This is a genomic window from Bradyrhizobium oligotrophicum S58 (genome assembly GCF_000344805.1).
GTDB classification, from domain to species: Bacteria; Pseudomonadota; Alphaproteobacteria; order Rhizobiales; family Xanthobacteraceae; genus Bradyrhizobium; species Bradyrhizobium oligotrophicum.
Map to the genome: position 1 here is coordinate 6,297,719 of NC_020453.1, position 56,912 is coordinate 6,354,630.

52 protein-coding genes and 1 pseudogene (1 of these 53 cut by a window edge) are annotated in these 56,912 nt (G+C 65.8%); 30 read left to right on the top strand and 23 right to left on the bottom strand.

The genetic code is table 11. The annotated features are described in order from the left end of the window. Positions 1-315: 315 nt before the first annotated feature. Both S58_RS27150 and S58_RS27155 read right to left on the bottom strand, forming a co-directional pair. Positions 316-1,128, bottom strand: a complete 813-nt coding sequence (locus tag S58_RS27150; protein WP_052351224.1) for an SDR family NAD(P)-dependent oxidoreductase — start codon at positions 1,126-1,128, stop codon at positions 316-318. Positions 1,129-1,314: 186 nt separating this feature from the next. Beyond that, complete coding sequence (locus S58_RS27155; RefSeq protein ID WP_015668610.1) at positions 1,315-1,752, bottom strand: HIT family protein; 438 nt, start codon at positions 1,750-1,752, stop codon at positions 1,315-1,317. Between the two features lie 709 nt (positions 1,753-2,461). On the opposite strand from S58_RS27155, the gene S58_RS27160 reads away from it, so the two are divergent. Next, positions 2,462-3,205 (top strand): AraC family transcriptional regulator, encoded by a 744-nt coding sequence (locus S58_RS27160; protein WP_042340247.1) that lies wholly within the window; start codon positions 2,462-2,464, stop codon positions 3,203-3,205. Positions 3,206-3,379: 174 nt separating this feature from the next. On the opposite strand, the pseudogene S58_RS37835 reads toward S58_RS27160, so the two are convergent. Continuing rightward, positions 3,380-3,520: pseudogene (locus tag S58_RS37835) on the bottom strand (A/G-specific adenine glycosylase); the annotation flags it as partial. Positions 3,521-3,586: 66 nt separating this feature from the next. Beyond that, positions 3,587-4,594, bottom strand: coding sequence for an NAD(P)H-dependent flavin oxidoreductase (locus S58_RS27165; protein WP_015668613.1), 1,008 nt, complete (start codon positions 4,592-4,594; stop codon positions 3,587-3,589). A 259-nt stretch (positions 4,595-4,853) separates the two neighbouring features. Between S58_RS27165 and S58_RS27170 the strand changes: the two genes are divergently transcribed. Beyond that, positions 4,854-6,803 carry a winged helix-turn-helix domain-containing protein gene (locus S58_RS27170; RefSeq protein WP_015668614.1) on the top strand — a complete coding sequence of 650 codons (1,950 nt, stop codon included), beginning with the start codon at positions 4,854-4,856 and terminating at the stop codon, positions 6,801-6,803. A gap of 197 nt (positions 6,804-7,000) precedes the next feature. On the opposite strand, the gene mutY is transcribed toward S58_RS27170, so the two are convergent. After that, positions 7,001-8,104, bottom strand: a complete 1,104-nt coding sequence (gene mutY / locus S58_RS27175; protein WP_015668615.1) for an A/G-specific adenine glycosylase — start codon at positions 8,102-8,104, stop codon at positions 7,001-7,003. 119 nt (positions 8,105-8,223) lie between these two features. Here mutY and S58_RS27180 point away from each other — a divergent pair, with 119 nt between their 5' ends. The 9 genes from S58_RS27180 to S58_RS27220 all read left to right on the top strand — a co-directional run bounded on the left by S58_RS27180 (position 8,224) and on the right by S58_RS27220 (position 18,558). After that, positions 8,224-8,703, top strand: a complete 480-nt coding sequence (locus tag S58_RS27180; RefSeq protein WP_015668616.1) for a DUF721 domain-containing protein — start codon at positions 8,224-8,226, stop codon at positions 8,701-8,703. Between the two features lie 118 nt (positions 8,704-8,821). Next, positions 8,822-9,478, top strand: coding sequence for a DsbA family protein (locus S58_RS27185; RefSeq protein ID WP_015668617.1), 657 nt, complete (start codon positions 8,822-8,824; stop codon positions 9,476-9,478). Between the two features lie 244 nt (positions 9,479-9,722). Further along, positions 9,723-13,187: a chromosome segregation protein SMC gene (gene smc / locus S58_RS27190; RefSeq protein WP_042340248.1), complete on the top strand. Its 3,465-nt coding sequence runs from the start codon at positions 9,723-9,725 to the stop codon at positions 13,185-13,187. Positions 13,188-13,248: 61 nt separating this feature from the next. Continuing rightward, the gene (locus S58_RS27195) at positions 13,249-14,238 is read left to right on the top strand and encodes a small ribosomal subunit Rsm22 family protein (RefSeq protein ID WP_015668619.1); all 990 of its coding nucleotides are present in this window, start codon (positions 13,249-13,251) and stop codon (positions 14,236-14,238) included. A gap of 144 nt (positions 14,239-14,382) precedes the next feature. Continuing rightward, positions 14,383-14,814, top strand: a complete 432-nt coding sequence (locus S58_RS27200) for a COG4315 family predicted lipoprotein (RefSeq protein WP_042340249.1) — start codon at positions 14,383-14,385, stop codon at positions 14,812-14,814. 181 nt (positions 14,815-14,995) lie between these two features. Beyond that, entirely contained in the window at positions 14,996-15,553 is a 558-nt protein-coding gene (locus S58_RS27205; protein WP_015668621.1) for a LemA family protein, read from the top strand. A gap of 33 nt (positions 15,554-15,586) precedes the next feature. Then, entirely contained in the window at positions 15,587-16,807 is a 1,221-nt protein-coding gene (locus S58_RS27210) for a M48 family metallopeptidase (RefSeq protein WP_015668622.1), read from the top strand. 264 nt (positions 16,808-17,071) lie between these two features. Continuing rightward, on the top strand, positions 17,072-17,833 hold the full coding sequence (locus S58_RS27215) for a P-loop NTPase family protein (RefSeq protein ID WP_015668623.1): 762 nt from the start codon (positions 17,072-17,074) through the stop codon (positions 17,831-17,833). Between the two features lie 56 nt (positions 17,834-17,889). Beyond that, positions 17,890-18,558, top strand: a complete 669-nt coding sequence (locus S58_RS27220; RefSeq protein ID WP_015668624.1) for a hypothetical protein — start codon at positions 17,890-17,892, stop codon at positions 18,556-18,558. Between the two features lie 17 nt (positions 18,559-18,575). On the opposite strand, the gene S58_RS27225 is transcribed toward S58_RS27220, so the two are convergent. The 3 genes from S58_RS27225 to S58_RS27235 form a co-directional block, all read right to left on the bottom strand. Next, positions 18,576-19,115 (bottom strand): adenine phosphoribosyltransferase, encoded by a 540-nt coding sequence (locus S58_RS27225; RefSeq protein WP_015668625.1) that lies wholly within the window; start codon positions 19,113-19,115, stop codon positions 18,576-18,578. A 135-nt stretch (positions 19,116-19,250) separates the two neighbouring features. Beyond that, positions 19,251-21,413: an anthranilate synthase component I gene (locus S58_RS27230; RefSeq protein ID WP_015668626.1), complete on the bottom strand. Its 2,163-nt coding sequence runs from the start codon at positions 21,411-21,413 to the stop codon at positions 19,251-19,253. A gap of 799 nt (positions 21,414-22,212) precedes the next feature. Then, positions 22,213-22,785: a TetR/AcrR family transcriptional regulator gene (locus S58_RS27235; RefSeq protein ID WP_015668627.1), complete on the bottom strand. Its 573-nt coding sequence runs from the start codon at positions 22,783-22,785 to the stop codon at positions 22,213-22,215. Positions 22,786-22,918: 133 nt separating this feature from the next. Between S58_RS27235 and S58_RS27240 the strand changes: the two genes are divergently transcribed. Beyond that, entirely contained in the window at positions 22,919-23,335 is a 417-nt protein-coding gene (locus S58_RS27240; RefSeq protein WP_015668628.1) for a hypothetical protein, read from the top strand. Positions 23,336-23,683: 348 nt separating this feature from the next. On the opposite strand, the gene S58_RS27250 is transcribed toward S58_RS27240, so the two are convergent. Next, positions 23,684-25,369, bottom strand: coding sequence for a methyl-accepting chemotaxis protein (locus S58_RS27250; RefSeq protein WP_015668629.1), 1,686 nt, complete (start codon positions 25,367-25,369; stop codon positions 23,684-23,686). Positions 25,370-25,821: 452 nt separating this feature from the next. Here S58_RS27250 and S58_RS27255 point away from each other — a divergent pair, with 452 nt between their 5' ends. Then, a complete protein-coding gene (locus S58_RS27255; protein WP_244440648.1) occupies positions 25,822-26,874 on the top strand; it encodes a helix-turn-helix transcriptional regulator in 1,053 nt (350 codons plus the stop codon). Positions 26,875-26,908: 34 nt separating this feature from the next. Here the strand turns inward: S58_RS27255 and S58_RS27260 are convergent, their stop codons facing one another. Beyond that, complete coding sequence (locus S58_RS27260) at positions 26,909-27,964, bottom strand: hypothetical protein (protein WP_015668631.1); 1,056 nt, start codon at positions 27,962-27,964, stop codon at positions 26,909-26,911. 372 nt (positions 27,965-28,336) lie between these two features. Between S58_RS27260 and S58_RS27265 the strand changes: the two genes are divergently transcribed. Next, entirely contained in the window at positions 28,337-28,555 is a 219-nt protein-coding gene (locus tag S58_RS27265; RefSeq protein WP_042340252.1) for a hypothetical protein, read from the top strand. A gap of 46 nt (positions 28,556-28,601) precedes the next feature. Here the strand turns inward: S58_RS27265 and S58_RS27270 are convergent, their stop codons facing one another. From S58_RS27270 to petA, 4 genes are all read right to left on the bottom strand, one after another. After that, complete coding sequence (locus S58_RS27270) at positions 28,602-29,276, bottom strand: dienelactone hydrolase family protein (protein WP_015668633.1); 675 nt, start codon at positions 29,274-29,276, stop codon at positions 28,602-28,604. Between the two features lie 200 nt (positions 29,277-29,476). Continuing rightward, positions 29,477-29,809, bottom strand: a complete 333-nt coding sequence (locus S58_RS27275) for a YnfA family protein (RefSeq protein ID WP_015668634.1) — start codon at positions 29,807-29,809, stop codon at positions 29,477-29,479. Between the two features lie 367 nt (positions 29,810-30,176). Further along, positions 30,177-32,243, bottom strand: coding sequence for a cytochrome c1 (locus tag S58_RS27280; RefSeq protein WP_015668635.1), 2,067 nt, complete (start codon positions 32,241-32,243; stop codon positions 30,177-30,179). Between the two features lie 62 nt (positions 32,244-32,305). Then, positions 32,306-32,836, bottom strand: a complete 531-nt coding sequence (petA, locus tag S58_RS27285) for a ubiquinol-cytochrome c reductase iron-sulfur subunit (protein WP_144058550.1) — start codon at positions 32,834-32,836, stop codon at positions 32,306-32,308. Positions 32,837-33,118: 282 nt separating this feature from the next. Between petA and S58_RS27290 the strand changes: the two genes are divergently transcribed. The 5 genes from S58_RS27290 (at position 33,119) to S58_RS27310 (ending at position 36,487) form a co-directional block, all read left to right on the top strand. Then, positions 33,119-33,604 carry a tRNA (cytidine(34)-2'-O)-methyltransferase gene (locus S58_RS27290; protein ID WP_015668637.1) on the top strand — a complete coding sequence of 162 codons (486 nt, stop codon included), beginning with the start codon at positions 33,119-33,121 and terminating at the stop codon, positions 33,602-33,604. Continuing rightward, positions 33,601-34,233, top strand: a complete 633-nt coding sequence (gene queE / locus S58_RS27295) for a 7-carboxy-7-deazaguanine synthase (protein ID WP_015668638.1) — start codon at positions 33,601-33,603, stop codon at positions 34,231-34,233. The genes S58_RS27290 and queE overlap by 4 nt, the downstream gene beginning before the upstream one ends. 17 nt (positions 34,234-34,250) lie before the next feature. Beyond that, positions 34,251-34,619 (top strand): 6-pyruvoyl trahydropterin synthase family protein, encoded by a 369-nt coding sequence (locus tag S58_RS27300; RefSeq protein WP_015668639.1) that lies wholly within the window; start codon positions 34,251-34,253, stop codon positions 34,617-34,619. 220 nt (positions 34,620-34,839) lie between these two features. Continuing rightward, the gene (gene hemF / locus S58_RS27305; RefSeq protein WP_015668640.1) at positions 34,840-35,727 is read left to right on the top strand and encodes an oxygen-dependent coproporphyrinogen oxidase; all 888 of its coding nucleotides are present in this window, start codon (positions 34,840-34,842) and stop codon (positions 35,725-35,727) included. Positions 35,728-35,758: 31 nt separating this feature from the next. Beyond that, on the top strand, positions 35,759-36,487 hold the full coding sequence (locus tag S58_RS27310) for an HAD family hydrolase (protein ID WP_015668641.1): 729 nt from the start codon (positions 35,759-35,761) through the stop codon (positions 36,485-36,487). Between the two features lie 27 nt (positions 36,488-36,514). Here the strand turns inward: S58_RS27310 and S58_RS27315 are convergent, their stop codons facing one another. Next, positions 36,515-37,261: a GntR family transcriptional regulator gene (locus tag S58_RS27315; protein WP_015668642.1), complete on the bottom strand. Its 747-nt coding sequence runs from the start codon at positions 37,259-37,261 to the stop codon at positions 36,515-36,517. Between the two features lie 174 nt (positions 37,262-37,435). Here S58_RS27315 and S58_RS27320 point away from each other — a divergent pair, with 174 nt between their 5' ends. The 4 genes from S58_RS27320 (at position 37,436) to S58_RS39150 (ending at position 41,727) form a co-directional block, all read left to right on the top strand. Further along, complete coding sequence (locus S58_RS27320) at positions 37,436-38,764, top strand: class-II fumarase/aspartase family protein (protein WP_042340253.1); 1,329 nt, start codon at positions 37,436-37,438, stop codon at positions 38,762-38,764. Positions 38,765-38,838: 74 nt separating this feature from the next. Beyond that, the gene (locus tag S58_RS27325; RefSeq protein WP_015668644.1) at positions 38,839-40,167 is read left to right on the top strand and encodes a cation:dicarboxylate symporter family transporter; all 1,329 of its coding nucleotides are present in this window, start codon (positions 38,839-38,841) and stop codon (positions 40,165-40,167) included. 22 nt (positions 40,168-40,189) lie between these two features. After that, the gene (locus tag S58_RS27330; RefSeq protein ID WP_015668645.1) at positions 40,190-41,596 is read left to right on the top strand and encodes a class II fumarate hydratase; all 1,407 of its coding nucleotides are present in this window, start codon (positions 40,190-40,192) and stop codon (positions 41,594-41,596) included. Positions 41,597-41,604: 8 nt separating this feature from the next. Next, positions 41,605-41,727: a hypothetical protein gene (locus tag S58_RS39150; RefSeq protein ID WP_322788229.1), complete on the top strand. Its 123-nt coding sequence runs from the start codon at positions 41,605-41,607 to the stop codon at positions 41,725-41,727. An 80-nt stretch (positions 41,728-41,807) separates the two neighbouring features. Here the strand turns inward: S58_RS39150 and S58_RS27335 are convergent, their stop codons facing one another. Together S58_RS27335 and mhpA are read right to left on the bottom strand one after the other, a co-directional pair. Beyond that, the gene (locus tag S58_RS27335; RefSeq protein ID WP_015668646.1) at positions 41,808-42,872 is read right to left on the bottom strand and encodes an alpha/beta hydrolase; all 1,065 of its coding nucleotides are present in this window, start codon (positions 42,870-42,872) and stop codon (positions 41,808-41,810) included. Beyond that, positions 42,859-44,469 carry a bifunctional 3-(3-hydroxy-phenyl)propionate/3-hydroxycinnamic acid hydroxylase MhpA gene (mhpA, locus tag S58_RS27340; RefSeq protein WP_015668647.1) on the bottom strand — a complete coding sequence of 537 codons (1,611 nt, stop codon included), beginning with the start codon at positions 44,467-44,469 and terminating at the stop codon, positions 42,859-42,861. Before mhpA ends, S58_RS27335 begins: the two co-directional genes overlap by 14 nt. Before the next feature lie 105 nt (positions 44,470-44,574). Between mhpA and S58_RS27345 the strand changes: the two genes are divergently transcribed. Continuing rightward, positions 44,575-45,498 (top strand): LysR family transcriptional regulator, encoded by a 924-nt coding sequence (locus S58_RS27345; RefSeq protein WP_042340967.1) that lies wholly within the window; start codon positions 44,575-44,577, stop codon positions 45,496-45,498. Between the two features lie 127 nt (positions 45,499-45,625). Here S58_RS27345 and S58_RS27350 read toward each other — a convergent pair whose 3' ends face one another. After that, a complete protein-coding gene (locus S58_RS27350) occupies positions 45,626-46,540 on the bottom strand; it encodes a LysR family transcriptional regulator (protein ID WP_015668649.1) in 915 nt (304 codons plus the stop codon). Between the two features lie 122 nt (positions 46,541-46,662). Between S58_RS27350 and S58_RS27355 the strand changes: the two genes are divergently transcribed. The 3 genes from S58_RS27355 (at position 46,663) to S58_RS27365 (ending at position 50,520) form a co-directional block, all read left to right on the top strand. Then, on the top strand, positions 46,663-47,292 hold the full coding sequence (locus tag S58_RS27355) for a DsbA family protein (protein ID WP_015668650.1): 630 nt from the start codon (positions 46,663-46,665) through the stop codon (positions 47,290-47,292). Positions 47,293-47,398: 106 nt separating this feature from the next. Beyond that, complete coding sequence (locus S58_RS27360) at positions 47,399-48,298, top strand: MBL fold metallo-hydrolase (RefSeq protein WP_015668651.1); 900 nt, start codon at positions 47,399-47,401, stop codon at positions 48,296-48,298. Between the two features lie 281 nt (positions 48,299-48,579). Then, on the top strand, positions 48,580-50,520 hold the full coding sequence (locus tag S58_RS27365; RefSeq protein WP_015668652.1) for a diguanylate cyclase: 1,941 nt from the start codon (positions 48,580-48,582) through the stop codon (positions 50,518-50,520). Between the two features lie 11 nt (positions 50,521-50,531). On the opposite strand, the gene S58_RS27370 is transcribed toward S58_RS27365, so the two are convergent. Genes S58_RS27370 through S58_RS27390 form a run of 5 tightly spaced genes read right to left on the bottom strand, consistent with a single transcriptional unit; the run spans position 50,532 to position 54,085 of the window. Continuing rightward, positions 50,532-51,308: a TSUP family transporter gene (locus S58_RS27370; RefSeq protein ID WP_042340255.1), complete on the bottom strand. Its 777-nt coding sequence runs from the start codon at positions 51,306-51,308 to the stop codon at positions 50,532-50,534. Then, positions 51,305-52,558: a CCA tRNA nucleotidyltransferase gene (locus tag S58_RS27375; RefSeq protein ID WP_042340256.1), complete on the bottom strand. Its 1,254-nt coding sequence runs from the start codon at positions 52,556-52,558 to the stop codon at positions 51,305-51,307. Before S58_RS27375 ends, S58_RS27370 begins: the two co-directional genes overlap by 4 nt. Next, entirely contained in the window at positions 52,555-52,818 is a 264-nt protein-coding gene (locus S58_RS27380; RefSeq protein ID WP_015668655.1) for a DUF6111 family protein, read from the bottom strand. The genes S58_RS27375 and S58_RS27380 overlap by 4 nt, the downstream gene beginning before the upstream one ends. Continuing rightward, entirely contained in the window at positions 52,815-53,474 is a 660-nt protein-coding gene (locus tag S58_RS27385; protein WP_015668656.1) for a CoA pyrophosphatase, read from the bottom strand. Before S58_RS27385 ends, S58_RS27380 begins: the two co-directional genes overlap by 4 nt. Positions 53,475-53,482: 8 nt before the next feature. Further along, entirely contained in the window at positions 53,483-54,085 is a 603-nt protein-coding gene (locus S58_RS27390; protein WP_015668657.1) for a DUF1285 domain-containing protein, read from the bottom strand. Positions 54,086-54,349: 264 nt separating this feature from the next. Here S58_RS27390 and S58_RS27395 point away from each other — a divergent pair, with 264 nt between their 5' ends. The 3 genes in view from S58_RS27395 to S58_RS27405 are tightly spaced (each overlapping or abutting the next) and all read left to right on the top strand, a layout consistent with a single transcriptional unit that may run on beyond the window. Next, the gene (locus tag S58_RS27395; RefSeq protein ID WP_015668658.1) at positions 54,350-55,348 is read left to right on the top strand and encodes an AAA family ATPase; all 999 of its coding nucleotides are present in this window, start codon (positions 54,350-54,352) and stop codon (positions 55,346-55,348) included. Further along, positions 55,348-56,304: a DUF58 domain-containing protein gene (locus S58_RS27400; protein WP_015668659.1), complete on the top strand. Its 957-nt coding sequence runs from the start codon at positions 55,348-55,350 to the stop codon at positions 56,302-56,304. The genes S58_RS27395 and S58_RS27400 overlap by 1 nt, the downstream gene beginning before the upstream one ends. Then, positions 56,301-56,912, top strand: the 5' portion of a protein-coding gene (locus tag S58_RS27405) for a DUF4159 domain-containing protein (RefSeq protein WP_015668660.1). Its footprint extends 2,211 nt past the window's final position; 612 of the gene's 2,823 nt are visible here — the first part of the coding sequence; its start codon is at positions 56,301-56,303; its stop codon lies beyond the right edge, outside the window. The genes S58_RS27400 and S58_RS27405 overlap by 4 nt, the downstream gene beginning before the upstream one ends.

The window sequence follows — 56,912 nt, forward strand, 5'->3', positions numbered from 1 at the left end:
ATCACCACCAGCTTGGCATCAGCGTCGGGATGCCAGGACCACACGATTTCAACGTCCGCGAAAGACCTCGCACCGGCACCACGACGGCAAGCCGCTGCAGCACTGGACGAAGCCGGTCGACGTCGCTCGTCCTAACGACGCCGTCGCAGCCACCGCATCCCGCCCCGCGTGTCGTGACGACGCGTACGCCCCTCCTACTGGGACGGAACGGGGCGGATAAGACACCTGATTTGGGGGTGGAGTCAAGAAATATTCTGAAAAACGGAAGACACGTCGCGGGACGCCATGGAGGGATGGATCGGCATGACGATGAACTCACGCCGGGCGCTTCCACTCGAGTTTCGCGACAATGCGCGCGCCGAGCTGACGTGCAATCGATGGGAAGAGCCGAAGGCCGAGGACGGCCAGCCGGGCGCGCCCACCCGGAACGATGAAATACCGATCGCGCTGGATTCCCCGCAATGTGTCCGCAACAACGATGTCCAAGGGAGTTCTCGGGATGGCAAGCGTATGTCGCCGGTTCTCCGGTGTCCGATAGGAATCGAGCTCCGCCACCATCGGCGTCTCGAACTCCGCCGGACAGACGAGGTGAACCTTGATACCTTGGCGCGGCAGCTCGTAGTGCAGGCATTCGGTAAAGCCGACCAAGGCGTGTTTCGCAGATCCATAGGCGGTGAAACCGAAAATGCCGGCCAAACCAGCGACCGATGCTATATTTATCAACCGCCCGCCCGTGGCGCCCAGATGGGGTAGAGCAGCCCTCGTGACATTGACCGCACCAAAGAAATTGGTTTGCATCACGGCCCGGAAGTCATCGTCGGTGAGAGTCTCGAACCGCCCCTCGCGCATCACACCTGCATTGTTGAACACCATGTCGATCCCTCCACGGCGCCGGGCAACCTCCTCGATAGCCTGGAACGCTGCAATTGGATCGCCAACATCGACGGTCTGAACCTCGATATCGGCGCCGGCGTGTCGCCGACGAAGTTCCTGAACCGCGCGATCCAGATTGTCGGTTTGCCGCGAGAGGAGCGTCAGCCGAGCTCCTTCGGACGTAAGCGCATTCGCTATCGCAAAGCCCAGGCCCGTCGCTCCCCCGGTGATGACAATGCTGAGTGAACGGAACATAGGAGAATCCTTGCTGAGCCTCCCAAGTGCCGTTGCTGAGCAGGACTTCGGACAAGCTCCGTGCGTTTGATACCCCGCAGGGCGACGACGCGTCGCCGCAAGGCATCGCTACATTTATTTGTGCTGCCACATCCGAGCTTTTCCGATCGGTATTTGAGCGACAGCAGACCGCATGCCGGGCTGCGGTCAATCGAGCGCAGCGGCGATGCGGTCGGCGAGGGCGAGCAGGGTTTCTGGTTTACCCATCGGCGCCTCCCCGTGGCCCTTCATCGGAACGTCCGCCCAGCGAGGTATGATATGGAAATGCAGGTGGAAGACGGTCTGACCGCTGGCTGCGCCGTTCAACTGCGCGATCAGGAAACCCTCCGGTGCGAGCGCCTTGACCACGGCCCGGGCGGTGCGTCGGGTGGCTACGGCCATCCGAGCGAGCACGTCCGGCTCCACGTCCAGCAGGGTGCGGGCCGTCGAGGTCTTCGAGATTACCAGGATATGCCCCTCGGCCTGGGGAAAGGCGTCCATGAATGCGAGGACGTGATCGTCCTCCCAGACCTTGGCGGCAGGGACTTCGCCGCGAAGGATTCGGCCAAAGATGTTGTTGGGGTCGTAGGGGACGGTGAGGGTCATCTGGTGCTCCGGAGTATGGGAGAGACTGCGGTGGGGCGGTTTTGTGTGACGGCGCGGTGCTCCATCGGCTGAGGACGTGTGGTCCCCGGCACGGCGGCTCAATCGCCGAAGGGGGTCTCGTGTGCCGGGCGCGGCGCGGGGGACACGGACTGTCGTCTCTTAGTCCGGCTGAGGCCGACCGTGCGCGTGTTGCAAGCGGGCGATACCGCGTGGCGCGCTTAAACTTCTCGTGTGACAGGCGTTCAAATCCGGCTCTTCGGGTGATCGTTGAAAGCTACACGCCGTCGCGAGGAAGGTGATCGCGCGCTGACGGCGATCACGTTGACGCCCCGTGGCCAAGAGCTCGGCCGCGCAAATTCTGCAAGAACCAATCAGACAAATGAACACATTGACGCCGCGATGGCAGAGGTCGGCGCAAACAGGCGTCTTGACTTCGGGCGATGCCATCATGCGGCGGCATTTCCAGATGCCGGCCACGGCAAGAAGCCGCCACAACTCAATAGTCGAAATCAAGAGAGCGCTGGACATTATTTCCCCAAACACATCTTTCCGCTATGGACGCCGCGTACGACAAGAGCTTGCGCGCCTCGGTCGCTGGATTGCGTCGGCGTGATCTTCTCGAAGCATAGACGTGTGGAGGAATGGTCGCTTGCCAGAATCGGCTACCAATTTCGACAAGAGGGCTTTGTTGTGCCTCTGGCCCCAACGAATGATGTTCATCGGGCGTCTGGGCGCGCTGCCGCTGCACCGGCATCCAATATCGGTCTGCCTGGTGGCCCTTCAGGCCCCTCTGCGGATCGGCACCACAATGTCCGAGCAGAGCCTGGCCTGCCTTACGGCGATCATTCCCGCAGGCTTGTCGCATACCCTTGATCTAAGCGGGGCGCCGGTCGCCGTGATATACAATGATCCTGACGATCCTTACTATCGGCGCCTCTCGCCCCATCAGGGATGTGGCCTGAGCTCACTGGACCCTGATGTCGAAAGTTCGCTTATCGCCGCTGTGCGGAATCTCTACGTGTTGCATCAGGCAGGTGACAAGCTTCGCTTCGACGAATTCGATTTCGCTGCTGAACAGGCATTGGGGATCGAACCGCGCCCACCACGAATCGATGCGCGGGTTGAACATATCGTATCGATCATAAGGGCTGACATCGCCCGCAATCACTCGATCCAGGAACTGGCCCGGCGAGTCGACCTTTCCCCCAGTCGCCTGCAGCATCTGTTCGTCCAAGAGATTGGGGTGCCGTTGAGGACGTTCAGGATTTGGATTCGTTTCCGGCACGCTGTGAAGCGTGTGGGAGGCGGCGATTCCATCACGTCGGCGGCCCTCGATGCAGGCTTTGCGAGCTCCAGCCATTTCAGCCACGCCTTCAAGGCAACCTTTGGCGCTACTGCGGCCAGCGTGCTCAAGGACGCTCCGTCCAGGGTCCAGATTCAATTGATCGAGTAACTACGATGGCCGCCACCGGCACGGCGGTCGAGCGTCGAGATCGGCCGAGGTCAGGTAGGGTGGGCACGGCGCGCGAAACAGCGCGCCCGTCGCGAGCTGTGGTGATGCGCGCCTTTGCCTACCCTACGTCAGCTAATTCGGCCGGGCTCTTCAGCCTCCGTCACAGACGCCGCCTCAGTCCCCCAGCCCATGCGCGACGACCTTGCGCATCACGTTGGGCGGCGCCTCGCCGTCAAGCGTGGCGATCGGGACCCAGCGCATGCCGGCCGGCGCGCGCGTGCGGGCCGGCACTTTGGCCGTGTAGACCACGAGCTCGTGCCGGGCCGGAGGCCGACGAGCGCGAACTGGTGGCGGCTCGAGTAGTGAAAGCGCATGCATCACTCAGGCCTCCTCCCTGGCAGCGAGACGGTCGAGCGCCGCCTTCGCCTCACGTGTCATGCGCCGGACGATCTCGCCGGCCGGCAGGATCTCGTCGATGTTGCCGACGCTCTGCCCGGCAGTCAGGCAAGCCTGCTCGATGTCGCCGTCGAAATCGCGGGTCGGCAGGATGGCGCTATAGCGCGGGAGGGGGATCGTCTGCCCATTGAGGATCGTCGAACCGATCACCTGGCCCTCGGCATCCTTTATGGCCTCGGCTTCTCGCCCCAACGCCACGCGCGCACCGTCATTGACGATCGCTCGCATGGCCTGACCAGGCCACTCGGGGCCGTAGATGGAGAGGATCGCCGTATCGCCGACATCGGCAGACACCACGCGATCCTTGTAGCTCGCGTGAGCTTCCGCCTCTGTCGAGGCGAGAAAGCGGCTGCCGCACCAGACCGCATCGGCGCCGAGCACGAGTGCGGCCGCCATGGTCGTACCATCGACGATGCCGCCGGCGGCGAGCAACGGCAGGCGGGGGAAGCGACGCCGAATGCGCGGGAAGAGCGTCATGGTCGACGCCTCGGCTCGATTGTGCCCGCCCGCCTCGGCGCCCTGGATGATGAGTGCATCGGCGCCGAGTGCGGCCGCCTGCTCGGCTTCGGCGACGCGGCCGACCTGCATCCAGACCTTGATCCCGGCCTGCTTCAACCGTTGGACAAGCTCTGGCGTCGGCAACGTCCAGAAGAAGATGGCAAGCGCTACCTGTTCCTCAATGAGGACGGAGATGTGGTCATCGGTGAGGAAGTCGCCGATCAGATCGACGCCGAAAGGCCGTTTCGTCAGTGTCTTCGTCTGTCGGACGAGATCGCGCAGGACGTCGGGCGGATTGATGTCGGAGCCGATCGTACCAAGCCCGCCGGCCTCGCTGACCGCAGCCGCGAGTGCGGGACGCGCGATCATGGCCATGCCTGCATTGACGATCGGGGTCGTGAGCCCGAAGGCCCGGGTAATCGAAGTTGAAAACATCCTGAATATCCTTTGATTGTAATGAGGCGACCGGCGCCCGCGCGCCGGCTGGAAATCGTCAAGACGCGATGTCATTCGCGAGGCCGCGCGAGGCTTCCGTCAGTTCCTTTCCCGACGGGCCGGGGAACGGAGACTGAAACAGGAATGCGTCTTCATGCTCGTGTCCCCTCAGGCTGCAGGAATGTCGCAGCCCGCATATAGACTCACCGCGTGGACGGGATCATGATGGCGCGATGAGTATTCGATGAGAAACTCTCTCATGGATGCGATGACGATTGCCGGCCTGATACGCCAGGGGCATCGCACTGCTCTGGCCGGACGCGACGCTGAACTGCGCCTGCTGCGCCAGGTGACGGCGCCTGGAGGACCTGTTGTCGCCTACGTTCACGGCCCCGCCGGCATCGGCAAGACAACGCTTGTTTCGGCGCTGGATGCCTGCCTCGAGGATCAGGGTGTCCGCCGTCTGCATATTGCGGCGGGCGCCGTGAAGCCCACGCCGACGGCGATCCTGACGGCGCTCGGCAGCGTCGTTAGTCACGACGTCCGAACGGTCGCCGAGCTTGCAGCCGCGCTTGCGGGCGTCGGGGATATCACCGTCGTGATGGTCGACGACGTCGACACCTGGCGCCTGGCGGCGTCGTGGCTTCGCGCTGACCTCATTCCCGCTCTCCCCGCAACTACGCGCTTTGTCCTCGCCGGCTCCGTCCCTCCACCGCCTGCCTGGTCGGTCGAGTACGGGCAGTACTTCCTCGACATCAAGCTCGGTACGCTTCCGAGGGCGGAAAGCGATGCGGCGGTCGCAGCGGCGGGTCTCTCGGCTGATATCGCCGAGCGCATCTGGCTCTTGAGCGGCGGTTATCCTCTTGGCCTGCGAATGGCGATCCACGCGGCACGTACCGGTTCGCTTGGCACCGCGCGCGACGTCGGCGAACTTGCCAATGCGATCCTGCACGCCATCGGCGACAGCGCCTTGCGCCGAGCGGTCGAAGCATGCGCCATCGTTCGGCGAGCCAACCGCGCCCTGCTCTCGACCATCCTGGAAACAGGGGAGCCGATCCCGCTTTCGCTGATCGAGGCGATCGAAACACTGCCATTCGCGAAGCGCGATGCGGAAGGAATCTATATCGCCGAACCAGTGCGGCGAGCGATCGTCGACTGGATGTCTGCCGTTGAACCCGAACGCTACCAGCTCTGGCGCAAAACCGCAGCGGACTGGATCGTCAGCCATCTTCGCGCGGCGGGACGCTCCGGCCGTTGGCGCCTCATGGCCGATCTTCTGCACCTCCTGGAGCAGCCGGCACTTCGCAACGCGTTCTTCCCGCCGGGAGAGGAAGCGCCTCCTGTCGATCCAGCCCGCGCTGACGATTTCGACCAGATCCTCGATATCGCCGAACTCCGTGACGGCGCCGACGAGCGCGCCCGCATCGAGGTCTGGGCCCAGCGGTTGCCGCATCGCTTTTCCGTGGCAAGGGGACCGGAGGGCGAAGTGTTGGCCTTCTATCTGTTCGCACGGCAGGACGATCCGCATTCAGGGCTCGGCGCTGTCGACCCTCTGTTTGCCGCGTGGCAGGCTCATCTGGCCGCCAATCCCGTCGAAGGAGAAATCCTGTTCATCCGCCAGATGGCCGCAAGAGCCAATGGAGCCAATCCGCCTGGCCGCACCGCTTGCATCCTCGACTTGAAGCGCAACTACATTGAGCGCCGGGGGGTGGCGCGAATCTACACCTGCGCAGTTGCAGAGGATCGCGACCTTCTGCACCGGCTCGGATTTCGTCCTCTGGAACAACCGCGAACCGGCACGCCGGACACGATGGTGCTCGATATCCCTGGAGGCGACATGATCGCGTGGTTTGCGGCTCTGATCGATGCCGGTCCGGGTGGAATCGCCCGCCTGGATTTTGCACGCGATCGGCGCGAGGTCATGGTGGAAGGACGCGCAATCGAGCTAACGCCCATGGAAGCGCAGGTTCTTGGCGAACTGATCGATCGTGCGCCGGCAGTGGTGCGCCGGGAAGATCTTATCGAGCGCATCTGGCGACGGGCCCATGTCGGCAGCAACGTCGTCGATACGCTCGTGCGCACGCTGCGCAAGAAGCTGGGTCCCAGACGAGACTGCATTCAGACGGTCCCCAAGGCGGGTTATCGCTACGTCGCATTCGGCACGTCCGCTGAACCAGAACGGGCAAGCCAGCAGGCTCTCAGCCGTTGAAGGTGTTCTGCTTATTTGGGATTAGACGCAGACTTGCGATGACGGTGCCCTTAGTTCACCGAAATGGTGCGCACGGCGCGCGCGAGAGCGCGGCATGAGGCGTGCGCTGTTGGGGGGGGGGCGCGCCTTTGCCCACCCTACATCAGCTACATCAGTCAGTTCGCAAAGCGCCTTCAGCTTCCATCATACGCGCAGCCTCAGTCCCCGAGCCCGTGCGCCACGACCTTGCGCATCACGTTGGGCAGCGCCTCACCGTCGAGCGTCGCGATCGGCACCCAGCGCATGCCGCCCGGCGCGCGCGTTCGCGCCGGCACGTTGGCGGTGTAGACGACGATCTCGAGCGGGAAATGCGTGAAGACGTGGGTGACGACGCCGAGCCTGCGATGCCAGCGTTTCACGCTTGCGAGCTCCGGCGCCTGGGCGAGCGCGTCGGAATCGTCCTGGCCGGCCAGCCACTCCGAGCCGGGGACCTCGGTCATGCCGCCGAGCAGGCCCTTTGCGGGGCGCGAGCGCACCAGCAGTTCGTCGCCACGGGTGACCACGAACGCCGCACCGCGCCGCAGCGCGCCGGTCTTCTTGGCGGCCTTGCGCGGAAAGCTCTCCTGATCGCCGCGCTCACGCGCTGCGCAATCCTCGTTCAGCGGGCACAGCGCGCAGGCCGGCTTCTTCGGTGTGCAGATGGTGGCGCCGAGATCCATCAGCGCCTGCGCGCTGTCGCCCGCGCGCGAGGGTCCGAGCAAGGTCGACGCGAGCGCCTGGATCTGCGGCTTGGCCTGCGGCAGCGCGTCTTCGACGGCGAACAGGCGCGACACGACGCGCTCGATGTTGCCGTCGACCGGCATGGTCAGGCGATCGAACGCGATCGCGGCGATCGCCGCCGCGGTGTACGGACCGATGCCGGGCAGCTTGCGCAGCCCCTCCTCCGTGTCCGGGAACACGCCGCCATGCTCGCGCATCACGGTGACGGCGCAGGCATGCAGGTTGCGCGCCCGCGAATAATAGCCGAGCCCGGCCCACATCCGGAGCACGTCGTCGAGATCCGCGCTGCCGAGCGCCGTGACCTCAGGCCAGCGCGCCAGGAATTTTTCGAAATACGGCCCGACCGCCTTCACCGTGGTCTGCTGCAGCATGATCTCGGACAGCCAGACCCGATACGGATCGGAGCGCTGCCCGGCCGGCGCACGCCATGGCAGCCGCCGGCGATGGCGGTCGTACCAGGCGAGCAGTTGCGCCGGACGCTCGGCGGCCGGATCAATCCGCTGTCGGTTCTTGCGCTTGGAAGGAAGGGCTGATGACACCATTGGCTTAATCTAGTACGTCAGGAGCCGTCGTCGCCCGTTGGACCGCGATCTCGTCGGCGGCATCCACGGCTTTCTTCGAGCCCGGACCGACGATAAGCACCACGAGACCACCGTTCATCATGGCAAAGCCCGGCCGCCTCACCGCAAAGCCTCTCGCACTCATGATGGGCGACGTGCTGACGGCTGCCTACGCCAAGCAGGGGTTTGCCGCGCGTGAACTCGTGACGCGCTGGCCGGAGATCGCCGGCCGCGACATCGCCGAGCATGCCCAGCCGCTGAAGATGCAATGGCCGCGGCCGGTGGAGGGCCAGCCGCAGGAGCCGGCGACCTTGATCCTGCGCGTCGAGGGGCCGATGGCGCTGGAGATCCAGCATTCCTCGGACGTGATCCTGGAGCGGGTCAACCGCTTCTTCGGCTGGCATGCCGTTGGCAAGCTGGCGCTGCGCCAGGGCCCGCTGTTGCGGCCGCCCGTGAAGCGCCGCCCGGCGCCACCCGATGCGAAGACGGTGGCGAAGGTCGCCTCGACCCTGACCGCGATCGAGGACGACGCCCTCCGGGACGCCCTGGCCCGGCTCGGCGCTGCCATCAAGCGAAATTGACGCCCGGCCTTTGATCCCGCTTTGCGGCCCGGCATTGCCTCCGGGTGGGTTTCAAGCTAGCGAAAAGCCAAGTTGTGAGCGTTTCAGGCGCGAGATGCGCCCATTTCGGAGCAGAGCCTTGATCATCACCCGCCGCGCCTTCACCGCCGCCTTGTCGCTGACCGGCCTCGCCGCCCTGGCGGGCCTGTCCCCGCTGCGGCTGATCTCGGACGCCATGGCGCAGAGCGCGTCCGATGTCGCCAAGCCGGTGTCGCTGCCCGATATGGTGCTCGGGCCGGCAGACGCCGCGGTCACCATCACCGAATACGCCTCGATGACCTGTCCGCATTGCGCGGCGTTCAACGCGACGGTGTTCCCGAAGCTGAAGGCCGAATACATCGATACCGGCAAGGTGCGCTACATCTTCCGCGAGTTCCCGTTGGACATCAAAGCCGCCGCCGGCTCGATGCTGACGCGCTGCATCGCCAATGGCGACGCACAGAAGTATTTTGCGGTCACCGACATGCTGTTCCGTTCGCAGAACGACTGGGTGGTGAAGAACACCACGGAGACCCTGACCCGGATCGGCAAGCAGGCCGGACTCAGCCAGCAGCAGGTCGAGGCCTGCCTGAAGGACCAGGCGCTGCTCGACAAGATCGCCGCCGACCAGAAGTATGCGAGCGACGTTCTTAAAGTGGATTCGACGCCGACCTTCTTCGTCAACGGCGACAAGATCAAGGGTGAGACCTCGATCGAGGAGTTTCAGAAGAAGATCAATCCGCTTCTGAAGAGCTGATTCGAATCACTGAGTCCTGGAGGACACAGCGCGGCCCCCTTCGTGGGGCCGCTTCTGTTTGGTGGACAGGTTGCCACGAGAAAGCCTTGGAAAAGCAGGGCCGGCGGGTTGCCCTGAGGGGCGGCCCTCGCCATTGTCCGGCCCCTAGAACGGGGCGCCACGGCGACTCAGTCCACATTGACATTGCCTTCCATGGTATTGTCGGGGCTGGGAGATTCGTCTCCCGCCAACAGAGAATCTGTGCATGAAACTCACGCGTCTTCGTCTTCACGGTTTCAAGACGTTCGTCGAACCGACTGACTTCGTGATCGAACCCGGCCTCACCGGCGTCGTCGGCCCGAACGGCTGCGGCAAGTCGAATCTGGTCGAAGCACTGCGCTGGGCGATGGGCGAGACCTCGCACAAATCTCTGCGCGCCGCCGACATGGACGCGGTGATCTTCTCCGGGTCGAACACGCGCCCGTCGCGCAATCACGCCGAAGTGGTGATGACGATCGACAACAGCGATCGCACCGCGCCCGCTGCCGTGAACGACCGTGACATTCTCGAGATTTCGCGCCGCATCGAGCGCGAGGCCGGCTCGGTCTATCGCATCAACGGCCGTGACGTGCGCGCCCGCGACGTGCAGATCCTGTTCGCCGACGCCGCCACCGGCGCGCGCTCCCCGGCGCTGGTCCACCAGGGCAAGATCGGCGAGATCATCCAGGCCAAGCCCGAGCAGCGCCGCCGCGTGCTGGAAGACGCCGCCGGCGTCGCCGGCCTGCATGCGCGCCGCCACGAGGCCGAGCTGCGCCTGAAGGCAGCCGAGACCAATCTGCTGCGCGTCGAAGACGTCATCGGCCAGCTCGCCGGCCAGATGGAAGGGCTGCGCAAGCAGGCCCGCCAGGCGATCCGCTATCGCGAGGTCGCCGCCAAGGTGCGCAAGGCGGAAGCCACGCTCTATCATATGCGATGGATGGGCGCGCATGCCGATCTGAACGACGCCGCACGCGTGCACGATGTCAGCGTGCGCGAGATGGCGGAGCGGACCCGCGAGCAGGCCGAATCGGCGCGCATCCAGGCCATCCGCTCCTCGCATCTGCCGGCGCTGCGCGAGGCCGAGGCCCGCGCCGCCGCGACCATGCAGCGGCTGAAGAACGCCCGCGACCTGCTCGACCGCGAGGAGGTGCGCGCCAAGGAGCGCGTCGGCGAGCTCGATCGCCGCCTGATGCAGCTCACCGCCGACGTCGCGCGCGAGCAGCAGCAGAACCAGGACGCGCAGGTCGCGCTGCAGCGCCTGGAGACCGAAGACGCGGAGCTGAAGGAAGAGATCAAGGCGCGCGTCGAGATGCGCAGCGGCGTCGACGAGCGCGTCGCCGAGGCCGAGGCCAATCTGTCAGAGATCGAACGTCAGTTCACCGAGCTGACGACGCAGCTCGCCGACCTGACGGCGCGGCGCAACCAGTTAGAGGCCAACGTCCGCAGCCATCGCGATCGCCTCGCCCGGCTCGACCAGGACATCGCCAATGTCCGCGCCGACGAGGAGCGGCTGGCGCAGGAGACCGCCCATCTCGGCGATCTCGATACGCTGGCGGCCACGCTCGAAGCCGCTGAGGAATCCGAGGCCCAGGCCGAGGCTGCCGTGCAGACCAACGAATCTGCACAGGCCAATGCGCGGCAGAAGCTCGAAGCCTCGCGCGCCCCGCTCGCCGAAGCCGACAAGCGGGTGCAGCGGCTCGAGACCGAGGCGCGCACCATCTCCAAGATGGTCAACAGCGAGACCAAGAATCTGTGGCCGCCGATCATCGACGGCGTCACCGTGGCCAAGGGTTTTGAGAAGGCGCTCGGCGCCGTGCTAGGCGACGATCTCGACGCACCGGTCGATGCATCGGCGCCGATGCACTGGACCGTGGCCGGTGCAGAAGTCACCGACCCCGCGCTGCCGGACGGCGTCGAGCCGCTCGCGGCCTATGTCCAGGCGCCGCCGGAGCTGTCGCGCCGTCTCGCCCAGATCGGCGTGGTGTCGCGCGATCGCGGTGCGCAGCTGGTGTCGCAGCTCAAGACCGGCCAGCGGCTGGTCTCTTCCGAAGGCGACGTCTGGCGCTGGGACGGCTTCATCGCGGCGGCGCATGCGCCGACCGGTGCGGCCCGGCGCCTGGCCGAGCGCGCCCGCTTGATCGACATCGAGAGCGAGCTGGAACAGGCGCGCATCGATGCGACCAACAAGCGTCAGGCGCTCGAGAGCGCCGAGGCCGAGGTGAAGGCGGCCACCGCCGCCGAGAGCGCCGCGCGCGAAGCCTGGCGCGCTGCCCAGCGCGAGGTCAACTCCGCGCGCGAGCGCCACGCCAATGCCGAGCGCGAGATCAATCGCCATTCGGCGCGCAAATCGGCGCTGGTCGAAGCGTCGACGCGTCTCGCCCATGATCGCGCCGAGATCGCCGAGCTGCACCAGAATGCGCTCGAAGCGATCGAGGAGCTGCCGGCGACCACCGAAGCCGACGGCCGCCTTGCCGCCGTGCGCGCGGATATCGAGGCCAGGCGCCGCGCCGCGGCGCAGGTTCGTGCCGAAGCGCAAGCCCTCGCCCGCGAGGCCGAGCTGGCCGACCGCCGCGTGCAGGCGATCATCAGCGAGCGTAACGACTGGTTCAACCGCATCCGCGGCGCCGGCTCGCAGATCGCGACCATCGAGGCCCGCATCGCCGAGGTGAAGGACGAACGCGCCGAGCTCGACAATGCGCCGGAGATCTTTGCCGAGAAGCGCAGCGCGCTGATCGACGAGCTCGAAATCGCCGATGGCGAGCGCCAGGTCGCCGCCGATGCGCTGGCCGAAGCCGAGACCGCGATGGGCGACACCGACCGCGCCGCCAAGGCGTCGTTGGAAGCGTTGTCGAAGTCGCGCGAGGCAGCGGCCCGCGCCGAGGAGCGGCTGGAGAGCGCCAAGCGCCGCGTCGGCGACGTCGAGCGCGAAATCCACGACATGCTCGAATGCGAGCCGCAGGCCGTCGCGGCCATGGCCGAGATCGGCCCGGACACCCAGCTGCCGCCGCTGCACGAGATCGAGGACAGCCTGGAGAAGCTGCGTCGCGATCGCGAGCGGCTCGGCGCCGTCAATCTGCGCGCCGAGGAGGAGCTAACGGAGGTCGAGGGCTCGCACACCGCGCTGACCACCGAGCGCGACGACCTCGTCGAGGCCATCAAGCGGCTGCGCCAGGGCATCCAGAGCCTCAACAAGGAGGCGCGCGAGCGGCTGCAGGCGTCGTTCGAGACCGTCAACGACCACTTCAAGCGGCTGTTCACCGAGCTGTTCGGCGGTGGCGAGGCTGCATTGCACCTGATCGAGAGCGACGATCCTCTCGAAGCGGGTCTCGAGATCATCGCCAAGCCGCCGGGCAAGAAGCCGCAGACGCTGTCGCTGCTGTCGGGCGGCGAGCAGGCGCTGACGGCGATGGCACTGATCTTCGCGGTGTTCCTCACCAACCCCTCGCCGATCTGCGTGCTGGACGAGGTCGACGCTCCGCTCGACGACCACAACGTCGAACGCTTCTGCACCCTGCTGCACGAGATGAAGGGCTCGACCGAGACCCGCTTCATCATCATCACCCACAACCCGATCACCATGGCGCGCATGAACCGGCTGTTCGGCGTCACCATGGCCGAGCGCGGCGTGTCGCAGCTCGTCTCGGTCGCGCTCGACGAGGCCGTGAAGATCCTCGACCAGCAGGTGGCATGATCTTGCTGCATCATTCCGGATCGCCGCGAGCGGCGTCCGGAATGGCGCGTGGAGAGGACCGATGATCTCTCCCGATCTCCCCGCCGCGCTGAAGGCCAGCCTGGAAGCCAAGCTGCACGGGCAGTCGCGGCAGGATGCAGCGGTCCGCGCGGCGCGCATCTCGGCGGCCTATCGCAGTGGCGGCAATTCCGGAACGATCACGAGCGACGCCGACGCGATCGCCTACGCCACCGTGCGGATGCCGGCGACCTATGCTGCGGTGGCGGCGAGCCTGAATGCCCTGATGCAGGCCAGCCCGGAGTTCGCACCCGTCTCGCTACTCGATATCGGCGCCGGGCCGGGCACCGCGAGCTTCGCTGCGGCGGACGTATTCTCGTCGCTGACGTCGTTCAACGCCGTCGATTCCAATCCCGCCTTGCGCACGCTCGCGCTGGCGCTCGCTGATGACACGATGCGCATCCGCGATCTCGACTACGCGCTGGGCCCGGCACGGACGCTGCTCGATCGCGCTGACAGCGCCGATCTCGTCGTCGCCAGCTACATGATCGGCGAACTGAGCGACGCCGAGCGCCTTCACCTCGTCGACGCGCTCTGGGCGAGGACGGATGACACGCTTCTGATCGTCGAGCCCGGCACGCCCGCCGGCTATCAGCGCATCATCGCGGCGCGCGACCGCCTGATCGTAGCCGGGGCTCATGTCGCGGCGCCCTGCCCGCATGCGGCGGCGTGTCCGCTCGTCGCTCCGGACTGGTGCCACTTCGCCCAGCGGCTGGCGCGCTCGCGGGCGCATCGCGAGCTCAAGGGCGCGGACGTCCCGTTCGAGGACGAGAAGTTCAGCTTCATCGCCTTGACCCGTCAACCCGTCCCGCACCGGCCTGCCGCGCGCGTCCTCGCGCCGCCAGCGGTGACGAAGATCGGGGCCATGGCGAAGCTTTGTCAGGCGAACGGGACCGCGACCGTCGTCGCCATTCCCCGGCGCGACAAGGCCGCGTTCGCCGCCGCGCGGCGCTGGGACTGGGGCGACGGCGTGGAGCCGCCGCCGCGCCCGTAGATACCGCCGCGGCCCGGCTTGGTTAACGTCAGGTCGTGTTTGTCTCTCATTTTCGCGACTTCGCGAAACCCGAGAGAAATTCGTGTTTGCTACGGTGAGCTGCAACGGGCGCTGAGGGCGCTGCTCACAAGGGAACGCGTTTCGATGTTCAGGACGATGACGATCGCTGCGATGCTGCTGGCCTCGGCAGGAACCGCCTTCGCGGGCGGCCATGGCGGCGAATCCTCGGCACCGCCGCCGGCCCCGAAGCAGGAAGGCCCGCCGGCCAAGGCGACCATCGGCAAAAACGGCCCGATCCTCACCGACCTCAAGGGCATGACGCTGTATTATACCGAGCGCGACAACACCGGGACCAAGTCGACCTGCGACGGCGACTGTGCCCAGAAGCGCCCGCCGCTGACTGCGCCCGACAACGCGATCGCCAGCGGCGATTTCACGGTCATCACCCGCAGTGACGGCAAGAAGATGTGGGCCTATCGCTATCGGCCGCTTTACACCTCGCAGCTCGACAGCGCACCAGGCGAGGTCAATGGCCACAATCCCGCCCAGCAGTGGAAGGTCGCCCGCCCCTATTGAGCCCTCGGCACCGCCGTTTCTCGGCGGCCAGGCGCGCATTGAAGCAGCCATTCAATGCAGCGCGGCTTGAACGGGCATCCGTTCTGATGCGACCAATGCACGCCGGTCCGCGCGAGGGCCGGCGGCGCCGCCATGTGTCGGCCGCCTCGTCCTCCTCCTGCCCTCTCCCTCGGAGCCCGTCATGTCCGGCTGGATCGTCCTCGGCATCATCGTCGTTCTCGTGCTGTTCGCCTTCGGCGCCTACAACCGGCTGGTGGCCCTCGGCCAGCGGGTCAGCCAGGCCTTTGCCGACATCGACGTCCAGCTCAAGCAGCGCCACGACCTGATCCCGAACCTGGTCGAGACCGTGAAGGGCTATGCCGCGCATGAGCGAGGCACCCTGGACGAGGTGATCAAGGCCCGCAACGCCGCCATGTCGGCGCAAGGACCGTCCCAAGTCTCGGCGGCAGAGGGCCAGCTCTCCGGCGCGCTGGGGCGCCTGATCGCGCTGTCCGAGGCCTATCCGGACCTCAAGGCCAACGCCAACTTCCAGCAGCTCGCCAGCGAGCTGTCCGACCTCGAGAACAAGATCGCCGCCAGCCGCCGCTTCTTCAACAGCGCGGTGCAGGAGTACAATACCGGCATTCAGCAGATGCCGGCGGCCTTGTTCGCCGGCACCTTCGGCTTCACCCGCAAGGAATTCTTCGATCTCGGCGCCAGCCGGACCGAGGTCGAGGCCGCCCCCAGCGTCAAGTTCTGAGCCAGCGCCTTCGCGCCTGAAGGGCCCGACGCCATGGCCGCCTACGGTCTCTACACCCACATCGCATCGAACAAGACCCGGTCGATGCTGCTGCTCGGCGGCCTGTTCCTGCTGATCTACGTGCTGGTGTTCGCCGGCGCGCTGATCGCGGAGGTCATGATCAACGGCAATGGCAGCGTCGCCTATTACATGAACGCCGCCACGCGCGACCTGATGAAGGCGCTGCCCTGGGCCACGCTCGGCGCGGCCGCCTGGATCGTGATCGCCTATTTCTTCCATCAGAAGATGATCGACGCGGTGACCGGCGGGACTGCCGTGACCCGCCAGGAGCAGCCGCGGCTGTACAATCTGCTCGAAAACCTCTGCATCTCGCGCGGCATCACCATGCCGCAGCTGAAGATCATGGACAGCCCGGCGCTGAACGCGTTCGCCACCGGCCTGAACCCGCGGCAATACGCGGTCACGGTCACGACAGGTCTTCTGGAGGCGCTCGACGACCAGGAGATCGAGGCCGTGCTCGGCCACGAGCTCACCCATATCCGCAACGGCGACGTCCAGCTGATGGTCGTGGCTGTCATCATCGCCGGCGTGGTCGGCTTCTTCGGCGAATTGTTCTTCCGCCTGTTCACCAACATGAGCTGGGGCGGCGGGTCCTGGGGCGGCTCCTCGTCGTCCTCCTCTTCATCGTCGTCGTCGTCCTCTGACCGCAAGAACTCCGGCGGCGGCGCGGTCATCGTCGTGATCATCGCAGTGGTGCTGATCGTGCTGGCCTGGCTGCTGTCCCAGGTGGTCAAGCTGGCGCTGTCGCGCACCCGGGAATACCTCGCCGATGCCGGCTCGGTCGAGCTCACCAAGAACCCGGACGCCATGATCAGCGCATTGCGCAAGATCGAGGGCCGCGGCGAGCTGCCCGGCGCAACCTCAGCCGTGATGGAATTGTGCGTCGACAATCCGCGCGAGGGCTTTGCCGACCTGTTCGCCACCCACCCCTCGGTCGATGCCCGCGTCCAGGCGCTGATCAAGTTCGCCGGTGGCCACGATCCGGGCCCGCTGGCGCTGCCCTCGGACGAGGCAGACGAGGCACAGCCGGACGAGACAGGCACTGAGGCGACAGACGGCAACGCTCCGCCGCCGCTGCCGTCCAGCGGCCCGTGGGGCCATGCCGATGGCCCGACCACGCCATCCGGCCAAGGACAGGCCACTCCCGGAGGACCTTGGACCACACCCGCGACGGGTCCCTGGGGCCAGCACTAGACGTCACCTCCACAGCGGGATTCCGGTGCCGATCCCGCGCGACGGGCAATCGTCTTGCCACTCTCTTGCAAGTGCTTCCGCACCGGGGCGAACGTTTCGGCCGGAATGCTTGCGATTGCTCCGGTCTGTTGCAGCCAAGGTGCAAATTTCCCCTGTCCCGTGCTGCAATGAATTTGAATTCTCCAGCGTTTCTGCCATGTTCGCGCCCAAAGCAGAATGCAATGCGCCGGCCCCCTGGCCGGCCTCAGGGCTGAAGGACTTTCCATGGCGAAACCGGCAGTGGTGGTGGTGGGCGCGGACAAGGGCGGGGTCGGCAAGACCACGGTGTCGCGGACGTTGCTCGATTATTTCAGCGCCAACAACGTCCCCACAAGGGCGTTCGACACCGAGCATCCGCGCGGCACCCTGAAGCGCTTCCACCCCGAAATCACCGAGATCGTCGACATGAATTCGACGCCGGACCAGATGAAGATCTTCGACACCCTGAGCGCGGTGGCGCCCTCGGTCACCGTGATCGACGTCCGCGCCGGCCTGATGTCGCCGACGCTCGCCGCGCTCAGGGACATCGGCTTCCTCGACGCCGCTCGCTCCGGCCAGATCACCTTCGCCGTGTTCCACATCCTGGGATCGTCGATCGCCTCGCTCGACGAGATCGCCGAGACGGCGAGCTACATGATCGGCGCGAAATATTTCCTGGTGAAGAACTTCATCAACAACACCAGCTTCTTCGAGTGGGACCAGGCGACCTATAATTCCTACTTCCACCGCATCAAGGATGCGACCGAGCTGACCATCCCCAAGTTGAACGAAATGGCGTTCGAGCAGGTCGAGGTCGCCTCGGTGCCGTTCCTGAAATTCGTCGCCAACAAGGGTCCGCACGACGAGGCCGCCAACTATTCGTTCGTGCTGCGCGGCTACGTCCGGCATTGGCTCGCCAATGTCTGGAGCGAATACGACCGCATCAAGCTGACCGACATCGTCGGATCGACCAAGCAGCCGGCGTCGCGGCCGGCCGGGGAAAAATAGCGTCTCCGTGAATGATGGGACTTTATCGCAATCGCATTTGACCTGATATAGGTCTGATGCCCGCGACGCCCGTCTACATCGTCTGCTCGCCCCGGCCGCAGTCCGGGAAGACGCTGCTTGCGCGGGTGCTGAGCGAGTTCCTGCTGCTGAAGAACGGCCAAGTGCTCGCCTTCGACGTCACCTTGCGTGAGCCGTCGCTGCTCGACTTCCTGCCGCAGATCACGGAGACCGCGTCGATCGAGGACACCTACGGCAAGATCCAGCTGATGGATCGGGTGATCCTCAACGACGGCATCGCCAAGGTGATCGACCTCGGCTACTACTCGTTCGACGAGTTCTTCAAAATGTCCGAAGAGATCGGCTTTTTGAAGGAGGCCTCGCGGCGGAAGGTGGTCCCGATCGTGCTGTACTGCGCCGAGGGCGACCGGGTCTCGATGCGGGCCTACGACGCCCTGCGGCGCCAGATCCCGCGGCAGCAGCTGATCGTGGTCGAGAACGAGCACGTGCTGCGTGAAGACCTTCCCGAGCTGTACAGCCGCAGCAGGCACCTGCGGATCGCCGCTTTGCCCGCGTTCCTGAAGACCTACATCGAGCGTTTCTCGTTCTCCTTCACAGGCTATCTGCGCCAGGAGAAGGACCCCTCCACCGAGCTCTATCAATGGATCCGTCGCAACTACTACGAGCTGCGCGAGATCGAGAAAGAGCTGCTGATGCAGCGGTCCTGAGGCCCGCCTCGCTGCCCTCAGTGCCCTTCGAACGCGATCAGCGTGCGCACGGGAACGTCGAGCGCGCGCAGCTTGGCGGCGCCGCCGAGATCCGGCAGGTCGATGATGAAGCAGGCCGCCACGACGGTGGCGCCGATCTGCCGCAGCAGCTTCACCGCGCCCTCGGCCGTGCCGCCGGTGGCGATGAGGTCGTCGACCAGGATCACGCGCTCACCGGGCTCGACCGCGTCGACATGCATCTCCATCTCGTCGGTGCCGTATTCCAGCGCATAGGACATGCTGACGGTCTTGTGCGGCAGCTTGCCTTTCTTCCGGATCGGCACGAAGCCGGCCGAGAGCTGATGCGCCACCGCCCCGCCGAGGATGAAGCCGCGCGCCTCGATGCCCGCGACCTTGTCGATCTTCGAGCCGGCCCAGGGATGCACCAGCTCATCGACCGCGCGGCGGAACGCACGCGCATCCGCCAGCAGGGTCGTGATGTCCCGGAACAGGATGCCCGGCTTCGGATAGTCCGGAATGGTGCGGACCGTGTTCTTGATGTCCAGATCGAACGTCATCGTGCTCTCATTGCCTTGTTTGGCCGTGACCGCGAGGAATTCGTCATTGCGAGCGAAGCGAAGCAATCCAGGGCCGCGAAAACAAGTCTGGATCGCTTCGTCGCTCACGCTCCTCGCGATGACGGTGACCTTCTATCACCCCGGCTGACTGAGCCGGAACGCATTCTCCACGATCCTCAAACCGACGGCATCGCCGAGCGACATCAGCGATTCCGGATGGAACTGCACGCCGCCGACCGGCAGCGTCTTGTGCTCGATCGCCATCGCCACGCCGTCCTCGGTCGCCGCCGTCACCGTCAGCACCTCGGGCATGCTGTCGCGCTCGACGAACAGCGAATGATAGCGGCCGATGACGATCTCGTTCGGCAGCCCCTGCATCAGGCGCCCGCCGCGCACCTGCACCCGCGACGGCCGGCCATGCGCGGGCTGGCCGAGCTGGCCGAGCCGGCCACCGAAATACTCGCCCATCGCCTGCACGCCGAGGCAGACGCCGAAGATCGGCAGCTTCTTTTGAAGCGCGGCCTCGATGGTGGTCGAGATCTTGAAGTCCTCGGGGCGACCCGGCCCCGGCGACAGCACGATCAGATCCCAGCTGCGCTCGGCCAGCATCTTCAACGCATGGATGTAACGCACCACGGTGACGTTGGCGCCGACCTGGCGGAAATAATCGGCCAGCATGTGCACGAACGAATCGTCGTGGTCGATCAGCAGCACGTTCTTGCCCGAGCCGGTCGCATCCGGCGCAGTCGAGGACAGCGGCTTCGGCGGATCGCCGCGCAGCGCCTGAAACAAGGCCGCCGCCTTGACCTGGCACTCGCGATCCTCGGCCGCGGGATCGCTATCGAACAGACAGGTGGCGCCGACGCGGACCTCGGCGAGGCCGTCCTTCATGCGGATGGTGCGGATGGTCAGACCGGTGTTGATCGAGCCGTCGAAGTTCACGGCGCCGATCGCGCCGGCATACCAGCGCCGCGGCGTGCGCTCATTGTCCTCGACGAACTGCATCGCCCAGAGCTTTGGCGCGCCGGTCACGGTGACGGCCCAGGCGTGGGTCAGGAACGCGTCGAGCGCGTCGAAGCCCGGCCGCAGCATGCCTTCGACGTGATCGACCGTGTGGAACAGCTTCGAGTAGGTCTCGATCTGGCGGCGCGCCAGCACCTTGATGGTGCCGGGGACGCAGATGCGCGCCTTGTCGTTGCGGTCGACGTCGGTGCACATGTTGAGCTCGAACTCGTCCTTCTCCGAGTTCAGCAGCTGGCGGATCTGCTCGGCGTCACCGATGGCGTCGCGGCCGCGCGCGATGGTGCCGGAGATCGGACAGGTCTCGACGCGTCGGCCGTCGGAGCGCACGAACATCTCCGGCGACGCCGAGACCAGAAACTCGCCATCGCCGAGATTCATCAGCGCGCCATAGGGCGATGGATTGATGCGGCAGAGCCGCTGGAACACCTCCGCCGGCGAGCGCTCGCACGATTCGGCAAACAGCTGGCCGGGCACCGCCTCGAACAGATCGCCGCGGGCGAACGCCGCGCGCGCTTTCTCGACCGTGGCCTGATACTCGCCGGGCGCGTGGTCCGCAAAACCCTGGCGCGGCTCCTTGAGATAGACGCTGGCATCGGTGTCGCGGGGCAGGCCTGATGTCGACTGGCCGTTCCAGGCAAAATCATACGACAGCACCACACCACGGCCGGTGGCGCGGTCATAGGCCAGCAGGCGATCGGGCACGTAGAGCACGATGTCGCGCTGGTCGGCCTCGCGCGGGCGCTTTTGCACCAGATCCTCGATCTGGAACACGAGGTCATAGGCAAAGGCGCCGAACAGGCCGAGCAGCGGATCGTCGTTGGCCGAGAGTGTCGCGATCAGCGCGCGCACCAGCGACATCACGCTGGCGCGGCGGGTGCGCTGGTCCTCCTCGACCGGAGCGGGGCCACGCACGATGTGACCAGCCAGCCGCGCGGGCGAGGCCTCGGTGATGACGACGCAGGGCTCGCGCAGCGTGTCCTTGAGGAAGGCGATCAGCACCTCGCCGCGGCGGTTCAGCGCCTGCAGCGTGAACTTGGTGCCCCTGGTCTCCAGCACCAGCGGCGGATCGGCAAAGCCGAGATCGAAGCTGTCATAGCGGCCGGGCACGGTCGTGCCCGAGGACAGCACCACGCCGGGGCGGCGGTCGAGCAGGTCGATCAGATCGTCGAGCCGGCTGGCGCCGCCGGAAAACTGTTCGGCAGCGCGCGTGATCGCAAGCCCGCCACGGGTGCGGTAGTCGCTGAGCGCCGGGAGGGCAAAAACGGTCCTGTTCATGGTGTCCTCTTACGAACTTTGCCGAGGAAACGCCACACAGGACCAACCGGAAGCCGCCGCTGCGTGGCGGCCCCTAAGCGATTGAATGTCAGACAAATCGCACCGGCCACCTTTTACAAGGTGCGCCACCAGAAACGGGCTGGGCGGAAGGCGGTGCTCATGGCGCGGAAATGACCACGCGGGGCGGCCGAGGTCAAGGGCCGCGGGGCCACAGGTGGAGGCTCCTACAACGACCGCTTGCTTGGTTCGCTCAGGCTCTCGACGTTTGCACCACCCACGGTGTCGGGCCGGCTGCCACCCTCCCCTGGAGGGGGAGGGTCGGCTCACGGTGAGCGCAGCGAAGCGTGAGACGGGGTGGGGTGATGTCTCCACATACACCGGTCTCCGCGGCTTCACCCCACCCCGCCGCACAGCGCTGACGCGCCGTGCAGCGACCCTCCCCCTCCAGGGGAGGGTGGGCAGCGTGCGCGCGTCGCCGGCCTGATCACCAAGCTTCAACCGGGCATTGCGACTCCGACCGAGTATCGCGTCCACCAGCGCTTCAGCTCCACTCGAGGGGCCGCGGCGTACTGGATCCCCGCTTTCGCGGGAATGACAAATGAGTATGGAGAAGCATTCTCGCGACACATGATCTGCCCGAGTGATGATCATCGGCACCGCCGTCCCGAAGTCGACGCAGGGAAGGCCGGGCCTCGATTGAGGCCAGAGGCCTTGCCCCCGCGTCGTCGGGCTCGACGCACCGCTGTTGGGGCGAGCGGCAACTCACAAATTGCGAAGCCGTGGCTGCGCGGCGACTGCACTACAGAAGCGCGAGCGCGGCCTGCTTGAGGTGGGCGGCGATGGCATCGCGGGCTTCGCGGGAGGCGACGCTGCGCGCCATGGTCACGCCTCCCGAGAGCAGCGCCATCAGCGCCCAGGCCTTTTGCAGCCGGGCCTGCTCGCTGCTTCCCTGCAACCCTTTCGCGATCTGCCGGGCGACCCGTTCGAGCGCGGCACCGTAGCTGGCCTTGGTGGCCTCGCTGGCGCGGGTGACGTCCGGGGTCAGGCTCTGCAGACCGCAGCTCGCATCCAGCCCGCAAGTGAGGCGCTCACCGAGATAGAAGGCGATGAACGCCTCGGCCCAGCGGGCGCCCTGCTCGTCCTGAAGGCCTGCGATGCCCGCCCGGAGGTCGTCCAGCCCGGCCAATGCGGCCGCTCCGAAGGCGGCATCCTTGGACTTGAAATGACCGTAGAACGCGCCGGAGGTGACGCCGGCCTCCTTGGCAAGGCCGTCGACGCCGATCCCGCCATAGCCCAGCCGGCGAAATCCGCGGCCGGCGGCCTCCAACAATTTCGCCTTCGCTTCCTGCTTGTGCTCGGCCTGGTACCGCATCTGACGCTTTCCATAGCGATCGTTATTTCATGATTGACTCGTAACGATCGTTATTCTACCAATTCATCACGGTCGTTACATAATGGACCGTCGTTCCCCGGACAACCGCCATACAGCCATCACAGGAGGAGTCATGCCGATCAGTCTCACGCTCACGGAAGGCGTCATCGCCGCCGACAAGGCGCCGATTGCCGTCGCGCGGATCACGGAATCGTTCCTGAAACACCATGGTCTCGCGGGAAACAGGATCATGACGGCGAACGTCACCGCCCATCTGAACATCCTGCCGAAGGGCCAGACCTTCGCCGGCGGCAAGCCGGTCGATGGCGCCTGGATCGAGACCAAGACGCCGTCATTCGCGCTCGCCAGCCACGACATCCAGACGGCGTTCTTCGGCGAAGCCACCGACATTTTGCATGAGCTCTCCGGCGGCGCGCTCGCCAGGGACCGGATCTGGTCCAACGGCGTCCACGCCGTCGACGGCACCTGGAATCTGCACGGCAGGCCGATGACCAACGACGCGCTTGCGGGAGCCATCACCGCGGGCTGACGCCCGCGAGCAAACGCGGCCGCGGCGATTTTCACCGGCGTCATGTCCGCGAAGGCGGGCATCCAGTAGTCCACCAGCGCTGCGGTTCATATCGATGGGCCGCGGCGTACTGGATCCCCGCCTTCGCGGGGATGACAGCGGAATGTGCGGCAGCATTCTCGCGACACGATCTGCCCGAGTGAAGACCATCGAGACCGCCCTCTTCAGAAAGCCGAGGGCGCAGGGGAGGCCGGACCTCGATACTGGAAACTCCAGGATGTCGGCCACGATGTTCTGGTTCGGGACCGACCGAGCTTGCGCAGCGAACGGGGTCCATGACGGGGCAACCGTTTCCGGCCGCCCCGTGGGTTAGGCCGCAGCCCTCGTGGCGAGGGCCTGGGCTTCGGCGGCGGCGCGAGCCATGCTGGACGACATTTCGTTCGTCACCGTGCTCTGTTCTTCGACCGCAGCCGCCGTCGAGGTCACGTATTCGCTGACGTTGGTGATCGCCTGCTTGATGGAGCTGAGCGCCGTAACGACATCTCCGGAGATGTTGTTGAGATTGTCGATCTCCTGCGCGATCTTGTCGGTGGCCTGCTTGGCCTGGTTGGCGAGGCTCTTGACCTCGGATGCGACCACGGCAAATCCCCGGCCCGCTTCGCCTGCCCGGGCGGATTCGATGGTGGCATTCAGCGCCAGCAGGTTGATCTGGCCGGTGATGTTGTTGATCATCTCGACGATGCCGCTCATGGCCTGAGCGGCATCTGACAGGCGCAGGGCCTGACCATCCGCGGCGGCGACCTGCCCCACGGCGCCCATCGCCGTCTCGCGCGACTTGGTCATCGCTTCGGAGATCTCGCGAACCGACGCGTTCAGCTCCTCCGAGCCCGCGGCGACGGATTCCATCATCGCGCGGACGCGCTCGTTGCCCATCCGCACCAGCACCTGGCGGGTGACATCCGATGCATATTTCACCACCTTGAACGGCTTGCCGTTCAAATCGAGGATCGGGTTGTAGGAGGCCTGGATGTAGACCTCCTTGCCGCCCTTCCCGATCCGCTTGTATTCCGCAGCCTGATATCGTCCACGGTTCAGATCCGACCAGAACTCGCGATAGGCGGCACTGTCGCGCTCCGACGGCTCGACGAACATGCTGTGGTGCTTGCCCCTGATTTCGGCCAGGGTGTAGCCGAGCGCATGCAGGAAATTGTCGTTCGCCGTGATGACCGTCCCATCCATGTTGAACTCGATCACCGCCTGCGATTTTCCGATCGCGTCGATCTGGCCGGCCAGATCTGCGTTCTTGAGCTTCTGCGCGGTGATGTCCGTTGCGAATTTGACGACGCCGAACGGTTTGCCGGACGTGTCGAGCACGGGGTTGTAGGTGGCCAGAATCCAGACCTCCTTGCCGCCCTTGCCGATGCGCTTGTACTCGCCGCTCTGATATTCGCCGCGATTGAGAGCCGCCCAGAACTCGCGATAGGCCGCGCTGTCCCGCTGCGACGCCTCCACGAAAATACTGTGGTGCCGCCCCTGAATCTCATCGAGGCGATAGCCCAGCGCGTCGCAGAAATTCTGGTTGGCCGTCACCACCGTGCCGTCGAGCTTGAATTCGATCACCGCCTGGGCGCGATCGATCGCGACGATCTTGGACGCATCCGCCATGCTGCGGAGCTTCTTCGCGGTGATGTCGGTGGCGAATTTCACCACCTTCATCGGCTTCCCGTTGCCGTCGAGAATGGGATTGTAGGACGCCTCGATCCAGACTTCACGCCCCCCCTTCGCGATCCGCTTGAATTCACCGGCCTGGAATTCACCGCGATTGAGAGACGTCCAGAACTCGCGATAGGCCGCGCTGTCCCGCTCATCCGGTGAAACGAACATGCTGTGATGTTTGCCCTGGATCTCATCGAGCCGGTATCCAAGCGCTTCGAGGAAGTTCTTGTTCGCGGTGATGATGGTGCCGTCCAGATCGAACTCGATCATCGCCTGGGAGCGGCTGATCGCATTGATCATCGCCTGCGCGTCACCCTTGGTTGTCCTACGGCCGAACATTCACTTCCTCCGTACTCCGGCGCTGCCGCTGCGGCGTCCGCGCGTTTCGTCAAAGCTCGTGGGATCGCGGATGCCGCCGGCAGCAAGCTTCCGCCCCAGTGCGGGCGGAACCTATTTGAATCGATTTATCAAAGTATTTGTCCGATCTCCGACAGAATGGCCGATTTCTGCCGTCGCCATTAACTTGATCGAGATGGTCGCATCGTTGGCCCCGCCCCTCAGGACTCCGAAGGGTATGACGATGCGGCGTGGGATTGACGGCCAACTCTGCTCGCGGCTGCGCCGCGCCGGATCTGGCCGTAGTAATACGGAATGATCCGGGAAAATGCGGATGGCCGCGCAGCCTCTTCATAGCAGTTCGCGACAAGCCCGGCTCGTTGACGAGGACCAACAATGCGCTGAGTATGCTTGCTGATTCCCTGACGCAACGGCGCGGATCTGGGCACAAGTCGGTGACGGCGCCGCGCAAGGATGTAAACCGGGCGGGCCGATTGCGCGACATCTCCTATCTCGATCGCTATCCGTTGTTTCGATCGCGAGACAGCGAGTTCGTGCGCGATCGATTGATGAGCATCTACGGCGTCGATCGCTTCGACATTCACGACGCCGGTTTCGGCCTTGAGGCCAACCTCGCGCCATTGAGCGCCACGGGGCTGGCGTTCTGCGGCTATGCAGGCGCGACCTCGCTTTCATTTCCGGAATCGACCATCGTCCGGCAGTTCTTTTCGATCCGGGGGACGGCAGGCTATCGGACAGCTGGATCCAGTCACGCGATTGCCGCGTGGAGCCCGATCATATCCGGTCATTCGAGACTGGACCTGGATTTCCCTGCCGGATATCGCCAGTTGGTGGTGAGGGTCGAGGTCGTGCCCTTGCAAGGCCTGCTGAGAGCCATGCTCGGCGACGACAGCGATAAAGGGTTGAGCTTCGAGGAGGACGATCCTGATCCGACGATGATGGCGTTCGTTCGCCGCGATGTTTTCAGGCTTGCGGAAGAGTTGCAGGCGTTCGGGCAGAACTATTCGCCGATCGCGATCGCTGAGCTCGAGCGCAGCTTGATGACAAAGCTGCTGCTGGCGCATCGACATAATTTCAGCGACCGGCTGCGTACCGCCCCGCGACGCGCCGATCGCACCATTGTCGACCTCGTCGAGTCCTATATCGAGGCTCATTGGGACGAGCCGCTTGATCTCGAAAGGGTCGCCGGCATCACGGGCGTCAGCGTCCGGTCGATCTTTCGGGAGTTTTCGGAAACGGGACGCGGATCGCCTGGCCAGTTCGCCAGGCGCGTGCGACTGCGGCAAGCGTCGGAGCTTCTGCGACGACCGGATGAGAAAACCAGCGTCGTGTCCGTCGCGTTCAAATGCGGATTTGGCAATCTCGGCCGTTTTGCCGCGGAGTACCGCCGGCAAATTGGTGAGCTCCCCTCCGAGACCTTGCGGAAAGCAAGAAGGACCGAGGGCCACGCCATGGACGGCTTCGACACCGACGCCAGCCCATCCTAGAGCGGCGTGCATCGTCGCAGTCGCAGGTTTGTAGCTACGGCAGCGTCGGCTTGACCAGCCCGAGCTCGGCAAACTTCAGCTCCGTCGCCACCACCGCATTCTCATACACCTCGCCGCGCTCGACGAAGTAGTTGAAGTAGCCGGCCGGCGTTTCCGGCTGGATCTCGACCAGCTCGACGCTCTTGTATTTGGGATCGGTGATCACGCCGCTCGCGATCAGATCGTTGATGCGCTTGAGCGCGTCGACCTCGGCCTTGTAGCCGACCGAGAACCACATCTCGGTGGTCCAGTCCTGTACCTCGAACCAGTTCTGCGGCGCCTGGCCCTGCCAGCCCTGGGCGAGCGGGCGGACGGCGAAGATGCGGTCGAAGCCGTGCAGCTCGGAGATGATGCTGGCGCGGTGATAGGCGCCGTCCATCTGTCCCTGGGGCAGCCTGGTGAAGCCGTACAGCGACAGCCATAGCGCGGCCTTGATCGCCTCCGGCGTGATCGGGCGGATGGCGCGCTCGGCCTGCACGTCGGAGGCATAGCGCAGGTCGCGCTTGGCCGCCGATTGCCGCGCCTTGGCGGCATGGGCGTTGGGAACCGATTTCTCCGACGGCAGCAGCGCCCGCGCCGCGTCGTTGCCGTAGAGCCATCCAGTGCCGGTCTCGGGATCGTAGGTGTTGAAGACGACGCCGATCGGCGTCGCGTTCAGGGTCTCCGCCGCCTGGACGAAGTCGGCCTCGCTGCGCACCGGGACGTATTGCTGCGCCGGCAGCAGACGGTCGGCGAGGACATTGAATGGGCCGTCGCGCCAGTCCGGCCAGGAGACGAACCGGGTCAGCGCCTCGGCATAGGCCGGGCGAAACACGCCGGGATAGCCGAACATCACCGTGCGCAGCTGCGACGCCGGATCGGTGACCCGGTCCGAGGAGATCAGCTGATGGCGCAGGTCGAGACCCTGCAGCCAGGCCGACAGCACCAGGATCTGGCCGGACGTCGCGGTGACCAGATCAGGTGTCACGCCCCAGGCACGGGCGGTGTCGAGGAAGCCAGCGCCATGGGCGTTCAAGCCGCCCAGCCCGGCCAGCGCAAAGGCCACGCGCACGGCTCTCTCCGTCAGCAGAAGGACAGGAGAATGCTACCTCAGATTGTTTCGGCGATGCAACGGAGAAGCTGATGGCGTTCGACCGACGAACAATGGGGCGCGTCCACGAACATGGACGGCGCTCAAAACCCGCAAAATTCCGGTGATTCGCCGGGCCGTGACAACGCCGGAAGGGCACAAAATCTGCAGCCACGGGCTGCACGGCGCCTCACAACCTCATGTTGCGCGCGTGCACACTGCCAAATCTGCCTACCAATGGTTGCTCAGAGCCCAAAAAGTTACATAACTTGGCCGTGCGCGAGAGCAACACTGTTGTCTATCTGCAATAGTGTGGCAATGATTGGTTAACCATATTGAATTACCTTGGTAAACATGGCTCGCGGCAAACAGCCTTCCGTGTCGCATGCGCTTCCGAAGCAGCAGACGCTGCTCGATTGCTTCCTCGAAGCGCAGGCGAAGAGGACGAAGCGTCGACGGCGCTCCCCCGACGCGGCGACCGGCGCCGACCCCTTGCAACATTCGGACGATGCATCGGCTCTCGATGACGCCGAGTCGCCGCCGGACGGCGTCAAGGCCGCCCGCGCAGTCTGACTGCGAGGCAGCGCGACCCGAGGGGCCGCGCGCCCCTGCCCTCAACTCAGCCGAGATGCTTGTGGAAGAACGAAGTGGCGCGGCCCCAGGCGAGCTCGGCCGCCGCGCGGTCGTGCACGGTCATGCGCTGCTCGTTCACGAAGGCATGCTCGGCGTCGTAGCGATAGAGCTCCAGCGACTTGCCGGCCGCCTTCATCGCCGCTTCGAAGCCATCCACCAAAGCCGGCGTGCACCAATCGTCCTTGTTGGCGAAATGGGCCTGCAGCGGGATCTTGACGTCGGCGGGCTTGGCCGCCTGCTCCGGCGGGATGCCGTAGAACACCACGCCTGCGGTGAGCTCATCGATCCTGGTCGCGCCGATGATCGTGACCGCGCCGCCGAGGCAGAAGCCGGTGAGGCCGACCTTGGCGCCGTTGCGGGCGAGATATTGCGCGGCGCCGCGCACGGTCTGCGTGGTCGCGTCCATGAAATCGAGCGAGTTCATCTCGCGGCCGGCGGCATCCGTGTCGTGATAGGGCACCACCGTGCCCTTGTAGAGATCCGGCGCCAGCGCGTTGAAGCCCGCCAGCGCGAAGCGGTCGCACATCCCCTTGATCTGGTCCTGCAGGCCCCACCATTCCTGGATGACGACGACGCCCGGCGCATCGGCCTTCGCCGCCTTGGCCAGATAGCCCTTGGCCTCCTGGCCGTCGGGGCGCTTGAAGCTGACGAGTGTGCCCATGATGGTCCTCCGTAGTTTCTGGTCGGGGATTGGAGATGCGGTTTAGCCCAAATACGTGTCCGGCGCGACTGGAGGCGATCGGCGTCGCTCGAACGTGACCGCGTCGTAGCCCGGATGAGCGCAGCGACATCCGGGTTAACAACGGTGTCAGCGATGACCCAGGATGTCGCTGCGCTCATCCGGGCTACGGCAGGGTTGCGCTACGCCGGCATCGCGCGCGGCGCGAACAGGATCACGGCCATCCCCGCAAGACAGATCAGCGCGCCGGCGACGTCCCAGAGATCGGGACGGTGGCCTTCGATCAGCCAGCCCCACAACAGCGCGGCAGTGATGTAGATGCCGCCATAGGCGGCATAGGCGCGGCCGGCGAGCGGGCTGTCGGCCATGGTGAGCAGCGTCGCGAAGCCGGCGAGCGCGGCCATGCCGGGCAGCAGCCACAGCGGCGACTGGCCGAGCCGCAGCCACGCCCAGAATGCGAAGCAGCCGCCGATCTCGAGCACGGCGGCGGCAGCGAAGGCGAGGAGTGATGGCATGCGGAGAACTCCGTTGTCTCGCTGGTTAGGCCAGCGCACGCGGCTTGCGATCGGCGTTTCTTGTGGCTTCGGTCTCAGCGGCTCACTCGGTGCACCTCTCCGCGCAAGCGGGGAGAGGTCGGATTGCATCGCCAGATGCAATCCGGGTGAAGGGGGTACAGGTCTCTCCACAAACACTTCCCGTGCGGCTGCCCCTCACCCCAACCCTCTCCCCGTAAAGAACGGGGAGAGGGAGCGCACTGCCCGCTCGGCGGAATCCTGGCTCCAAGTCAGCAATTGCAACTGACAGAGGCGAGGAACTAACAGACAGCCAACAAAAAAGCCCCCGCGGGGGCTTTTTCAATTCAGCTTTGCTCGATCGCACCGCTCAGTGCGCGGCGGCCCAGACGCGCTTCTTGGTGAAGTACATCAGGCCGGCGAAGATGATCAGGAAGATGAACACCTGGTAGCCGAGGCGCTTGCGCGCTTCCATGTGCGGTTCGGCGGTCCACATCAGGAAGGTCGCGACGTCATGGGCGTACTGCTTCACGGTGGCCGGCGAGCCGTCGTCGAACGTCACCTGGCCGTCGGACAGCGGCGACGGCATCTTGATCGCGTGGCCGGGGAAGTACTTGTTGTAGTACGAGCCGTCTGGGATGGTGACGCCGTGCGGCGGGGTTTCTTCATAGCCCTGCAGCAGCGCGTTGACGTAGTTCGGGCCCTGCTCCTGGAACTGGGTGAAGAAGTCGACCAGGAACCAGGGGAAGCCGCGCTTGTAGGAACGCGCCTTGGCGATCAGCGACAGGTCCGGCGGAGCCGCGCCGCCGTTGGACGCACGTGCTGCCTGCTCGTTCGGGAACGGCGACGGGAAGTAGTCCGCCGGGCGGCCCGGACGCTCGAACATCTCGCCGGCATCGTTCGGACCGTCCTTGATCTTGTACTCGGCCGCGAACGACGCCGCCTGCGCCGTGGAGTAGCCGGGCCCGCCGGGTTCGGCGAGGTTGCGGAACGCCACATACTGCAACGAGTGGCAGTTGGAGCAGACTTCCTTGTAGACCTTGAGGCCGCGTTGCACGGCGCCGCGATCGAACTTGCCGAACGGACCGGCGAACGACCAGCTCGCCGACGGCGGGTTCTCCTGGCCCTCGCTGGCACGGGCGTCGCCCATGCTGCCGGCGAGCAGCGACACGGCGGCGACCAGCGCGATCACGGTCGAGACCATCGGCGCGCGGCCGGACTTCGCCAGCACGTCGTCGGCGATCGAGTTCGGCAGCGGCCGCGGCGTCTCGATGCGGGCGAGCAGCGGCAGCACGATCAGGAAGTAGGCGAAGTACAGCACCGTCAGGATGCGGCCGGCGATGACGTAGATGCCCTCCGGCGGCTGCGCGCCCAGATAGCCGAGCAGCACGCAGACCACGACGAAGATCCAGAAGAACTGCTTGCCGAGCGGGCGGTACTTGTTCGAGCGGGTCTTGGCCGCGTCGAGCCAGGGCAGGAACACCAGCACGATGATGGCCGAGAACATCGCGATCACGCCGGCGAGCTTGTTCGGCACCGAGCGCAGGATGGCGTAGAACGGCAGGTAGTACCATTCGGGCACGATGTGCGCCGGCGTCACGGCCGGATTGGCCGGGATGTAGTTGTCGGCGTCGCCGAGATAGTTCGGCATGTAGAAGATGAACCAGGAATAGAAGATCAGGAAGCAGGTGACGCCGAAGAAGTCCTTGATCGTGGCATAGGGCGTGAACGGCACCATGTCCTTTTCGGTCTTCGGTTCGACACCGGCCGGATTGTTCTGGCCGACCACGTGCAGCGCCCAGACGTGCAGCACGACCACGCCGGCGATCAGGAACGGCAGCAGGTAATGCAGCGAGAAGAAGCGGTTCAGCGTGGGATTACCGACGGAGTAGCCGCCCCACAGCAGGGTCACGATGCTCTCGCCGAAATACGGCACGGCCGAGAACAGGTTGGTGATCACGGTGGCGCCCCAGAAGCTCATCTGGCCCCACGGCAGCACGTAACCCATGAAGCCTGTCGCCATCATCAGCAGGTAGATGATGACGCCGAGGATCCACAGCACCTCGCGCGGCGCCTTGTATGACCCGTAATAAAGGCCGCGGAACATGTGGATGTAGACGGCGAGGAAGAACATCGACGCGCCGCAGGCATGCATGTTGCGCAGCAGCCAGCCGTAGTTCACGTCGCGCACGATCAGCTCGACCGACTTGAAGGCGAGGTCGGCGTGCGGCGTGTAGTGCATCGCCAAGATGACGCCGGTGACGATCTGCACGCCCAGCATGATCGATAGGATGGCGCCGAACGTCCACCAGTAGTTCAGGTTCCGCGGCGTCGGATAGGCAATGAAGGACGAGTGGACCAGGCCGATGATGGGGAGTCGCTGCTCGAACCACTTCAAGGCGGGGTGGCTCGGCTGGTAGTCAGATGGTCCACTCATGATGCGTTCCTGAAAGAAATTATCTTGCACGATCGAGCGTGAGCTGAAGACGAAACGTCCGCTCAGCCGATCTGGATCTTGGTGTCGGAAACGAACTGATAGGGCGGGACGGGAAGGTTGAGCGGCGCCGGTCCCTGGCGGACGCGGCCGGAGGCGTCGTACTGCGAGCCGTGGCACGGGCAGAAGAAGCCGTCGTAGTTGCCTTCATGCGCGATCGGGATGCAGCCGAGATGGGTGCAGATGCCGATCACGACCAGCCACTGCTCATGGCCGTCCTTGGTGCGCGACTGGTCGGACGCCGGATCGGGCAGGCTCGACACCGGAACGGCGCGGACCTCGTCGACCTGCTTCTTGGTGCGATGGGAGATGTAGATCGGCTTGCCGCGCCAGAACACCTTGATGTCCTGTCCTTCGGCGACCGGGGCGAGGTCGACCTCGATCGGCGCACCGGCCGCGATGGTCGAGGCGTCGGGGTTCATCTGGGAGATGAACGGCCACAGGGCGACCACACCGCCGACTGCCGCGGTTGCGCCCGTGGCGACGAAAAGAAAATCCCGGCGTGTCGGATGATCCGCAGTAGACGCTGTCACGATTCCAACCCTTTCTTCGTTGCAGCCGGTGGAACCGCCCCGCTCGACGCATGAGATCTCGCTGGGAGAGATCACGTGACCGGGAGATGCCTGCCGGCGCCCGCGTCCCCCGCGGCGGCAGAAAACGGCTCTCTCCACCGCCCCGGGTGGGAAAAAGCCGTCCAGAATCGTTCTATTGGCACCCTTGCGATACGAGCGCAAGCCCGCTATCGGCCCTGCAGCACGCCATGCACCAATTCCCGCTTCCCAAGCGGACTTTCCGCATCATCCTTAAGACCAATTCGCATGCAGATCGCGCTCTATCAGCCCGACATTCCGCAGAACACCGGAACGATTCTGCGCCTGTGCGCCTGCCTGGGGCTGCAGGCGCACATCATCGAGCCGGCCGGCTTTCCGGTGTCGGACCGGCAATTCCGCCGCGCCGGCATGGACTATCTCGACCAGCTGAATTGGCGGCGGCATGATTCCTGGAGCGCGTTCGAAAGCTGGCGCGCCGCGCAGGGCCACCGCCTGCTGCTGCTCACGACCAAGGCTACGACGTCCTATCTGGATTTCGGCTACAGGGCGGACGACATCCTGCTGCTCGGACGCGAGAGCGCCGGTGTGCCCGAGACGGTGGCCGATGTGGCCGACGCCCGGCTGCGCATCCCGCTGCAGCCGGGTTTGCGATCGTTGAACGTGGCGATCGCGGCGGCGATGGCTGCCGGCGAGGCGCTGCGCCAGACTGGACATTTCGTCCAATTGCCATCCGGCGAAGGAGCGAGCGAGTGAGCTACGCGGTCAAGGAAATCTTCATGACCCTGCAGGGCGAAGGCGCCCAGGCGGGCCGCGCCGCCGTGTTCTGCCGCTTCGCCGGCTGCAACCTGTGGAGCGGCCGCGAGGCCGACCGCGCGACCGCGACGTGCCGGTTCTGTGACACCGATTTCGTCGGCACCGACGGCACGCTGGGCGGCCGTTACGACAGCGCCGCGGCGCTCGCCGATACCATCGCCGGGCAATGGACAGGCGGCGCGGCCGACCGCTATACGATCCTGACCGGCGGCGAGCCGCTGCTGCAGGTCGATGCGGACCTGATCGCGGCGCTCCATGCGGAGGGCTTCGCGGTCGGAATCGAGACCAATGGCACGCTGCTGCCGCCAGAGGGAATCGACTGGATCTGCGTCAGCCCGAAGGCCGGCGCGGAGCTGAAGCTCCGGCATGGCCACGAGCTGAAGCTGGTCTATCCGCAGGACGGTGCCGCGCCGGAGCAGTTCGAAGCGCTCGCCTTCCGCCGCTTCTCGCTGCAGCCGATGGACGGGCCCGATGCGGCCGCGAACACGGCGCGCGCCATTGACTACTGCCAGCATCATCCGCAATGGCGGCTCAGCCTGCAGACGCACAAGATGATCGGCATCAGATAGGGATTGTGACTGAACCGATGTGGGAATTGACCAAATCCTTCACCTTCGAGGCCGCGCACACGCTGCCGATCACGACGCTCGGCGAAGCCAGCCAGGAGATCCACGGCCATTCCTTCCGCGCCGAGGTGACGGTGCGCGGCGACACGACCAATCCCGAGACCGGCATGGTGGTGGATTTCGGCGTGCTGACGCAGCGGCTGGGCGAGATCCAGGCCATGCTCGACCACAAGTTCCTGAACAAGATCGAGGCCATCGGCCTGCCGACGCTCGAGAACCTGTCGCGCTTCATCTATGAGCGCGTCCGCCATATCGGCCACGTTACCAAGGTCAGCGTTCACCGCGACAGCTGCCGCGAGACCTGCACCTATTTTGGCCCGCGGGATTGATCGATTGTGGTAGGACCGAACCGTAGCGACGCGGACGGTCCTCACCCTCCCCTGGAGGGGGAGGGTCGGCTCACATGAGCGCAGCGAATGTGAGACGGGGTGGGGTGAAGCCGGCAGTGACGGCTGTGGCTTCACCCCACCCCGATCGCCCGCTTCGCGCGCGATCGACCCTCCCCCTCCAGGGGAGGGTGACGAAGAACCAGCCCGGGGGAAAACAGCCATGACCACCGCCGCCATCGAGGATCGCAAGGCCCGCGCCCGCGCCTGGTTCGAGAGCCTGCGCGACCAGATCTGCGCGGCGTTCGAGCGGCTCGAGGACGAGGCTCCGGCCGGGCTGTATCCACGCGAGGCCAGCCGCTTCGTGCGCACGCCCTGGGAGCGCACCGACCATGGTGGCGGGCATGGCGGCGGCGGCGTCATGAGCATGATGCACGGGCGGCTGTTCGAGAAGGTGGGCGTGCACTGCTCGACCGTGCATGGCGAGTTCGCCCCGGAATTCCGCAGCCAGATTCCGGGCGCCTCCGAGGACCCGCGGTTCTGGGCCTCGGGCATCTCGCTGATCGCACATCTGTGGTCGCCACACGTGCCGGCGGTGCACATGAACACGCGCTTCGTCGTCACCACCAAGGCCTGGTTCGGCGGCGGCGCCGACCTGACCCCGGTGCTGAACCGCAGGCGCAACCAGGAAGACGCGGACACGATTGCCTTCCACGCCGCGATGAAGGGCGCCTGCGACGCGCACGCTGCCGTGGCCTCCTACGACAAGTACAAGCGCTGGTGCGACGAGTACTTCTACCTGCCCCACCGCAAGGAGCCGCGCGGTATCGGCGGCATCTTTTACGACCACCACGATTCCGGCGACTGGGAGGCGGACCTCGCCTTCACCCAGGACGTCGGGCGCGCCTTCCTGAACATTTATCCGGAGCTGGTCCGGCGCAATTTCGCCGTACCCTGGACCGAGGCCGACCGCGAGGAGCAGCTGGTCCGGCGCGGCCGCTATGTCGAATTCAACCTGCTTTATGACCGCGGCACCACATTTGGGCTGAAAACGGGTGGCAATGTGGAGTCCATCCTGTCGTCGATGCCACCCGAGGTGAGATGGCCCTGAAACCCACGAGACGCCGCCGCGTAGATCAATCATGACCGCCCCCCTGCCCCGCGCCATGCTGATCGACATGGACGACACCATTCTGTCGGCCTATGGCCGGCCCGAGATCGCCTGGAACATCATCGCCACCGAATTCGCCGACGAGCTGTTGCCGCATCGCTCGCAGGAGGTGGCGGCCGCGATCCTGGCCTCGGCGCGCAGCTTCTGGTCGGTGGCCGGCGCCGAATGGCGGATGAAGCTGATCCAGGCGCGCCAGGAAGTGGTCAAGCGTGGCTTCGCGGCGTTGACTGCCGCAGGTCCGGCGCTGCCGACCGAGCTCGCCATCCGCATGGCCGACCGCTTCACCCGTTATCGCGACGAGCAGATGTTCGTCTTCCCCGGCGCGCACGAGGCGATCGACGAATTCAAATCCCGCGGCATCAAGCTCGCGCTGGTCACCAATGGCGAGGCTGGACAGCAGCGCAAGAAGATCGAGCGCTTCGCGCTGGCGCACCGCTTCGACCACATCCAGATCGAGGGCGAGCACGGCTTCGGCAAGCCGGAGGAGCGCGCCTATCTGCATGCGATGGAGCGCCTCGGCGTCGGCCCGAAAGACACCTGGATGATCGGCGACAATCTCGAATGGGAGATCGTGGCGCCGCAGCGGCTCGGCATCTATTCGATCTGGATCGACGTCCATGGCGATGGCCTGCCCGCAAACTCCAACGTCAAGCCCGATCGCATCATCCGCTCGCTGACCGAGCTGGTGCCCGAGGCATAGTCCGCGTCGATCGAGGCTGCCGACCGCTTACCCCTTGGATTGCTGGCGGGTGAGCCGGGTCGAGTAGCGATAGCGGTCGGCGGGATGAATGCTGAGCGAGACCTCGGCCATCTCGTTCGAGGCAAACAGATACTGCCGCCGGATCGAGAGCGCATGCGCGCCGGCGGTTGCCTTTAGCGGCTCGGCCATCTGCGCCGGGACGCCGACCGCAGAGATGTCCTGGCGGATCTCCGCGATCCGCCGGCCGGAAATCTTCTCGATCAGGGTGCCGAAGATCTCGTGATGGCCCGCCATCCGCGCGCGGACCTCGTCCGCGAACGCGGCGTCGAGATAGACGTCGGTCCAGCAGATCGGCGTGCGCGTGGCGTCGCCGGGGATCATGCGAAGGCTCGAAATGCACAGCCAGCGGCGGCCGGGCCGGCATCCGAGCTCATCCGCCAGCTGATTGTCGGTGACGACGTCGGCCACGCGCTGAACATGTCGCTCGGTCTCGGTGCCGAACTGCTGGACGGCCTCGATCGTCGCCAGCGCCTGCGTGAAGCCGCTCCCGCTGCGATCCGGCGTCCGTGCCTCGACCCGCGTGCCGGCGTTGCGCTTGCGGCTGACGAGCCCTGAGGCCTGCAGCTCCCGCATCGCCGCGCGCACCGTTGAGCGGCTGACGGCGAACTGGTCGGCCAGCTCGAACTCGTTCGGCAGCACCGAGCCCACCGGATGGCGCCCTTCGGCGATGGCCTCCGCGAGCGCCCGGGCCACGATCGCATAGCGCTTTTCCACCCGCTCTCCTTCGCAAACGGCATCGATCCACGGGCATGGAAGCCCGATGCGACCGGGATTCGTCAAGGAAGCCCATTGACGGGATCAATATGTTCGTACATTTTATATGTACGAACATATTATCGAGGAGGATCCGTGGGCAGCACCGTTTTTGATTCCGTCCTTTTTCGCGACATGTTCGGGACCGCCGAGATGCGCGACGTCTTCAGCGACGAAGCCATGGTAGGGCGCTACATCGAGGCGGAGGTTGCGCTGGCCCGCGCCCAGGCGCGCATGGGCGTCGTGCCGAGGGATGCCGCCGCGGCGATCGCCACCGCGGCCAAATCCATCCAGATCGATTTCGCCAAGCTGCGGCACGAGACCGAGATCGTCGGCTATCCGATCCTGCCGCTGGTCCATCAGCTGTCCGAAGCCGCCGGTGAGGCCGGACGCTATGTCCATTGGGGCGCCACCACCCAGGACATCATGGACACGGCCAACGTGCTGCAGCTTCGCGCGGCACTGGAGATCGTCGCGCGCGACCTGCGCGAGATCAGGGACATCCTGACGGCGATGGCGCGCAGATATCGCGACACGCCGATGGCGGGGCGGACTCATCTCCAGCAGGCGCTGCCCGTCACCTTCGGCTACAAGGCCGCCATCTGGCTGTCGTCGATCGACCGCCATATCGAACGCATCGATCAGGCGCTGCCGCGCATCCTGCTCGGCGAATTCTCCGGCGCCGCCGGCACGCTCGCCTCGGTCGGCACGAACGGGCTCGAGATGCAGAAGCTGTTCTGCGAAGAGCTCGGTCTCAACCAGCCCTCGATCACCTGGCACGTCGCGCGCGACGGCATCGCCGAAGCCGTCACCCTGCTCGGCCTCATCACCGGCAGCCTCGGCAAGATCGCGACCGACGTCATGCTGATGTCGTCGACGGAATTCGGCGAGGTCTCCGAGCCGTTCGTGCCGGGACGCGGCGCATCGTCGACGATGCCGCAGAAGCGCAATCCGATTTCGAGCGAACTGATGCTCGCGGCCGCCAAGGCCGTGCGCCAGCACGTGGCGGCGATGCTCGACGGCATGATCCATGATTTCGAGCGTGCCACCGGTCCCTGGCACCTCGAATGGATCTCGCTGCCGGAAAGCTTCCTGCTGACCGCGGCCTCGCTCGCCAACGCCAAGTTCATGCTGGCCGGACTGGTCGTGCACGAGCAGCGGATGCTCGACAACCTCGGCCTGACGCACGGGCTGATCGTCGCGGAGGCGGTGATGATGGCCGCCGCCCCCAAGCTCGGACGCCAGCACGCGCATGACGTCGTCTATGCCGCGTGCCGCAAGGCGATCGAAGGCGGTGGCCAGCTTGCCGACATTCTGTCCGACGTGTCCGAGATCGTCGCCGCGCTCGGCGGCAAGGATGCGATCGCGCATCACTGCGACCCCGCCAACTATCTCGGCCTGTGCGGACCGATGGTCGATCGGGCGATCGACCTGTCCGGCGCGGCATCCCGCGCGACCGGCTGACCGCCTCAAACCGACCGATCACGACAAGGCGCCCCAGAGCGCCGTTTCGGACATCAAACATCGAGGAAGCGAACATGGGAACGATCGCAGCGGCGCAAAATGACGGCCGCGCAACAAGTGTCGCCACGGCCAGGAAGAAGCCGCTGTGGCGGAGCCTCGGCCTGCAGGTCGCCGTCAGCATGGTGCTCGGCATCGCCGTCGGCCTGCTGTGGCCGGACTTCGCCACCTCGCTGAAGGTGCTGGGCGACATCTTTCTCCGCCTGATCAAGACCGCGGTCGCGCCGCTGGTGTTTCTCACCGTCGTCGTCGGCATCGTCGCGGCCGGCGACATCAAGCGCGTCGGCAAGGTCGGGCTGATCGCGATCCTCTATTTCGAGATCGTCTCGACGGTCGCCCTGGCGCTCGGCCTGATCTTTGGCAATGCGATCGGCGTCGGCAAAGGCCTCGGACAGATCACGGCCTCCGCAGCCGCCACCAAGGGCGCCGAAGCCGCGGCCAAGGCGGCCGCCTCGTCGCACACCACCTTCGATCAGTTCCTGCTCAACGTGTTTCCCGACAATTTCCTCGGCGCTTTCGCGCGCGGCGAGCTGCTTCAGGTGCTGGTTATCGCCCTCATCTTCGGCTTCGGCCTGATGGCGCTGTCGCCCGAGCGGCGAGCGCCGATCGAAAGCGGACTGAACACCATCTCCACCGCGTTCTTCGAGTTCATCCACATCATCATGTCGCTGGCGCCGATCGGCACGTTCGGTGCGGTTGCCTATGCGGTCGGCTCCAACGGCACCAGCGTGCTGATCGCCCTCGCCTACCTGGTGCTGACGTTCTACGCCCTGGTCGCGCTGTTCATCCTGGTCGTGCTCGGCGCCATCTGCGCGCTGTTCGGCATCAACATCCTGCATCTGCTGCGCTACATCCGCGAAGAAATTCTCATCATGCTCGGCACCGCGTCATCCGAAAGCGTGCTGCCACGGCTGCTGGAGAAGCTGCCGTCCTATGGGCCGTCGACGCAGACCGTCGGTCTCGTGCTGCCGACCGGCTATGCCTTCAATCTCGACGGCACGTCGCTGTTCATGTCGATGGGCGTGATCTTCCTCGCCAACGCCTATGGCGTGACGCTCAGCTGGGAGCAGGAGCTGGGCATTCTCGCCATCATGCTGCTGACGTCGAAGGGCGCTGCCACCGTCTCCGGCGGCTCCTTCGTCGTCTTCGCGGCGACGGTCACCGCGTCCGGCATCCTGCCGGTCGACGGCCTCGCATTGATCTTCGGCGTCTACCGCTTTCTCTCGATCGCGGTATCGACGTGCAACGTCATCGGCAACACGGTGGCCGCGGTCGTCGTCGCCAAGATCGCCGGAGAGTTCGACGGTGATACGTTGCGACGTGTCGACGCCGCCGAGGTGAATTGAGCGCTGGCCAGGGAGAGCGTCAATGAGTGAGCGACGTGTCGAACACGATGCCTTTGGCCCGATCGACGTGCCGGCGGACCGCTATTGGGGCGCACAGACGCAACGCGCGCTCCGCGTATTCGACGTCGGCGAGGAGCGCTTTCCTGTCGCTCTGATTCGTGCGTTCGCACTGCAGAAGATCGCCGCCCTTCGCGCCAATGTTCGGCTCGGCAGCATCACCCCTTCCATCGCCGGACCGATCGAGCAGGCCGCGACCGAGCTGCATGAGGGGCGCTTCGACGCGCACTTTCCGCTGACGATCTGGCAGACCGGATCCGGCACCCAGACCAACATGAACGTCAACGAGGTCATCGCCAATCGTGCCAACGAACTGCTGGGGCAGCCGCTCGGCGCCAGGTCCCCGGTTCATCCCAACGATCATGTCAATTGCTCGCAGTCGTCCAACGACAGCTTTCCGACCGTGATGCATCTCGTGACCGCGCTCATGCTGCGCGACGCGCTGCTGCCTGCGCTGGCCGGCCTGCGCGACGAACTGGCCGCCAAGGCCGTGGCCTTTGCCGACATCGTCAAGATCGGCCGAACGCATCTGATGGACGCAGTGCCGATGACGATGGGTCAGGCGTTCGATGCCTTCGCCCGGCAGATCGGCAACGGCATCGACCGGATCGGCGCGACGCTGCCGCGCCTGCACGTTCTGTCGCAAGGCGGGACCGCGGTGGGCTCAGGCCTCAACGCGCCCGCGGGTTTCGACGCCGCGTTCTGCGCCGAGCTGAGCCGGCTGACCGGCATCGACTTCATCCCGAACCCGAGCAAGTTCGAGGGCATGGGCGCGCACGATGCGCTGGTCGAGGTGTCAGGCGCCCTCAACGGTCTCGCCGTATCGCTTTTGAAGATTGCCAATGACATTCGTCTGCTCGGCTCCGGCCCGCGCTGCGGCCTGGGCGAGATCGTGATCCCGCATGACGGGCTGACCTCCTCGATCATGCCCGGCAAGCGCAATCCGACCGTCGCCGAAGTAGTCGCACAGGTCGCGTTCCAGGTGATCGGCAATCATGCGACCGTCACGGCCGCGGCGGCATCCGGACATTTCGAGCTGAACGTGGCCAAGCCCGTTCTGATCTACAACGTTCTCCAGTCGATCAGATTGCTGGCGGACGGCTCGCGCATGTTCGCGGATAGGCTGGTGCGCGACCTCGATGTCGATCGTCGGCAGCTTGCATCTGATGTCGCCAACGCGCTGCTGCTGGCGACCGCGCTGAACCCGGTGCTCGGTTACGACAAGGTCTCGCAGATCACGACCAAGGCTCTTGCCGACAACACGACCCCACGGCAGGCCGCGATTGCGCTCGGTTTCATCACCGGGGACCAATACGACAGCCTGGTCGATCCGCGCCAGATGGCCGGCCTCGAGCGCGCCGAGGCGCGCTGAACGCGGCGATGGAGCGGCTCGGCATCTATGCGATGGGGATGGACGTCCATCGCAACGGCCTTTCCGCGAACTCCAATGTCAGGCCCCACGGCATCATCCGCTCCCTGACCGAGCTGGTGCCGGCGCGATAGAATGCCCGCGACCCGTCCGTCGGGACAATGGCTCGTCGTCTTCGTGATCGTTCTGCCCTTTGCTGTTGCGATCGACGTTGCTAGGTGGCTGGCGGACGGAGAGCGTCTGCGAACCATGCGGCTGCCAGCTCATTGCGTGCAGCGGCGTGGTTGTAGATGGTGTGCTCGCCATCCGGCCACGTCTCGACGCGTGACAGCGGATGGCAATTGCCTGTCAGGAAGCTCCGCTGCTCGCCGAGAGCGACCACCGGATCCGCGCCGCCTTCCAGCACCAGCGTGGGACAGGCGAGCGGCGCACGCTCGCCGTCGAAGACCAGCGACGGCAAGACGCCCGCGAGCTCTGCAGCCTCACCGACGCCGAACAGCGCCGCGAGTTGCTCCTGCACGGTGCGGTACGGCGGGATTTGGGGGCGTGCGGGCGAGCCGTTGATGCAGCAGGCGGCGATCCGTCGATCGCGCACCGCCGTCAGTGCGGCGAACAGTCCGCCGAAACTGTTGCCCCAGATCCCGACCGGTCGTCCGGGCGCGACGACGAGATCGACGAACCGGCTGAATCCGGCCGTGACGTCGGCGTCGGCGAACACGCCGCCCTCGATGCGGCTGTTGCCCTGACCGGGACCGTCCACCAGCAAGCAATCGAGGCCGCGCCTGCACAGCGCTTCCGCCATCGTGCGGTAGGCGGTCGACCAGCCGCTCATGCCGCCGAACACGATCACGGCGCCCAAGGCGTCGCTGCAGGCATGAAAGTGCCAGCCGAACAGTGCGCCGCCGCGGTGAGGCACTTCGATGCCGGAGACCCGGAATTCGGACAGTGCGGCGAAGCGGCCGAAGCAGCGCGTCATCTCTCGGTAGAGCGCGCGCTTGCGCCCGCCGTCGGCGTTGAAGGCCATCTGGGCGAAGACCAGACACGCCGCGGCGGCGTGCCAGGCGTCGCGTGCGCGGACCGGGTCTTCCTCTGCCCGGGCGCACGCTTCCTGGTCGCGGCCCAACTCCTCCAGCACCGCGTCCCAGGGTGCGCCCGCGCGGACCTGCTGGTGCGCGCGCTCGGCGAGGTCGCGGGGCACGCCGTAGTCCACCATGCGCGAGACGGGCATCGCGCGGCAGAGGGCCTCGATCTGCTTGAACTGGTCTTCACTTGGCCGCATGCGCGAGATCTCCCGTTGTTGCTCGGGCGACCATCGCGGCCTTGCGCCAGCCGAGCTTGTGGCGGAGCTCGTCGACGAGGCGTGGCAGGTCGGCTGTATCTGCGGCAAAGCCGAACAGGTTGGTGTCCGGGCGCGTCAGCATCGCGGCGACATGCTTTTCGGCCAGATACGCCGCATAGACGCCCTCGACGTCGACGATCCGCTCCACGCCGGGGCCCGCATCGTCGGCCAGCGTGAACAGCCGGCACCCGAGATCCTTCAGGAAGGCAATCCTGGACGCATCGAGTACCACGGCAGGATTTCTCTCAGCGATCAGCGCGAAGCGATAGCCGACATGGTCGTCGAGCCTCGCCGTCGTTCCGCCGACGCGCACTTGCCCCTGCGGCGGCACCGAGCCGACGACCTTGCCGGCCACGCCGCCACGGTCGTTCTGGATGAGACCGGCGCTGAAGGACGGAAACGGTGGCGGTGGCGGAAGCAGGTTGAGGCGGAACGCCAGGTCGCGGATGAACGCCAGAGCGCGGTTGTGGGTGTTCGATACCTTGCCGAGCATCACCGCGGTCTTCATGATGCTGGCGACATGCGGACGCCGCTCCGCTTCATAGCTGTTGAGAATGTCCGGCGTCGCGACGCCGCGCATCACGAGGTCGAGCTTCCAGGCGATGTTGGCGGCATCGCGGATGCCGGAACACGCCCCCTGCCCCAGGGAGGGCGGCATGGTATGAGCCGCGTCGCCGCCGAGGAAGGTTTGTCCCTTGCGCCAGCTGTGGGCCATGCGACTTTCGAAGGTGTAGACAACCTGGCGGATGATGCTGATGTCGTCCGGCCCGACGTCGTGATAGTGCTTGAGGATCTTCCAGGCGGTCTCCGGCTTCTCCATCGTCGCCGTGTCCTCGTGCTTCAGCACCGCGAATTCGAACCGCTGGCGGTTCTTGCCGATCGGCAGGAACATGTGGCCCCGTGCCGGATCGCAGTACATCTTGGTCTCATCGAAGCTTGACGCCAGCGGCCGCTTGCGCTCGCCGTCGATGTTGAGCCAGCGCTCGTGGAAGCCGCTGTCGTCGCGCTGGATGCCGAGCGCGGAGCGGACGAAGCTGCGGGCGCCGTCGGCACCGAAAACGTAACGCGCGCGCAACGTCTGGGTGCGCTCGCCGGCTTTCACCGCGAGCTCGACCGATCCGCCCGCGCTCGTCAGTCCGGTGAGCTCGGTGCCCTGGCGTACGCTGACGTTCGGCAGCGTGCGTACCCGGCGGTCGATGGCCGCCTCGATGTCGGGCTGGTGGATCGAGATGTGTGCCGGGAAGCCCATCGGAATGGTCGGAATCGCGCCGGCGTCGATGAGGCGCTGGCCCTTCGCATTGTAGAAGATGAAGGATTTGATCGGCGACGATTCGCGCAGCGCCTCGCCGATGTCGCAGGCGAAGCTGAGGAGCCGTGCCGTCTCCCCGTCGATGTGGGTCAGCCGCGGCAGGCCGTACAGCGTCGGCCAGCGCTCGATGACCACGACGCGGTGGCCGAGCTGGCCCAGAAGCGATGCGGCGGTCAGGCCGGTCGGTCCATAGCCGACGACGGCCACGTCGAAATCTGTCTGCACCACGAAAGGTCCTCCCTTGATTTTGGGGACGACCTTGTGGGATTGGCTGGCATTAGTAAAATCGATTGTTTCTATGGGAAGTATCCACGTTTCGGATGGATGGACCGCATGCGCTTCAACGGCCTCGACCTGAACCTGCTCGTCGCGCTCGACGCGCTGCTGACCGAGCGCAACCTCACGGCGGCGGCTCGCAACATCAACCTCAGTCAGCCGGCGATGAGCGCAGCGGTGGGACGGCTGCGAACCTATTTCAAGGACGACCTGTTCATCATGCGTGGGCGGGAGCTGGTGCCGACGCCGCTTGCGGAATCCCTCGCCGCGCCGACGCGCGAGGCGCTGCTGCACATCCAGCTGACGATTTCGAGCCGGGAGGCATTCGATCCCGCGAAGTCCGACCGGCGCTTCCGCATCGTCGTATCCGACTTCATGACCATCGTGTTCTTCCGCAGGATCATCGAGCGGGCCGCGCGGGAAGCGCCCGGCGTCAGCTTCGATCTGCTGCCGTTCGACGATCAGCCGGACGAGCCGCTGCGGCGGGGTGAGATCGATTTCCTGATCTTCCCCGAGGTGTTCATGCCGCCGGGCCACCCGAAGACGAAATTGTTCGATGAGACCATGGTCTGCGTCGGCTGCCGCTCGAACCGGCAGCTGAGGGGCAAGCTGACGTTCGAGACATACATGTCGATGGGGCATGTGATGGCCCAGTTCGGCAAGACACGAAAGCCATCGATCGACGAATGGCTGCTGCTGGAGCACGGCATCAAGCGGCGAGTTGAAGTGTCGGTCCAGAGCTTCGCCATGATCCCGCACTGCCTGCTGGAAACCGAGCGCATCGCGACCATGCACCGGCGCCTGGCGCTGCACTTCGCAAAGACCATGCCGCTGCAGATCGTCAAGCTGCCGGCGCATCTTCCCGCCTTCACCGAGGCGATCCAGTGGCCGGCCCTGCACAACAGCGATCCGGCCAGCGCCTGGCTGCGGGGTATGGTGCTAGCCGAGGCCAAGCGCATGCGCGTTTCGCACGGCTCCTAGAGGACCTCCGTGGAGCCTTCTGCTGAAGGACATCCGCCGGCGAAAGGTCGACGACGATCACCGCGAGCCGCGGCCCATCCGCCGGTCGCGGAGCCGCAGCGCACTCACGGCGCTTGCAGCACCGACGTCACCGCGTTCGCTTGGGACCTCCGGCAGCCGTGCGCTTGTGCTCGTCCATGAGCATTGCCACGAAGGCTGTCACCTTCGGCGCGCGAAAGCGGGCTGCGGGGAAGACGGCGTGGATGCCGCCGGACGGCAGCGTCCAGGATGGCACGACGTGGACGAGGCGGCCTGCCGCGAGATCGTCCCTGATCAGGAAGTCGGGCAGCACCGCAAGACCGCCACCGGCCAGCGTCGCGGAGAGAACCGCAGGCGTCGTGTTGATGGTCAGCGTCCGGCTCATCTCAACGCTTTCCCGCTCTGTCTCGCTTCGCGCGAACTGCCATATCAGCGGCTCCTTCAACGCAGCGTTCGCAACAAACGGCAGCGAGGCGAGGTCCCGCGGATGCGCGACACGCTTGACCACGCCGGGAGCCGCCACCAGCAGCTGACGAAAGCTGCCGATCCGCCGCGTCTGCAAGGTGGAATCGTCGAGCCATCCGACGCGGATCGAGAGATCGATCTGATTGGCGATGAGGTCGACCTTGCTGTCGGCGAGGACGAGATCGACCCGGCACGCCGGATAGGTCCGGGAGAACGCCGTCGCAATCGTAGCAAGGATGCATGTGCCGTAGTCGTTCGGCGCGGCAATCCGCAACAGCCCCATCGGCTCGGCGTTGCTTTGCGCGAGCTCGGCCATCGCGCTCTCGGCCTCGCGCAGGATGGCGGCGCATCGCGCATGCAGCATGCGGCCTGCCTGCGTCGGCTCGACGCGGCGGGTCGTGCGCACCAAAAGGTCGGTCTTCAGCTCACGCTCGAGCGCGGCGACCTGTTGGCTGACCACCGCCTTGGTGATCCCCAGCCGATCCGCCGCGCGGGTGAACGACGCGGCATCCACGACCGCGGAGAAATAGACCAGGCGATTGAGATTGATCGGCTCCACGCGTTGGGCCCTCGGCGCGATTGTCTATCTTTAGCATACAGCCTGTCTCTTTATGCTGTATTTATGAACAAACGAGAACCCGCTATGTCAGCGCCATGCCGATCCAAGACAGGGTGCCGGAGATGCGACTGACCTATCTGTTCGATCCGCTCTGCGGATGGTGCTACGGCGCCGGCCCGGCAATCGAAAAGCTCGCCGGCCACGACAACGTCACGCTCGAACTGCTGCCCACCGGCCTGTTTGCTGGGCGTGGCGCCGGCAGGATGGATGCGCAATTTTCCGAATATGCCTGGAGCAACGACCAGCGCATCGCCAAGCTGACCGGCCAGCGCTTTACCGACGACTACCGCACCCGCATTCTCGGCGCGGGCGGCGCGTTCGACTCGACGGCTGCCTCGCTCGGCCTGACGGCGGTCCACGCCACCGACCCCGGCCGTGAGCTCACGGCCCTGAAGGAGCTGCAGTTGGCGCGCTACGTGCGCGGACAGGACATCGTGAGCGTCGCGGGCGTCGGCGAGATCCTTCTATCGCTGGGTCTTGCGAAGGCCGCCGAGCGGATGCTGGCGCGGGATCCCGCTCTCGTCGAAGCCTATGGCCGCCGGATCCAGACCGCGCGCACCTTGATGCGACGCCACGGATTGTCCGGCGTCCCGGCCCTGTTGGCTGGTGAGGGCCCGGGGCAGAGGCCGCTGCCGGGCAACGCCTTGTACGAACCGCTCGAGGGCCTGCTCGCGCAACTCGGAGCGGCCTGAGTCGATCCGCCACTTATGCCTCGCACACGTTCACCCGGCGGTTGCGCACGGCAGGAGCGCCGCTTGCTGCCTGGCAGCATCATTCCATCACGCCAAGGAGACTGACATGCCCACACGGAGACAGATCATGACGACAGCCGTTACAGGGACCGCCGCAGCCATTCTCGGCTCTTCCGGGATTGGCCATGCCGCGGAGAGCAAGCTGAGCTGGACGCATTTCCCCGCAGGCCCGAACGGCTTCTTCCGGGCGCCCGTGCTGCTCTCGGGTCCGACCGAGGCGCTGCTGATCGACGGCGGCTTCAACTATCCGGACGGCCGCGCGGTGGCGGCTGCGATCAAGGCGAGCGGCAAGAAGCTGACCGCGATCTACATCAGCCAGTCGGACCCGGACTATTACTTCAGCCTCAAGCCGATCCGGGAAGCCTTTCCAGAGGTGAAGGTCATCGCCGCGACCGCGACGATCGCGGCGATCAAGGGCAATGTCGAAAAGAAGCTCGCGGTCTGGGGCCCGCAGTTGAAGGAGAACGGCCCGCAGACAATGGCCGATATCGTTCTGCCCGAGGCTTTCGATGGCCCGTCTCTCGCGGTCGATGGCGAGACGATCGAGATCGTCGCCGCCGAGGGTCTCGCCAACCGCCGCACTCTCTGGGTCCCGTCACTGAAGGCTGTCTTCGGCGGCGTCATGATCTTCTCCGGCGTCCATGTCTGGACCGCGGACACGCCGACCAAGGAGCAGCGCGCTGCCTGGATCGCGAACCTCGACAAGATCGCGGCACGCGCTCCCGCCATCGTCGTCGCCGGGCATGCCGTCGCCGACGCTGCGACCGATCTCTCCGGCATCCGGCACACGCGGGCCTATCTCGTCGCGTTCGAGGAAGAACTCGCCAAGGCCAAGGACGCAGCGGCATTGAAGGCTGCGATGGAGGCGAAGTTTCCCAACCTCGCCATGGGCGTCGCCCTCGACATCGGCGCCAAGGTGGCGAAGGGCGAGATGAAGTGGGGCTGAGGCGCCCCGGCAATCCGACTGCAGCCGGCTCACGATGACGCCGGCCCCGGCACGAGGCTCATGGCCCATGCCGGGGCCGAGTTAGTACGACGTTCACTGTTCCGGCACACCTGCCCTTAACCAGACGCCCCATTGGCGCCGCTCTCCGGGGTGCTACGGAGCCCCTGTAACCGAATCGAAATTCGGCCAAGCGTCTAGTTGTTGCGGGGCTTGTGGGGATAAGGCGCCAGTTCGTGCGCGCCGCTTCGACTGATGCAAGCCGTTCGTGCAGCGTCGGTGCCATGTCTCTCAATCTGCCGCAGATCTCCTTGAGCGTGTCGATCAAGAACTCGCTCCTGACCTCCGTCTTCCTGCTGCTGGCGATCCTCGGCGGTGTATCCGTCATGGCGACGATGCGGCTGTCGGCGCTGCAGGATGCCGTCGAGAGCATCGACCGCGACCGACTGCCGAAGATTCGCGCTCTCGGCGACCTCAACGCCGATATCGCCCACACCCACCTCGTCGCGATCCGCGCCGCGTTGTCCTCGGTGGCCGAGCCGCGCGCTGCGGCCGAGCAGGAGCTGAGACGCCGCACCACGGAGGTCGATGCAAGGATCGCGCACTTCAAGGAAACGATCGGCGCCGACGCGCCGATGAGGATGGCGTTCGACCAGTTCGTCAACAAATGGGACCTGTACCAGAAGCAGCAGGCCGTGATGCTCGAGCCGGATGTCGGGGCGAACCGCGACCGTTTGGAGCACGTCGTCAACATCGAGACGCCGCCGATCTTTCAGGCATTGGTCGACGCGATCGGGCACGGCATCAGGCTCGCCGATCATCGCGCGGACAGCGCGATCGACAGCGCCACCCTGGATGCCCAGGTGTTTCGCCTCGTGCTGTGGTCGGTCAACGGCGTCAGCATCCTGATCGGGCTGGCGACGCTGCTGTTCGTCATCCACGATGTCTCGACACCGATCTTCCGCATCACGCGCAGCATGGAGGCGATCGCCGAGGGCGAGCTGCAGACCGAGATTCCCTACGCCGATCATACCAACGAGCTCGGCATGATGGCACGGGCACTGGCCGTGTTCCGCACCAGCCTGGTCGAGAACGAGCGCCTCAACGCGGCGACACGCACGCTGTCCGAGCTCAGCGAATGGCTGCAATCGGCCAAGTCGGAACCCGAGCTCTACCAGATGATTTCGACGGTGCTCGGCGGCCTGATGCCCGAATGCACCGGCGCCCTCTACATCTACGCCGACAGCCGCGACGTTCTCGAAGTGGCGTCCGAATGGAACGGCGCGGCACTCACCCGGAGCCTGCATCCGGACGATTGCTGGAGCCTGCGCCGCGGCCACGTCTATATCCATGGCACCAACGAGGTCGAATTCCGCTGCGATCACGTCCATGACGGGGTCGACGAGAACTATTGCTGCATCCCGATCCTGGCCCATGGCGAGATCGTCGGCCTGCTGCATGTCGAGTACAATTTCACAGGCGCCGAAACCGCCGCCGAGGCCAAGGCGCGCTTCGCCGATCGCGCCCGGCTCGGGCTCGCCTGCGCCGAGCATCTGTCGATCGCCATCGCCAACATGAAGCTGCGCGAAGGCTTGCGCGACCAGTCGCTGCGCGACGCGCTGACCGGCCTGAACAACCGGCGCTATCTGATCGAGACGGCGCGCCGCGAATTGCTGCGCGCGTCGCGCAGCGGCGCGCCGTTGAGCGTCGTGACGCTGGACATCGATCACTTCAAGTCGTTCAACGACAATCATGGCCATGAGGCCGGCGACGCGGTGCTGCGCCACGTCGGCGACATTCTCAAGGCGATGTTCACCGGCTGCGATGTGCCCTGCCGCCTCGGCGGCGAGGAGTTCGTCGTGATGCTGCCGAACTGCACCATCGAGGAAGCCGCACTGCGCGCCGAGGAACTGCGGGCCCGCGTCGAGGCGCTCAACATCAGCTATGGCGAGAGCATGCTGCCGCGGGTGACGATCTCGGTCGGCGTTGCCGCCTATCCGGAAGCCGGCATCGACCTGCCGGAGATCCTGCGCGTCGCCGACGGCGCGCTGTATCGCGCCAAACACAAGGGCCGCAACCGGGTCGAGCTCGCCTCGGGCGGCATGGTGCCTCCGATCGACGAGATGACGAACCGGGCCGTCGCGGCGCTGGATGCCATCGTGGCGCAGGTCGACACCAGGCCGATCGCGCCGACCGATGCGGGGAAGGATCAGCAGATCGCCTGACGAGGCGCTTGCTACTCCGTCGGCAGCAAATGGCGGAGCGCCGATGCAATCATCACACCGCCGCCGGTGATCACGGCGACATCGAGAATAGCGGCGTGGATGTGCACCGGCATGCGCGCGACGAAGGCCTTGGCGAGGAAGGCGCCCGGCACCGCGACTAAGCCGATCAGCAGCGCGAAGGCCAGCACCTGCGCCGTGACGACGCCGGCCAAGCCAAATACCGAGATCTTGATCACGCCAGTCGCCACCGAGATCATCGCATCCGTGGCGATGACCGCCCCGCCTTCGAGGCCGGCCGCCATCAAGAGCGATAGCAGGATCACGCCGGAGCCCGAGGTGCCGCCCACGAGAACGCCGTAGCCCACGGCGCCGGCGGCGAGCCCGCCATTGCCGATCCGGACCTCGCGCTTGCGCAGGATCCGCCGCAACGGAACGCTCACGATCAGCATGGTGCCGATCACGAACGCCGCGCCGGCATTTGTCAGGCGCGTATAGCCGTAGGCGCCGATCGCTGTGGTCAGCGCCGCCGCGGCGATCACGATGCCGGCGCGCGTGCGGTCGGCATGGCTGATATAGGCGACGACGCGGCTGAGATTGGTGAGGATCGCCGAGATCGCGATGATCGGCACCACCGGCTCGGCGCCGACCATCGGCACCAGCACGAGCGGCATGAGAGCGCCGGTGCCGTAGCCGGCGAGACCGCCGATGATGGAAGCAAATAGAGCGACGGAAGCGACGAGCAGGAGTTGCAGGAGCGAGATATCGGCAAAGCCTGCCAGAAAATTCATGAACGTCCGTCGCGGTTGACACGCGCCGCCGCCTGATCGGCGATCGCGTTCAGCGATGCCTCGTCGAGCGGGAAGTCCGCAGCCAACCAGGCATCCTCTGCGAGGGTCAGCACATGACCGAGAAGCGGCCCTTCCGCAACCCCGCGCGCGATGAAATCGGCGGCCTTCAGCGGCAATTTCGGCGGCGTGAAGCGCTGCGGCAACAGCGCGAACTCGCGCCAGCGCGGCGCGGCGCGATCGCAGCCGGCGCGCGCCCAGCCGAGCAGCAGGCGGTCGCGATAGACGGTCTCGCCGAGACGATAGAGCAGCCGCCGCGTGCGCGCCTCGTCGGCGGAGGCGAACCGCCACCAGCGATGGCCCATGCCGTCGAGCGCCTTGGTCTCGGCATTGGAGAGCTTCAGCCTGACGCCGAGCCGGCGCGCATCCTCGGTGACCGCAACCGCGAGCGCGGCGAGACGCCGGACCGCGCTCGCCGGCAGCGCCAGCTCGTGCTCGATCTCGATCATCGCGGCGAACGGGCCGAGATAGGCGACGCCACCCAGGATCGCGGTCAGCAATCCGCCGTCGGTCATCGCCGTGACTGCGCCGACCGCACCATCGGTGACGAGCAGCTTCAGCATCTCCATGCGGATACGTTCGGCGGACAGCGTGGCCAGACCGGCGCGGCCGGCGATGCAGGCGAGGTAGCCGTCGCGGTCGGGCTCGCCGTGGCCGAAGGCCGAGTGGATGCGGAAGAAGCGCAGGATGCGCAGATAGTCCTCGGCAATGCGCTGGGCGGGATCGCCGATGAAGCGCACGCGGCGGGCTTCGATGTCAGCGAGACCACCGACATGATCGTGCACGACACCATCGGGCCCCACGGAGAGCGCATTGATGGTGAAGTCGCGGCGGTGCGCATCGCCGATCCAATCGCGGCCGAACTCGACCTTGGCCTTGCGGCCGAAGGTCTCGGCGTCCTCGCGCAGCGTCGTCACCTCGAACGGATGTCCTTCGAGCACCAGGGTGACGGTGCCATGATCGATGCCGGTCGGCACGCTCTTGATAGAGGCGGCCTTGGCGCGACGGATCACCTCGGCCGGCAGTGCCGTCGTTGCAATGTCGATGTCGCCGATGGCGATGCCGAGCAGCGCGTTGCGGACGGCGCCGCCGACCACGCGCGCTTCCTCGCCGTCGCAATTGAGCAGTGCGAGCACCCGCGCGGCCGGACCGGATGAAAGCCAGGGCGCGCTCTGCACCCGCGGATCCATCATCTCTCGACCCCGGGAATGAGCCTGCCGTTCTCGACATGGGCGGGGACGTAGGTCGAACGCGGCGGCGCGCCGGAAAACTCGGCGACCAGGACCAGACTTGCAATCACCAACACCAGCGCCGCCACCGTCAATTTTGCAACCAGATGCAGAGGCCAGTTGGCCGGCACCAAAAGCCCTGCCTGGGTTGCGAACAAGAACAGCACATAAATCGCAAAAGGAATGAGAAAAATTCCGATTTCCGTCAACACGGGCCGGATCATGACAGACAGATCCGCTCATAGAGGACCCGGAGGATGCCCGCGGTTGCGCCCCAGATATAGCGCTCCGCGAACGGCATCGCGTAATATGACCGCTCCATGCCGCGGAATTCCTTGGAATGCAGCTGGTGATTGGCGGGATCCATCAGGAATGCCAGCGGCACCTCGAAGGCATCGTCGACCTCGCCTTCGTTGATCTTGAGTGAGAATCCCGGCCGCACCCGCGCCACCGTCGGCAGGATGCGGAAGCCAAAGGCGGTGCCGTAGACGTCGAGATAGCCGATCGGGTCGACGAAGCTGCGGTCGAGCCCGACCTCCTCCTCCGCCTCGCGCAGGGCCGCATCGAGCGGCGTGGCATCGGTGACGTCGATCTTGCCGCCGGGAAACGCGATCTGCCCGGCATGGCTCGAGAGGTTCGGTGAGCGCTGCGTCAGCAGCACGGTCGGCTCGGGACGGTCCACCACCGGGATCAGCACCGCGGCGGGCCGGATCGGCTGCTCGCGGGCGATGATCTCGAGCATGCGATCCGTGCCGGAATCGCCGCTGGTCGGAATCACGTCGGGATCGAGCAGCGCCGGCGGAACGTCGAAGCCCAGCCGCTCGCGGCCACGTCCGAAGAACTCCGTCGAACTGATCGAAGCCGCCTTGTTCCTCACCATGGGCTCGTTCAAAGCGCCGCCCTCACCTCTTCTGCGTTGGCCATGGGGAAGAACGCACCGCCCGACTCCACCCCGAACATGACGTTACCATCGATCATCCGCTCCTCACCCATGTCAACAAGCTCATAGTAGAGCGCCCGTGTCACCTTGGCCCAGAGATCGGCGCGGACATGCAGATAGGGCGTGAGACCGCCGCTTTCTCCAGGCTCGAAGCGCAGCCGGTGCTCGGCGTCGCAAGTGACCCAGTCGTCGACATTGGTGCGGAAATGGAGCTGCATGCCGCTATCACCGGCTTCTTTCCGCATTTCTACGGCCATGAAGGGGACATCATCGACGCGGATGCCGACCTTCTCCACAGGCGTGACCAGGAAATAATGCTCGCCTTCGCGCTTCAGGATCGTCGAGAACAGCCGCACCAGCGCCGGCCGGCCGATTGGCGTGCCCAAGTAGTACCAGCTACCATCCCCTGCGATTCGCATGTCGAGATCGCCGCAGAATGGCGGATTCCACAGATGCACCGGCGGCAGGCCTTTTCCGGACGTGCCGGCCTGCGTTGCGGCCGAGGTCAGCCGCGCGAGTCCCTGGTCGGTGGTCTGCCCTTGCTTCGCCATGGTTTGCCCTGAGTTTGCGTATGCCTTGGCACGATTGGTGCAGGATTTCATCGCGCGCGTCTGTGCAAAAGTTCCTGGCGGCAGTGCGCGTGATGTAAGGTCGCCATAACGTGATGCCGTCAATACCCCGTAATGCCGATAATATGGGGATAGTTTAACTCAACGAATACAGCGCCTTCGCATAGATTAGCATCCGCTTCCGGACAAACTGGAGCGGATCGTTCGTCCGAAAGTTCAAGATGCGGGGCAGAAGGAGCGACGGGAATGGCTGAGAGTGCCGAGAAGCTCGAGGATGCGATCGTCCGATCGGCCGAACAGGTCTCCGGACAGATCCGGGCGGCAAAGGACGCGATTTCCAATGTGATCTTCGGCCAGGACAAAGTGGTGGAAAACACCCTGGTGACGATCCTGTCCGGCGGCCACGCGCTGCTGATCGGCGTCCCCGGCCTCGCCAAGACCAAGCTGGTGGAAACATTGGGTGTCACGCTCGGCCTCGATGCCAAGCGCGTCCAGTTCACCCCCGACCTGATGCCATCGGACATTCTCGGTGCCGAGGTGCTCGACGAGAGCGCCGGCGGCAAGCGCTCGTTCCGCTTCATCGCCGGCCCGGTGTTTGCGCAACTCCTGATGGCGGACGAGATCAACCGCGCCAGCCCGCGCACGCAATCAGCGCTGCTGCAAGCCATGCAGGAACAGCACATCACGGTTGCGGGCGCCCGCCACGACCTGCCCAAGCCTTTCCACGTGCTGGCGACCCAGAATCCGCTCGAGCAGGAAGGAACCTATCCGCTGCCCGAGGCGCAGCTCGACCGTTTCCTGATGGAGATCGACGTCGACTATCCCGATCGCGACGCCGAGCGTCGCATCCTGTTCGAAACCACCGGCGCCGAAGAGAGCGCCGCCAAGAGCGCAATGACCGCGGACGCGCTGATCGCCGCGCAGCGGCTGGTGCGGCGGCTGCCTGTCGGCGATTCCGTGGTCGAGGCGATCCTGTCGCTGGTGCGCTCGGCGCGTCCAGGTCCCGAGGCCGGTGAGGCCGGCAAGCTGATCGCCTGGGGTCCGGGTCCCCGCGCCAGCCAATCCCTGATGCTCGCGGTGCGCGCCCGCGCGCTGCTCGACGGCCGCCTCGCGCCCTCGATCGACGACGTGCTCGATCTTGCCGAGCCCGTGCTGAAGCACCGCATGGCGCTGACCTTCCCCGCCCGCGCCGAGGGCCGCACCATTCCGGACGTGATCCGGCAACTGAAGAGCCGGATTGGCTGATGGCTGCAACACCCGGGCATGCCGACAAGGAGATTCTCGCAATCCGGCGTGCCGACGGCGAAAGCCGGACGCTGGCCGCCTCGCTGCCGCGTCTCGTGCTCGAAGCCCGCCAGATCGCCGCCAACGTCATCCACGGCCTGCATGGCCGGCGGCGCGCCGGCTCCGGCGAGAGCTTCTGGCAATATCGCCGCTTCGTCTCCGGTGAGCCGTCGCAACGCGTCGACTGGCGCCGCTCCGCGCGCGACGATCATCTCTATGTCCGCGAGCAGGAATGGGAGGCCGCCCACACCGTGTGGATCTGGCCCGACCGTTCGCCGTCGATGGCCTTCGCTTCGAAGGGCGCACGCGACAGCAAGCTCGAGCGCGCGCTGATCGTGACCTTCGCGCTGGCGGAACTGCTCGTCGCCGGCGGCGAACGCGTCGGCATTCCCGGCCTGATCAATCCGACCGCGAGCCGCAGCGTGATCGACCGTATCGCGCAGGCGATGCTGCATGATGAGACGGTCAGGCCGAGCCTGCCGCCGTCCTTCGTGCCGTCGGCGCTCGCCGAGATCGTCGTGCTGTCGGATTTCTGGTCGCCCATCTCCGAGATCAGCATCATGCTGGCCGGCCTGTCCGCGTCTGGCGCACATGGCACGATGGTGCAGGTGGTCGATCCCGCCGAAGAAACCTTCCCTTATTCGGGCCGCGTCGAATTCGTCGAGCCGGAAGGCGGCGAGGTGATCACTGCAGGACGTGCCGAGAGCTGGGCGCAGGATTACGTCGCCCGCGTCGCGCTGCATCGCGATCAGATCCGCGCCGAGACCGGCAGGCTGGACTGGCTGTTCACGACCCACACCACCAGCCGCTCGGCCGCCGAACTGCTGCTGTTCCTGCACGCCGGCATGACGACCCCCAAGGCGGGAGCGCGCGCCAGCGTCAAAGTGGGCGCTGGCCTGAGAGGGATCGGCGCATGATGGGTCTGCCGCTGTCGTTCGCCGAACCGTTGCTGCTGACCGGTCTCGTCAGCCTGCCGGTACTGTGGTGGCTGCTACGCGTGATGCCGCCGCGCCCGCGGCGGATCGAATTTCCGCCGACCCGCCTGCTGTTCGACATCACGCCCAAGGAAGAGACGCCGTCGCGTTCGCCCTGGTGGCTCACGCTGCTGCGATTGATTGCAGCGGCGCTGGTGATCTTTGCGGCGGCCGGCCCGATCTGGAATCCACGCACCGAGGCCATCGGCAGCAAGGCGCCGCTGGTGCTTTTGCTCGATGACAGCTGGAGCGCGGCGGCGAGCTGGGACACCCGCATCAGGGCCGCCGACGAGATCATCGCCAATGCCGATGCCGACCGGCGCGGCGTTGCGCTGGTGCCGCTGTCCGAACCCGCGCGAGATCTCACCCTGATGCCGGCCGGGGCGGCGCGCGTCGCGCTGCGTCAGATCGCGCCCAAGGCCTACACGACCGAGCGCGCCGACACACTGCCTCAGCTCGACCGCTTCCTGAAAGCCACCGGCGATGCCGAGATCATGTGGTTTTCCGATGGCGTCGACCCTGGTCGCGGCAGCGAGTTCGTCACGGGACTT

Bases quoted from the DNA above. Each gene is read 5' to 3' on its own strand.
- S58_RS27150 (WP_052351224.1), bottom strand. From the start codon at position 1,128: ATGTTCCGTTCACTCAGCATTGTCATCACCGGGGGAGCGACGGGCCTG.
- S58_RS27155 (WP_015668610.1), bottom strand. From the start codon at position 1,752: ATGACCCTCACCGTCCCCTACGACCCCAACAACATCTTTGGCCGAATC.
- S58_RS27160 (WP_042340247.1), top strand. From the start codon at position 2,462: ATGATGTTCATCGGGCGTCTGGGCGCGCTGCCGCTGCACCGGCATCCA.
- S58_RS27165 (WP_015668613.1), bottom strand. From the start codon at position 4,594: ATGTTTTCAACTTCGATTACCCGGGCCTTCGGGCTCACGACCCCGATC.
- S58_RS27170 (WP_015668614.1), top strand. From the start codon at position 4,854: ATGGATGCGATGACGATTGCCGGCCTGATACGCCAGGGGCATCGCACT.
- mutY (WP_015668615.1), bottom strand. From the start codon at position 8,104: ATGGTGTCATCAGCCCTTCCTTCCAAGCGCAAGAACCGACAGCGGATT.
- S58_RS27180 (WP_015668616.1), top strand. From the start codon at position 8,224: ATGGCAAAGCCCGGCCGCCTCACCGCAAAGCCTCTCGCACTCATGATG.
- smc (WP_042340248.1), top strand. From the start codon at position 9,723: ATGAAACTCACGCGTCTTCGTCTTCACGGTTTCAAGACGTTCGTCGAA.
- S58_RS27195 (WP_015668619.1), top strand. From the start codon at position 13,249: ATGATCTCTCCCGATCTCCCCGCCGCGCTGAAGGCCAGCCTGGAAGCC.
- S58_RS27200 (WP_042340249.1), top strand. From the start codon at position 14,383: ATGTTCAGGACGATGACGATCGCTGCGATGCTGCTGGCCTCGGCAGGA.
- S58_RS27205 (WP_015668621.1), top strand. From the start codon at position 14,996: ATGTCCGGCTGGATCGTCCTCGGCATCATCGTCGTTCTCGTGCTGTTC.
- S58_RS27210 (WP_015668622.1), top strand. From the start codon at position 15,587: ATGGCCGCCTACGGTCTCTACACCCACATCGCATCGAACAAGACCCGG.
- S58_RS27215 (WP_015668623.1), top strand. From the start codon at position 17,072: ATGGCGAAACCGGCAGTGGTGGTGGTGGGCGCGGACAAGGGCGGGGTC.
- S58_RS27220 (WP_015668624.1), top strand. From the start codon at position 17,890: ATGCCCGCGACGCCCGTCTACATCGTCTGCTCGCCCCGGCCGCAGTCC.
- S58_RS27225 (WP_015668625.1), bottom strand. From the start codon at position 19,115: ATGACGTTCGATCTGGACATCAAGAACACGGTCCGCACCATTCCGGAC.
- S58_RS27230 (WP_015668626.1), bottom strand. From the start codon at position 21,413: ATGAACAGGACCGTTTTTGCCCTCCCGGCGCTCAGCGACTACCGCACC.
- S58_RS27235 (WP_015668627.1), bottom strand. From the start codon at position 22,785: ATGCGGTACCAGGCCGAGCACAAGCAGGAAGCGAAGGCGAAATTGTTG.
- S58_RS27240 (WP_015668628.1), top strand. From the start codon at position 22,919: ATGCCGATCAGTCTCACGCTCACGGAAGGCGTCATCGCCGCCGACAAG.
- S58_RS27250 (WP_015668629.1), bottom strand. From the start codon at position 25,369: ATGTTCGGCCGTAGGACAACCAAGGGTGACGCGCAGGCGATGATCAAT.
- S58_RS27265 (WP_042340252.1), top strand. From the start codon at position 28,337: ATGGCTCGCGGCAAACAGCCTTCCGTGTCGCATGCGCTTCCGAAGCAG.
- S58_RS27270 (WP_015668633.1), bottom strand. From the start codon at position 29,276: ATGGGCACACTCGTCAGCTTCAAGCGCCCCGACGGCCAGGAGGCCAAG.
- S58_RS27275 (WP_015668634.1), bottom strand. From the start codon at position 29,809: ATGCCATCACTCCTCGCCTTCGCTGCCGCCGCCGTGCTCGAGATCGGC.
- S58_RS27280 (WP_015668635.1), bottom strand. From the start codon at position 32,243: ATGAGTGGACCATCTGACTACCAGCCGAGCCACCCCGCCTTGAAGTGG.
- S58_RS27290 (WP_015668637.1), top strand. From the start codon at position 33,119: ATGCAGATCGCGCTCTATCAGCCCGACATTCCGCAGAACACCGGAACG.
- S58_RS27300 (WP_015668639.1), top strand. From the start codon at position 34,251: ATGTGGGAATTGACCAAATCCTTCACCTTCGAGGCCGCGCACACGCTG.
- hemF (WP_015668640.1), top strand. From the start codon at position 34,840: ATGACCACCGCCGCCATCGAGGATCGCAAGGCCCGCGCCCGCGCCTGG.
- S58_RS27310 (WP_015668641.1), top strand. From the start codon at position 35,759: ATGACCGCCCCCCTGCCCCGCGCCATGCTGATCGACATGGACGACACC.
- S58_RS27320 (WP_042340253.1), top strand. From the start codon at position 37,436: ATGTTCGGGACCGCCGAGATGCGCGACGTCTTCAGCGACGAAGCCATG.
- S58_RS27325 (WP_015668644.1), top strand. From the start codon at position 38,839: ATGGGAACGATCGCAGCGGCGCAAAATGACGGCCGCGCAACAAGTGTC.
- S58_RS27330 (WP_015668645.1), top strand. From the start codon at position 40,190: ATGAGTGAGCGACGTGTCGAACACGATGCCTTTGGCCCGATCGACGTG.
- S58_RS39150 (WP_322788229.1), top strand. From the start codon at position 41,605: ATGGAGCGGCTCGGCATCTATGCGATGGGGATGGACGTCCATCGCAAC.
- S58_RS27335 (WP_015668646.1), bottom strand. From the start codon at position 42,872: ATGCGGCCAAGTGAAGACCAGTTCAAGCAGATCGAGGCCCTCTGCCGC.
- S58_RS27345 (WP_042340967.1), top strand. From the start codon at position 44,575: ATGCGCTTCAACGGCCTCGACCTGAACCTGCTCGTCGCGCTCGACGCG.
- S58_RS27355 (WP_015668650.1), top strand. From the start codon at position 46,663: ATGCGACTGACCTATCTGTTCGATCCGCTCTGCGGATGGTGCTACGGC.
- S58_RS27360 (WP_015668651.1), top strand. From the start codon at position 47,399: ATGCCCACACGGAGACAGATCATGACGACAGCCGTTACAGGGACCGCC.
- S58_RS27365 (WP_015668652.1), top strand. From the start codon at position 48,580: ATGTCTCTCAATCTGCCGCAGATCTCCTTGAGCGTGTCGATCAAGAAC.
- S58_RS27370 (WP_042340255.1), bottom strand. From the start codon at position 51,308: ATGAATTTTCTGGCAGGCTTTGCCGATATCTCGCTCCTGCAACTCCTG.
- S58_RS27375 (WP_042340256.1), bottom strand. From the start codon at position 52,558: ATGATGGATCCGCGGGTGCAGAGCGCGCCCTGGCTTTCATCCGGTCCG.
- S58_RS27380 (WP_015668655.1), bottom strand. From the start codon at position 52,818: ATGATCCGGCCCGTGTTGACGGAAATCGGAATTTTTCTCATTCCTTTT.
- S58_RS27385 (WP_015668656.1), bottom strand. From the start codon at position 53,474: ATGGTGAGGAACAAGGCGGCTTCGATCAGTTCGACGGAGTTCTTCGGA.
- S58_RS27390 (WP_015668657.1), bottom strand. From the start codon at position 54,085: ATGGCGAAGCAAGGGCAGACCACCGACCAGGGACTCGCGCGGCTGACC.
- S58_RS27395 (WP_015668658.1), top strand. From the start codon at position 54,350: ATGGCTGAGAGTGCCGAGAAGCTCGAGGATGCGATCGTCCGATCGGCC.
- S58_RS27400 (WP_015668659.1), top strand. From the start codon at position 55,348: ATGGCTGCAACACCCGGGCATGCCGACAAGGAGATTCTCGCAATCCGG.